49 protein-coding genes and 4 pseudogenes (2 of these 53 running past the window's edge) are annotated in these 56,759 nt (G+C 65.6%); 30 read left to right on the top strand and 23 right to left on the bottom strand.

Translation table 11 applies throughout. The annotated features are described in order from the left end of the window. Positions 1–350, bottom strand: partial view of a DsbA family oxidoreductase gene (locus HY019_RS09475; protein ID WP_290691121.1) — the 5' portion only. The gene continues 319 nt to the left of window position 1, outside the view; the window shows 350 of its 669 coding nt (coding positions 1–350); its start codon is at positions 348–350; its stop codon lies beyond the left edge, outside the window. A gap of 178 nt (positions 351–528) precedes the next feature. Between HY019_RS09475 and HY019_RS09470 the strand changes: the two genes are divergently transcribed. The 3 genes from HY019_RS09470 (at position 529) to HY019_RS09460 (ending at position 5,444) form a co-directional block, all read left to right on the top strand. Next, positions 529–1,191: a DUF4142 domain-containing protein gene (locus HY019_RS09470; protein ID WP_290691116.1), complete on the top strand. Its 663-nt coding sequence runs from the start codon at positions 529–531 to the stop codon at positions 1,189–1,191. A gap of 146 nt (positions 1,192–1,337) precedes the next feature. Further along, on the top strand, positions 1,338–3,896 hold the full coding sequence (locus HY019_RS09465) for an ATP-binding protein (protein WP_290691112.1): 2,559 nt from the start codon (positions 1,338–1,340) through the stop codon (positions 3,894–3,896). A gap of 153 nt (positions 3,897–4,049) precedes the next feature. Beyond that, complete coding sequence (locus HY019_RS09460) at positions 4,050–5,444, top strand: sigma-54 dependent transcriptional regulator (RefSeq protein WP_290691109.1); 1,395 nt, start codon at positions 4,050–4,052, stop codon at positions 5,442–5,444. 1 nt (position 5,445) lies between these two features. Here HY019_RS09460 and rpoN read toward each other — a convergent pair whose 3' ends face one another. Continuing rightward, positions 5,446–6,912 (bottom strand): RNA polymerase factor sigma-54, encoded by a 1,467-nt coding sequence (rpoN, locus tag HY019_RS09455; protein WP_290691106.1) that lies wholly within the window; start codon positions 6,910–6,912, stop codon positions 5,446–5,448. A 128-nt stretch (positions 6,913–7,040) separates the two neighbouring features. Between rpoN and HY019_RS09450 the strand changes: the two genes are divergently transcribed. After that, complete coding sequence (locus HY019_RS09450; protein ID WP_290691104.1) at positions 7,041–7,277, top strand: BON domain-containing protein; 237 nt, start codon at positions 7,041–7,043, stop codon at positions 7,275–7,277. Positions 7,278–7,344: 67 nt separating this feature from the next. Here HY019_RS09450 and HY019_RS09445 read toward each other — a convergent pair whose 3' ends face one another. Further along, the gene (locus HY019_RS09445) at positions 7,345–7,731 is read right to left on the bottom strand and encodes a hypothetical protein (RefSeq protein WP_290691102.1); all 387 of its coding nucleotides are present in this window, start codon (positions 7,729–7,731) and stop codon (positions 7,345–7,347) included. 76 nt (positions 7,732–7,807) lie between these two features. On the opposite strand from HY019_RS09445, the gene HY019_RS09440 reads away from it, so the two are divergent. Both HY019_RS09440 and HY019_RS09435 read left to right on the top strand, forming a co-directional pair. Next, the gene (locus tag HY019_RS09440; protein WP_290691476.1) at positions 7,808–8,083 is read left to right on the top strand and encodes a hypothetical protein; all 276 of its coding nucleotides are present in this window, start codon (positions 7,808–7,810) and stop codon (positions 8,081–8,083) included. Continuing rightward, positions 8,035–8,220, top strand: a pseudogene (locus HY019_RS09435) (mechanosensitive ion channel family protein); the annotation flags it as partial. The gene HY019_RS09440 and the pseudogene HY019_RS09435, both read left to right, overlap by 49 nt. Before the next feature lie 22 nt (positions 8,221–8,242). Here the strand turns inward: HY019_RS09435 and otsB are convergent. Then, positions 8,243–8,974, bottom strand: a pseudogene (gene otsB, locus HY019_RS09430) (trehalose-phosphatase); the annotation flags it as partial. A gap of 33 nt (positions 8,975–9,007) precedes the next feature. After that, entirely contained in the window at positions 9,008–11,374 is a 2,367-nt protein-coding gene (locus tag HY019_RS09425) for a trehalose-6-phosphate synthase (protein ID WP_290691100.1), read from the bottom strand. A gap of 150 nt (positions 11,375–11,524) precedes the next feature. On the opposite strand from HY019_RS09425, the gene HY019_RS09420 reads away from it, so the two are divergent. Beyond that, entirely contained in the window at positions 11,525–11,803 is a 279-nt protein-coding gene (locus tag HY019_RS09420) for a hypothetical protein (RefSeq protein ID WP_152606411.1), read from the top strand. 73 nt (positions 11,804–11,876) lie between these two features. Continuing rightward, entirely contained in the window at positions 11,877–12,125 is a 249-nt protein-coding gene (locus tag HY019_RS09415) for a DUF3297 family protein (protein WP_290691092.1), read from the top strand. 23 nt (positions 12,126–12,148) lie between these two features. Here the strand turns inward: HY019_RS09415 and HY019_RS09410 are convergent. Beyond that, positions 12,149–12,997: pseudogene (locus HY019_RS09410) on the bottom strand (EAL domain-containing protein); the annotation flags it as partial. A 908-nt stretch (positions 12,998–13,905) separates the two neighbouring features. On the opposite strand from HY019_RS09410, the gene HY019_RS09405 reads away from it, so the two are divergent. The 4 genes from HY019_RS09405 (at position 13,906) to HY019_RS09390 (ending at position 18,315) form a co-directional block, all read left to right on the top strand. Continuing rightward, a complete protein-coding gene (locus HY019_RS09405; RefSeq protein WP_290691085.1) occupies positions 13,906–15,411 on the top strand; it encodes an NAD(P)/FAD-dependent oxidoreductase in 1,506 nt (501 codons plus the stop codon). Between the two features lie 29 nt (positions 15,412–15,440). Next, on the top strand, positions 15,441–16,919 hold the full coding sequence (locus HY019_RS09400; RefSeq protein ID WP_290691083.1) for an RNB domain-containing ribonuclease: 1,479 nt from the start codon (positions 15,441–15,443) through the stop codon (positions 16,917–16,919). 29 nt (positions 16,920–16,948) lie between these two features. Next, entirely contained in the window at positions 16,949–17,437 is a 489-nt protein-coding gene (locus HY019_RS09395) for an LEA type 2 family protein (protein WP_290691080.1), read from the top strand. A gap of 134 nt (positions 17,438–17,571) precedes the next feature. Then, the gene (locus HY019_RS09390; protein ID WP_290691077.1) at positions 17,572–18,315 is read left to right on the top strand and encodes a glycine zipper 2TM domain-containing protein; all 744 of its coding nucleotides are present in this window, start codon (positions 17,572–17,574) and stop codon (positions 18,313–18,315) included. Here the strand turns inward: HY019_RS09390 and HY019_RS09385 are convergent. Next, complete coding sequence (locus HY019_RS09385) at positions 18,295–20,073, bottom strand: GGDEF domain-containing protein (protein ID WP_290691074.1); 1,779 nt, start codon at positions 20,071–20,073, stop codon at positions 18,295–18,297. The genes HY019_RS09390 and HY019_RS09385 overlap by 21 nt on opposite strands. A gap of 306 nt (positions 20,074–20,379) precedes the next feature. Here HY019_RS09385 and HY019_RS09380 point away from each other — a divergent pair, with 306 nt between their 5' ends. Beyond that, entirely contained in the window at positions 20,380–21,879 is a 1,500-nt protein-coding gene (locus HY019_RS09380; protein WP_290691071.1) for an NAD(P)/FAD-dependent oxidoreductase, read from the top strand. A gap of 70 nt (positions 21,880–21,949) precedes the next feature. Here the strand turns inward: HY019_RS09380 and HY019_RS09375 are convergent, their stop codons facing one another. After that, positions 21,950–23,797 carry a serine hydrolase gene (locus HY019_RS09375; protein ID WP_290691064.1) on the bottom strand — a complete coding sequence of 616 codons (1,848 nt, stop codon included), beginning with the start codon at positions 23,795–23,797 and terminating at the stop codon, positions 21,950–21,952. A gap of 194 nt (positions 23,798–23,991) precedes the next feature. On the opposite strand from HY019_RS09375, the gene HY019_RS09370 reads away from it, so the two are divergent. Next, positions 23,992–24,444: a hypothetical protein gene (locus tag HY019_RS09370; protein WP_290691056.1), complete on the top strand. Its 453-nt coding sequence runs from the start codon at positions 23,992–23,994 to the stop codon at positions 24,442–24,444. On the opposite strand, the gene hisC is transcribed toward HY019_RS09370, so the two are convergent. From hisC to HY019_RS09350, 4 genes are all read right to left on the bottom strand, one after another. Further along, entirely contained in the window at positions 24,441–25,514 is a 1,074-nt protein-coding gene (gene hisC, locus HY019_RS09365) for a histidinol-phosphate transaminase (RefSeq protein WP_290691050.1), read from the bottom strand. The genes HY019_RS09370 and hisC overlap by 4 nt on opposite strands. A gap of 217 nt (positions 25,515–25,731) precedes the next feature. Continuing rightward, the gene (locus HY019_RS09360) at positions 25,732–26,052 is read right to left on the bottom strand and encodes an RNA-binding protein (RefSeq protein WP_290691047.1); all 321 of its coding nucleotides are present in this window, start codon (positions 26,050–26,052) and stop codon (positions 25,732–25,734) included. Between the two features lie 53 nt (positions 26,053–26,105). Next, positions 26,106–26,372: a translation initiation factor IF-1 gene (gene infA / locus HY019_RS09355; protein ID WP_035036689.1), complete on the bottom strand. Its 267-nt coding sequence runs from the start codon at positions 26,370–26,372 to the stop codon at positions 26,106–26,108. An 8-nt stretch (positions 26,373–26,380) separates the two neighbouring features. Next, positions 26,381–26,626 carry a hypothetical protein gene (locus HY019_RS09350; protein WP_363302612.1) on the bottom strand — a complete coding sequence of 82 codons (246 nt, stop codon included), beginning with the start codon at positions 26,624–26,626 and terminating at the stop codon, positions 26,381–26,383. A gap of 443 nt (positions 26,627–27,069) precedes the next feature. Here HY019_RS09350 and HY019_RS09345 point away from each other — a divergent pair, with 443 nt between their 5' ends. Next, positions 27,070–27,324 carry a hypothetical protein gene (locus HY019_RS09345; protein WP_290691041.1) on the top strand — a complete coding sequence of 85 codons (255 nt, stop codon included), beginning with the start codon at positions 27,070–27,072 and terminating at the stop codon, positions 27,322–27,324. Positions 27,325–27,326: 2 nt separating this feature from the next. On the opposite strand, the gene HY019_RS09340 is transcribed toward HY019_RS09345, so the two are convergent. Further along, on the bottom strand, positions 27,327–27,902 hold the full coding sequence (locus HY019_RS09340; RefSeq protein ID WP_290691037.1) for a DUF1566 domain-containing protein: 576 nt from the start codon (positions 27,900–27,902) through the stop codon (positions 27,327–27,329). Beyond that, entirely contained in the window at positions 27,899–29,752 is a 1,854-nt protein-coding gene (locus HY019_RS09335; RefSeq protein ID WP_290691035.1) for an ATP-binding protein, read from the bottom strand. The genes HY019_RS09340 and HY019_RS09335 overlap by 4 nt, the downstream gene beginning before the upstream one ends. A 176-nt stretch (positions 29,753–29,928) precedes the next feature. Between HY019_RS09335 and HY019_RS09330 the strand changes: the two genes are divergently transcribed. After that, a complete protein-coding gene (locus tag HY019_RS09330) occupies positions 29,929–31,092 on the top strand; it encodes a cyanophycinase (protein ID WP_290691032.1) in 1,164 nt (387 codons plus the stop codon). A 24-nt stretch (positions 31,093–31,116) separates the two neighbouring features. Here the strand turns inward: HY019_RS09330 and HY019_RS09325 are convergent, their stop codons facing one another. After that, positions 31,117–31,305, bottom strand: coding sequence for a hypothetical protein (locus HY019_RS09325; protein WP_290691028.1), 189 nt, complete (start codon positions 31,303–31,305; stop codon positions 31,117–31,119). 302 nt (positions 31,306–31,607) lie between these two features. Between HY019_RS09325 and HY019_RS09320 the strand changes: the two genes are divergently transcribed. Then, entirely contained in the window at positions 31,608–34,196 is a 2,589-nt protein-coding gene (locus HY019_RS09320; protein ID WP_290691024.1) for a diguanylate cyclase, read from the top strand. Here the strand turns inward: HY019_RS09320 and HY019_RS09315 are convergent. Then, positions 34,179–34,544, bottom strand: coding sequence for a hypothetical protein (locus HY019_RS09315; protein ID WP_290691020.1), 366 nt, complete (start codon positions 34,542–34,544; stop codon positions 34,179–34,181). The genes HY019_RS09320 and HY019_RS09315 overlap by 18 nt on opposite strands. 55 nt (positions 34,545–34,599) lie before the next feature. Continuing rightward, positions 34,600–34,752, bottom strand: coding sequence for a hypothetical protein (locus HY019_RS09310; protein ID WP_290691018.1), 153 nt, complete (start codon positions 34,750–34,752; stop codon positions 34,600–34,602). Positions 34,753–34,859: 107 nt separating this feature from the next. Between HY019_RS09310 and HY019_RS09305 the strand changes: the two genes are divergently transcribed. The 3 genes and pseudogenes from HY019_RS09305 (at position 34,860) to HY019_RS09295 (ending at position 40,144) form a co-directional block, all read left to right on the top strand. Then, complete coding sequence (locus tag HY019_RS09305; protein ID WP_290691015.1) at positions 34,860–36,401, top strand: hypothetical protein; 1,542 nt, start codon at positions 34,860–34,862, stop codon at positions 36,399–36,401. Next, positions 36,398–37,033 (top strand): annotated as a pseudogene (locus HY019_RS09300) (hypothetical protein); the annotation flags it as partial. The gene HY019_RS09305 and the pseudogene HY019_RS09300, both read left to right, overlap by 4 nt. Before the next feature lie 294 nt (positions 37,034–37,327). Next, complete coding sequence (locus HY019_RS09295; RefSeq protein ID WP_290691014.1) at positions 37,328–40,144, top strand: ATP-binding protein; 2,817 nt, start codon at positions 37,328–37,330, stop codon at positions 40,142–40,144. Positions 40,145–40,177: 33 nt separating this feature from the next. Here HY019_RS09295 and HY019_RS09290 read toward each other — a convergent pair whose 3' ends face one another. Further along, the gene (locus tag HY019_RS09290) at positions 40,178–41,101 is read right to left on the bottom strand and encodes a LysR family transcriptional regulator (RefSeq protein WP_290691009.1); all 924 of its coding nucleotides are present in this window, start codon (positions 41,099–41,101) and stop codon (positions 40,178–40,180) included. 128 nt (positions 41,102–41,229) lie between these two features. Here HY019_RS09290 and gstA point away from each other — a divergent pair, with 128 nt between their 5' ends. The 3 genes from gstA to HY019_RS09275 all read left to right on the top strand — a co-directional run bounded on the left by gstA (position 41,230) and on the right by HY019_RS09275 (position 44,407). Beyond that, a complete protein-coding gene (gene gstA, locus HY019_RS09285) occupies positions 41,230–41,838 on the top strand; it encodes a glutathione transferase GstA (RefSeq protein ID WP_290691004.1) in 609 nt (202 codons plus the stop codon). Between the two features lie 32 nt (positions 41,839–41,870). Then, positions 41,871–42,953, top strand: a complete 1,083-nt coding sequence (locus HY019_RS09280) for a nitronate monooxygenase (protein WP_290691001.1) — start codon at positions 41,871–41,873, stop codon at positions 42,951–42,953. A gap of 176 nt (positions 42,954–43,129) precedes the next feature. Further along, positions 43,130–44,407 carry a pectin acetylesterase-family hydrolase gene (locus HY019_RS09275; protein ID WP_290690977.1) on the top strand — a complete coding sequence of 426 codons (1,278 nt, stop codon included), beginning with the start codon at positions 43,130–43,132 and terminating at the stop codon, positions 44,405–44,407. An 87-nt stretch (positions 44,408–44,494) separates the two neighbouring features. On the opposite strand, the gene HY019_RS09270 is transcribed toward HY019_RS09275, so the two are convergent. Continuing rightward, a complete protein-coding gene (locus HY019_RS09270) occupies positions 44,495–44,986 on the bottom strand; it encodes an FxDxF family PEP-CTERM protein (protein ID WP_290690974.1) in 492 nt (163 codons plus the stop codon). Positions 44,987–45,336: 350 nt separating this feature from the next. After that, on the bottom strand, positions 45,337–47,196 hold the full coding sequence (locus HY019_RS09265; protein ID WP_290690970.1) for a phosphoenolpyruvate carboxykinase (GTP): 1,860 nt from the start codon (positions 47,194–47,196) through the stop codon (positions 45,337–45,339). Between the two features lie 363 nt (positions 47,197–47,559). Between HY019_RS09265 and HY019_RS09260 the strand changes: the two genes are divergently transcribed. From HY019_RS09260 to HY019_RS09235, 6 genes are all read left to right on the top strand, one after another. After that, a complete protein-coding gene (locus HY019_RS09260) occupies positions 47,560–48,363 on the top strand; it encodes a hypothetical protein (RefSeq protein ID WP_290690966.1) in 804 nt (267 codons plus the stop codon). Between the two features lie 3 nt (positions 48,364–48,366). Continuing rightward, positions 48,367–49,098, top strand: a complete 732-nt coding sequence (locus HY019_RS09255; protein WP_290690963.1) for an ABC transporter permease subunit — start codon at positions 48,367–48,369, stop codon at positions 49,096–49,098. Then, complete coding sequence (locus tag HY019_RS09250; protein ID WP_290690959.1) at positions 49,095–50,249, top strand: ATP-binding cassette domain-containing protein; 1,155 nt, start codon at positions 49,095–49,097, stop codon at positions 50,247–50,249. Before HY019_RS09255 ends, HY019_RS09250 begins: the two co-directional genes overlap by 4 nt. A 79-nt stretch (positions 50,250–50,328) precedes the next feature. Next, positions 50,329–50,934: an MOSC domain-containing protein gene (locus tag HY019_RS09245; protein WP_290690956.1), complete on the top strand. Its 606-nt coding sequence runs from the start codon at positions 50,329–50,331 to the stop codon at positions 50,932–50,934. Between the two features lie 45 nt (positions 50,935–50,979). Further along, positions 50,980–51,612: a glutathione S-transferase family protein gene (locus tag HY019_RS09240; protein ID WP_290690954.1), complete on the top strand. Its 633-nt coding sequence runs from the start codon at positions 50,980–50,982 to the stop codon at positions 51,610–51,612. A 1-nt stretch (position 51,613) separates the two neighbouring features. Further along, a complete protein-coding gene (locus tag HY019_RS09235; protein WP_290690951.1) occupies positions 51,614–52,003 on the top strand; it encodes an SRPBCC family protein in 390 nt (129 codons plus the stop codon). A gap of 5 nt (positions 52,004–52,008) precedes the next feature. On the opposite strand, the gene HY019_RS09230 is transcribed toward HY019_RS09235, so the two are convergent. The 3 genes from HY019_RS09230 to HY019_RS09220 all read right to left on the bottom strand — a co-directional run bounded on the left by HY019_RS09230 (position 52,009) and on the right by HY019_RS09220 (position 54,317). Further along, a complete protein-coding gene (locus tag HY019_RS09230; RefSeq protein ID WP_290690948.1) occupies positions 52,009–52,332 on the bottom strand; it encodes a hypothetical protein in 324 nt (107 codons plus the stop codon). After that, the gene (locus HY019_RS09225; RefSeq protein ID WP_290690944.1) at positions 52,329–53,234 is read right to left on the bottom strand and encodes a 5'-nucleotidase; all 906 of its coding nucleotides are present in this window, start codon (positions 53,232–53,234) and stop codon (positions 52,329–52,331) included. The genes HY019_RS09230 and HY019_RS09225 overlap by 4 nt, the downstream gene beginning before the upstream one ends. Positions 53,235–53,309: 75 nt before the next feature. Next, the gene (locus HY019_RS09220) at positions 53,310–54,317 is read right to left on the bottom strand and encodes an AAA family ATPase (RefSeq protein ID WP_290690940.1); all 1,008 of its coding nucleotides are present in this window, start codon (positions 54,315–54,317) and stop codon (positions 53,310–53,312) included. Between the two features lie 224 nt (positions 54,318–54,541). On the opposite strand from HY019_RS09220, the gene HY019_RS09215 reads away from it, so the two are divergent. Continuing rightward, positions 54,542–56,759: the 5' portion of a hybrid sensor histidine kinase/response regulator gene (locus tag HY019_RS09215; RefSeq protein ID WP_290690934.1), read on the top strand. The gene runs 182 nt beyond the window's last position; only the first 2,218 of its 2,400 coding nucleotides appear in the window; it begins with the start codon at positions 54,542–54,544; its stop codon lies off the right edge, out of view.

Below are 56,759 nucleotides of genomic sequence, written 5' to 3'. Positions count from 1 at the left end.
GGGTGCGCCAGACCCGCCCAGTGCAGCAGGCGATGGGCGTTGAAGGTGTTGTAGATGCGGCCGCGGCCCTCGGGGCTGAAGGTGAAGCCGACATCGGCACCGCGCTGGCGAATGGTGTCGCGGATCTGGGCCTGCTGCGCGGGCGTCGAGCCGTACTTCTGCGTGAGGTGCTCGGTGATGTCCTGTCCGCCCGAGGGCATGTCCGGGTTCAGCTCGAAGGGCTGGAAATGGACCGCCGCCTCGACCTCGCCCTGAAGCCGCGTCAAGGCCAGCTCCAACGCGGCCAGGCCGATGGCGCACCAGGGGCATGAAACATCGGAAACAAAGTCAATCTTCAACGCGGTGGTCATACGGCAAGCTCTCCAGGCAGAGCTTGATCGTAACCAAGACCGCATAACCAGCCCCCCAAGGGGGTTGTCCCCCCGTCAACCGGGCTCGCACGGGGATGGGCATGCCAATTGCCCCGTAGTGGACACCACTGTTCCAGCACCTGGAACACCCCTCACCCCTACGACCAGGAGCGTCTCGATGAAGCTGCAAACCACCCCTCACCTCGCCCACCAAGGGCCGGCCTGGCGTGCCTTGCGCACCTTGCCCGGCTTGTCATGCGCCGTGCTGCTGAGCCTGGGCCACACCCCCATGGCATCGGCACAAGGCCAGTCAAGCCAGACACCCCAGACCCCACCAGCCGCGGCCTCCAGCGCCTCGCCACCGTCGGTATCACTGGTGCACAAGCTGCCCCAGGCCGACGCCGATTTTCTGCATGACGCCATCCAGCGCTGCCTGACGAATGCACAAAGCAGCCAGCTTGCGCTGGAGACAAGCCGCGATACCCAGGTCAAGAACCTGGCCCAGCAAATACTGACCCAACACGCCAAGACACGCGACCAGTTGGTGACCCTGGCCATGGCCAAGGGCGTCGAAGTCCCCACGGCACCATCCTTGACACAAAAGGCCAAGCTGATGATGCTGTCCATGCGAGATGGGGGCAGCTTCGACAAGGACTACATCAGCACGTGGGGCATCTCTGCCAATGAAGAAGCGGTCGATCTGTTTCAAAAGGCAGCGGCCGAAGCAGGCGACAATGATGTCAGAGCCTTGGCCAAGGAAGCCTTGCCCGCGCTGCAGCATGCGGTAGAGCTGGCCAGGTCCTTGCGGCTGGCCAACACACAGAGCAAGGCCGGGGACTGAACCCTCAAGCCAGGCGCGATCGGGGTTGCGCCAGCCTGCGAAGATGGGCAGACAGGTCATCCTTACCGGGTCTGCGCAGAATATGCGGCAATCAGGCGCCAGCCCGGCTGGCATCCCCAACCTGTGCCTGAACATGGGAATCGACGGTGGCCCTGATCGGATTGCGCTCGCCCAACAGGTGGCCTGCAGGCTCGCTGCGGGCACGCCTCCTGCTGCTCATCGTGATCGTGGCCTTGCCCATGACGCTGCTCATGGCCGTGCTGATCGCGCAGCACCTGCGTGACGAGCAAGTGCGCTTCGAGTCCGCCATGCAACACCGTGCAGCGGGGCTGGCGCAAGCCGTGGACCGTGAAATACGCGCCTCGATCGGTGCGCTCAATATCCTGGCGGTCTCGGACACCTTGCAACGTGACGACCTGGCAGGCTTTTTCAGCGCGGTGGCGGCCCTGCCCAACACGCCCGGCGCATGGCAGGGCGTCTTTCTGATCGGGCCGAACAACGAGGTCCTCCTCAACACCGGTCAACCGCAAGGCAAGCCGCTGGGCGCGTTTGCCGATGCCGACTTGCTCGACCTGGTTCGTCAGGCGCCGCAAGCGCGGCTGAGCAACCTGATGGTGGCCCCAGACGGGCAATGGCGCACCAGCGTGCTGGCGCCTGTGCTCGTGGGTGGGCGTGTCCGCTACATCCTGGGGGCGTGGCTGGCGCCGTCTGTCTGGCAAAAGCTGCTGGATGAGCGCGCGTTGCCCGGCGGGCAACATGCTGGCCGCACCTGCCTGGTTGAAGGGCAGCTGCGCCAGCTGGCTTGTGACCGCGGTAGCGAGGCCATGCTCAACCATCCGCTACCCGATCCCCTGCAGACCCTGCTGCGCCGGCAGGCCACGGGGTGGATTCGCGGCGAGGCTTTCCGTGCGGACGACAACCACGCAGCATGGCAGGCTGTCGGGCCATTCTCCTGGCAGGTGCTGGTCATCGAGCCCGTATGGCCCACCTTGATCGCGCAGCTGGGTGGTGCGGCAGAGCTGTCCATCGCCGGCCTGTTGACGCTGATTGTGGCCGTGACCTTTGCGCTGAAGCTGGTGCGGCGTGAAGGCGTGCCCACGCCGGCCGTGCTGCGCAAACCACCCAAAGCCACAACCCCGGCCTTACCGCTTGAGCAGTCGCGTGTGAACGTGCTCCCTCATGAACTCGACGAGCACGTGTTGATCGAGTGGGCACAAAGCATCGGTCACATCGGCTTTTTCAACCAGGCGCAAGGCAACCCACAAGTGCGATGGACGCAAGGGCTGTCGCACTTGCTGGGGCTGGCCTCAGCCTCACACGAAGGCAGCTGGCGTCCGCTGCTTCGCCGCCTTCACCCGCAGGACAGAAAGCCCCTGCTGCAACAGGTGAAGCGAGCCGTGCGCCAAGGGGTCGAGCAAGTCACGCTGGAGGGGCGGTGCCTGTCGAGCGAGCCGCAGCCACGCTGGCTGTCGTGCCGGGCCTCCATTGCCTACGACGCACACCGTCGGGCACGCAGTGTCACCGGCATGGTGATGGACATCACGGCGCAGAAGACGCTGGATCGCGAGCGGGCAGCCTTGATGGCGCGTGAGCAGGTAGCCCGACAGGAAGCCGAAAGCGCCAACCGGGCCAAGGACGAGTTCCTGGCCATGCTGGGCCACGAGTTGCGCAACCCCCTGGGTGCCATCTCTGCGGCCTGCGAGGTCCTCAACCGGGCAGACCCTCAGCAGGATGTGGCCCAGCGCGCCCGCCAGATCATTGCACGGCAGACCACGCACCTGTCCAGGCTCATGGACGATCTGCTGGACGTGTTCCGCGTGATCTCCGGCAAGGTCCTGCTGGTACGGGCGCCCATGCTGCTGGGACAGGTTGTGCAGCGTGTGGTTCACACGCTGGAACTGGCAGGTCAGCTCGGCGCGCATGAACTGAGCTTGCAGCTCGATGAGGTCTGGGTCCACGCGGATGTCACGCGCATGGAGCAGGTGATCACCAACTTGCTGAGCAACGCCGTGAAATACACGCCGGCCCAGGGCCGCATCGAGGTCCGCGTTCAGGAAGTGGGCAACCAGGCCGTCTTGCAAGTGCGTGACAGTGGTGTGGGCATGACACCCGAGCTCATGGACCATGTCTTTGACATGTTCGTTCAGGGCGAGCGCGCCATGGACCGGCCGCAAGGCGGGCTGGGCATCGGGCTGGCCCTGGTGCGCCGACTGACCGAGTTGCATGGTGGCCAGGTCAGCGTGGACAGCCCGGGCCCGGGCCAGGGCTGCACCTTCACCGTGCGCCTGCCACTGGCCCTGGCCATGGCGCCACAGCAAGAAGCCCGTACCGAGCATGGGGCAAGCCCCTCGCGCCGTGTCGTGGTGGTCGAAGACAACGAGGACACACGTGAAGCCCTGTGTGCCTTGTTGACGCTCCATCACCATGACACCTACTCGGCCACGGAAGGGCGAAGTGGCCTGGAGCTGATCATGCAGGTACAACCTGATGTGGCCTTGATCGACATCGGGCTGCCTGGCCTGACGGGGTACGACGTGGCCCGCCATCTGCGCGCCACGGGTTATGGGGGGCGGCTGATCGCCGTATCGGGCTATGGCCAACCGGCCGATGTGCAGCGCGCCCACCAGGCCGGCTTCAACCAGCATGTGGTCAAGCCGGTGAACCCCAGCATGCTGGAACAGTTGCTGGCGCCCCTGGCCACCTGACATGGACAGGCCATCGCAATCCCCTGCTGCGGGCAGGGCCGACTGCGTCAAGGGAATCAAACTGTAAACACTTCATCTGCCGGCTTGACTGGGCGCCGTGCGACTGCACAATCCATCGATTGGGAGTTGATGGATGTTCAAGGAGCGCCGACCATGCCTCATGCATTGGTTGTGGATGATGAAGCCGACGCCGCCGACATGCTGGCGTCGCTGATTGCCAGTGAGGGCTTCAGTGTGGCCACGGCCGGGTCCTTGCGCGAGGCCCGTCGCCAACTGGCCTTGCAAGAGCCCGATGTCGTGCTGCTGGACCTGATGCTGCCCGATGGCAGCGGCATGCAGCTGTTTGATGACGAGAAGGCCCTGGTCAACGCCGAGGTGGTGTTGATGACGGGCCACGCGAGCCTGGAGACCTCGATCCAGGCCCTGCGCCTGGGTGCGGCCGATTACCTGCTCAAACCGATCCAGCTCAAACAGCTGTCGAACGTGCTGTCCAGGGCCACCAAGCCGGCCGCCTTGAAGGCCGAGGCCAGCGCCTTGATGGACGGGCTGGAGAAAGAAGGGCACTTTGGCCTCCTGTGGGGACGCTCCCCGGTCATGCGCAAGGTGTACGACCAGATCGTGAGGGTCTCGGCCACGGCGGTCACCGTGCTGATCACCGGCGAGAGCGGGTGCGGCAAGGAGGTGGTGGCCAGCACCGTGCATGAACTGAGCCGGCGTCGACATCGTCCCTTCATTGCAGTGAACTGCGGCGCCATTTCCCCCAACCTGATCGAGAGCGAACTGTTCGGGCACGAAAAGGGCAGCTTCACGGGCGCTGAACGCCAGCATCAAGGCATCTTCGAGCGGGCCAATGGCGGCACACTTTTCCTCGACGAGATCACGGAGATGCCCCTTGATCTGCAGGTCAAGCTCTTGCGTGTGCTGGAGACCAACAGCTTCTCGCGGGTGGGCTCCACCCAGACCCAGCAGGCGGACGTGCGCATCATGGCCGCCACCAACCGGCCGCTCGATCAGGCGGTGAAGTCGGGCAAGCTGCGCGAAGACCTGCTCTACCGGCTCAATGTCTTCCCCATCGAGTTGCCGCCCTTGCGCGAGCGCATGGAGGACGTCCCCCTGATCGCTGCGCACTTTCTGGACGACATCTCGCGTCGCGAGGGCGTGGTCAAACAATATGACCCGCAAGCACTGAGCAGGTTGAGCAGTTATGCCTGGCCCGGCAATGTGCGCGAGTTGCGCAACATCGTGCACCGGGCTTACGTGATGGCCTCCGGCTCGGTGATCACCGACGAATGCCTGCCCCGCCCGGACGAACCGCCCTCGGTGGTGTCGGGGGCGCCCGTGCTGCACATCGACATCGGCACGCCATTGGCCGAGGTCGAGCGCCAGGTCATCCTGGGCACGCTGGACCACCTTGGCCGGCACAAGGAGCGCACGGCCGCCACGCTGGGTATCAGCCTCAAGACGCTGTACAACCGGCTCAAGGAGTACGCCACGATGCCGTCTGAGCTGGGCGAGCAGGAAGAGGCCTGCGAGCCGCCCAAGACCTGAGTCAGGCGCGACGTTGCCGGCGCTGCCCGGCCATCTCGATGTTCATCATCTGGCGGTACTTCGTCACCGTACGGCGTGCCACAGCCAGCCCTTGCCTGGCCAGCAAGCGGGTGATCGCCACGTCGGAGTAAGGCCGCGTGGGGTCTTCGCTGTCGATGATGTCCTTGATGAGCCCGCGTATGGCCACGGTCGAGCAGATGCCGCCGTTGCTGGTGTGCACCGCACGCGAGAAGAAGCGCTTGAGCTCGAAGACACCGGAACGGGTGGCCATGTACTTGTTGTTGATGACCCGAGAGACCGTGGATTCATGCAGGCCCAGCTCCTGTGCCACATCACGCAGGCTCAGGGGCCTCATGCCCATTTCGCCGTACTCCAGAAACAGATGCTGGCGCTGCACGATGAGCCGGGCCACGCACAAGATGGTGTGAAAGCGCTGCTCGACATTGCGCACCATCCATCTGGCGTCCCGCAGATGTGCAGCCAGTTCGGCATGGCGGGCATCGCGATGACGCTGAAACAGCTCCGAGCATGCCTGGTTGATGCTGACCTTGGGGACGACAGCCGGGTTCAGGGACACGACCCATTGCCCTTTGTCGAACCTGGCAACCACATCCGGCACGATGAAAGCCATGGGGTCGGCACTGTAGCGCCAGCCCGGGTGCGGGTCCATGTGCCTGATGCGCTCGCAGACCGCGTGCACATCGGCCTGGCTTTGCCCCAATATCCGGGCCAGGGCATCTGTGTCCCGCGTCGCCAGCAGGTCCAGATGGTCGCGGATGATGGCCCGGGCCATCCTCTGCTGCCTCAAGCCTTCGATTTCGGAGATCTGCAAAGCCAGACACTCCTGCACGTGGCGTGCGCCCACACCTGTGGGCTCCATGGATTGCACCCGGGTCAGCGCCTGAACAAGTTCCTGTTCATCTACCACTGGCTCAAGTCCGGCGAGGGCCGCCAGCTCGGCCAGGTCCTGACGCAGGTAGCCATCGTCATCCAGCGATTCGATCAACAGCCCCACCAAGGCCCGCTCGCGATCGGAGAGCTTGAGCGCATTGGCCTGGACATGAAGGTAGGGGCGCAACCTGGTGACGGCCGGGACGCTGTTGACGAGGCCCATGTCGTCATCACCTTGATCGGCTTGCCTGCTGCCTGAAGTCGCCCATGGCGCCCCGCCACTGACCCACGCCTCATCGGCATCCTGAATGAGCACCTCCGCTTGCAAGCCGGCGCGCTCGGCCATGAAGGATGGGGCCTCGTCATTGGCCGCGACGTCGGCCGCGATGGGGGTGCCATCGTGGGCCAGTTCGGCAAGCGGGTCACCCTGCTCCAGAAACGGGTTCTGCGCCACCACCTCGCTGACCTCCTGCGCGAAGTCAAGCGAGGACAGTTGCAAAAGGCGCACGGCCTGTTGCAAGCGGGGGCTCATGGCCAGGCCTTGTTGCGAAGCCAGCTTGAGTGAGGTCTGGGGCATGACGGGGGCTCTCTCTGTGGTGGATGGATGCCTGCTGCGCCGCAACATCCATGCCCAGGCATGACCCAGGCAGCAACCCTCCCCAAGCCGGCCAAGGCTACATGGCTTTGTGTGTCTTGCGGCAATGATTGCCGGTCCAGTACGTCGATGACAGCACCATCACGGCCAGGGTGAAAGCACGGCTTGCAGAAAACAAACAGGTCAGCGTCATGCGGCTGAGTGTGGAAACACTGGGGGGTGAAGTCCTGTTGTCAGGCTTTGCGCTGACCCCCGAAGAACGCGCCCTGGCTGGCGGCCTCGCCCTGACGGTATCGGGTGTCCAGAGTGTGCGCAACAACATCGAAGTCCGCACCAACGCGAAATGAAGTGGCTCCATTTCGCGCCGCAGTCATGGGTCGCCTTGCTCAAGGGCAGACGGCCCATGAGCCTCACTCATCGTGGCGAGCTGGGTTCGCTGTCCGCATTGCTTGCGCTCCCTTGATTGTCTTTGGCCTTGTTCTTGTTGCCGGCCTTGTGCTTCTTGCCTTTGCTGGCACCCGAGGCCTTGTCTTCATCAGGCTGACTGGCGGCATCCCCGCGCAAGCCTGCCGCAGGTGGCGCGTCGTCCATGTTCCACGGTGGCATGGCCGGTCGGTTTGCGCCTGCCCCGGTAGCGGCCCCGGTAGCGGCCCCGGTGGCTGCCCCCTTGGACGAGCCGGGGGTGTCGGCCTGGGCCTTGGGAGGCTCACCCGTTGTCGTCGGCTCGGACCACACCGGCCCGACCATCGACAGCATGGCGCAGGCCAATGCAGCGGGAATGAGTTGTTGACACACGTTCATTGAATGGCTCCTTACAGAAGTGTTTCAGCACCCCGAACCTGGGTTGCCGCATGACTCTTGGGGCAAGCGACGTGCCTTGTCGGCCGCCAGCCTGGTCTTCCGTGGCGTCGGCGCCTTGCTGATGCGGGCGGCAATGGGTTCCGATCTTTTGAAAAAAGTGCGGCAAACAAGGCGTACACCCCTGAATGCTCACCGCGGGCTCATGACGCAGACCCGCGTCATCACGCGCAGCGCCACCGCCATCCTCAGCCTGATCGGCGTCGCCAAGGTGCTGATGACCGTCCCCGATGTCCCGAGGCCGGCGAACAGGTCATGCAGTTGCGCTGCCTGGTCAGCTCTGCCGATTCCCTGAAGAACTGGGATTTGCGTTGCGAGGTGCGCGAGCGGCTTCTGGCCTACATCCAGCTGGGGTATCCGCAATACCTGCCAAGGTTGAGGGCGGACTGGGACAAGGCGGGGCCTCTCGCCCCTGAGCGGCCCGCCGCCTGATGGCCAGCAACATCAGGCGGGTCACGTCCGATGGGTCGCGCAGCAGGTAACGCGCGTGGCTGGCCTCGCACCAGCCCACACGCACGGTCAACCAATGGCGGGGGGCCCCCGTGAAGGCCAGCTCATCGGTGTCATCGTCTCCCACATAAAGGGCCTGGCCGCAGCCACTGTCTCGCATCAAGGCCAGCAGGGCGTGCCGTTTGGTGCGAGCCCCGGGCGGCAAGAGGTTGATCACCATGTGCCCCGGTATGGCCAGCGCAGGTGGATTCAGACTAGCCACACGCGCGTTCAACAGGCTTGCAGCCTGTTCATGATCCGCGCAATGGCGGTAGTGCAAAGACAAGGTCACCCCCTTGTCTTCGATGAAAACGCCCGCCAGTTGGGGATGCTGTGCGCCAGTGGCCCCCATCCTGGCCAGTTGAGCCAGCCAGGCCTTGCAACAGCCCACCAGGCTTGCACGCGTGTGCACGTCCACGCCGGGCAAGCCTTCGTTGCCATGGTTGCCCACCACATACCTCACCCCTTCAGGCAGGCGCGCCACCAGATCGGCACGGGCACGACCAGAGACCACCGCCACGCAGGCCAGGCTGGACAACTGGGTCAGGGCCTCGCGGGCAGCAGGCAGCAGGCCTGCCTGGCTGGGCCGATCGGTGAGCGGCGACAAGGTCCCGTCGAAGTCAAAGGCAAAGAGCGTGTCACCACCCAGCCAGCGCGACAAGATGGGGCGCTGAGGGCGGGCCAGCAGGTGCTTCATGCAGGACTCCAGTTGACAAGATGCCATCGGGGTTCAGGCCCGGCGCTGGCGCGCACCGGACTCATCAAGGTTGTGCCGCCAGGGCATGTGAAAGCGCTTTGGCGCAGGGCTGGCCACCTGCACGATGCGGTTGTGCACGCGGATGCGCTGGCGCTCGTCTGCCGCATCGAGCAGCATGCGCCCGGCCCATCGGTAGATGTTGAAGTCCACCAGCCGCTGGCGCATCGCCCGCATGCGCTCTTGCTGTTCTGCCCGGCTCATGGTCAGCGCGCGGTGCAGGGCGTCCGTGGTTTGCCCGATGTGATACGGGTTGACCACCAGGGCCTCGTAGAGCTCGCTGGCAGCGCCGGCAAAGCGGCTGAGGATGAGGCCGCCGTCTTCGGTGTCCCGTGCGGCCACGAACTCCTTGGCCACCAGGTTCATGCCGTCGTGCAGGCTGGTGACCATGGCCAGATCGGCGGCGCGATAGTGCTCCGTCACCGACCGGCTGTCGTGGTGCTCGATGAGCAAGATGATCGGCGGCGGTGAGCCTGGTGCCACCTGGGCAAACCGGTCATTGATGCGTGCAGCATGCTCACGCACACTGGCCTCCAGCCGCTTGTAGGCGTCCAGCGTGGAACGCGTTGGCGCGGCGATCTGAATGAAGGTGAAGCGCCCCACCCATTCCGGCCTGGTCTCCAGCAGGTGCTCGACCGCCAGCAGGCGCTCCACGATGCCCTTGGTGTAATCCAGCCGGTCCACCCCGATGCCCAGCTTGTGCTCGCTGGGCAGGCCATGACGAAGGCGCACGGCACTTCGGGCCTGCATCTTCAAGGCCTGGGCGTTGTCGGGCGGTGGGGTCCAGTGGATCGAGATGGGGTAGTCACGCACCTTGGTTCTTTGCCCCTGGAAGATCACCGAGTCATCCTCGCGAGAAATGCGCGACTCCATGAACCGGTCCACCGACTCCAGGAAGTTCTGGCAGTGATAGCGCGTGTGGAACCCCAGGATGGTGCTGCCCAGCAAGCCCTCGATGATGTGCCGCCCCCATGGGCAGATGCCAAAGGACTCGGCGTTGGGCCACGGTATGTGCCAGAAGGTGAGGATGGTGGCCTGCGGCAGGCGCTCGCGCAGCAGCTTGGGCAGCAAAGCGAAGTGGTAGTCCTGCACCAGGATGACGGGATTGGGCGAGCGGGCCTCGGCCACCACGGCGTCGGCAAACTTGGCATTGACGGCCTGGTACTGCATCCAGTCGCTGTCGCGAAACACCGGGCGTTCGTGGGCGATATGGCACAGCGGCCACAGGCCTTCGTTGGCAAAGCCGAAGTAATACCCTTGCTCCTCTTGCGGCGAGAGCCAGACGCGCCGCAGCGTGTAGGCGCCTGGCTCGGGCACGCCATCGTGCGACTGCGGTGGCACCTGGATGCGCGAGCGTGCATCAACCACATCTGCATCGGCCGAGCCGCTGCCGTGCGCCACCCAGATGCCCGAACAGGCCCGCATCACGGGCTCCACGGCCGTCACCAGGCCGCTGGCCGGACGTTCCACGCGGATGCTGCCGTCGGCTTGCCGCTGGTGGATGTAGGGCTCGCGGTTGGAGACCACGATCATCTCGTCACCAAACAGATGCTCGCGCAGCAAGAGCTTGAGGGTCTCGGGACGCCACTCGATCGTGGTGTCCTTGAGGATGCGGCGGTCCTCGTGGACGCTGCGCAGGAGCCGGCGCAGATCGGGCAGCAAGGGCTCGATTTCCGGTGCGGTGCGCTGCTGCCCCTGCGCCACATGGTCCTCACGCAGGATGCGCCGCACCCCACTGACCCAGTATCGCCAGCTCCAGTTGGCCATCAGCAGCAACATGGCCGCCAGGCAAAAGCCCAGCGCGGCAAACACCCAGATCACATAGCGCTGCGTCTGCTCACCACGACGCCAGGCGGCATGGCGGCTGTGAACCACCACCATGCGCGCCATGTCGGCGTTGGGTAGGGCGGACAACGGCAAGGCGACCTGGCTCACATGGGCCTCCAGTTCGCCGTTTTGCCCCTGCTTGCCCAGGTCGCGCGAGACGTCTCCCGCGCACCCCAGGGTGACCGGATAGGTCTGGCTCCAGGCGAACAGTTGCCGGTGGCTGTCGCACACGGCAACGGCCATCAGGCGCTGGTCCTGTGTCAGCGCGTTGAGCCGGCTGGTCAGGCCCGCTGGCTCGCCCGTGCGGATGGCAACCTGCACCGGCTCGACCATGGCCTGGCCCAGCAACAGGGCCCGCTCATCGAGATCCCGGTCCGCCCAGTTCAACAGCAAGGGATGGACAAGGTTGAGCACGATGGCAGACAACAACGCGATGACCGCCAACAGCGGCAAGATGAACACGACGCTCCAGCGGAGCATCCGCATCCAGGCCCCGCGCACAGAAGAAGCAGACATGGTGAGGTCCCTCGAAAGCCACGTGAATCACGTTCTGCAATGAGGGGCAAACAGCGTGCCTGAAAGCGGCGGCGGATCTCGCCGCGGACTTGCCTGTGTGTCAAACTCGGCCAGCGCCGGGCATTCGCCTGGCCCGAAATGGATCACCGCATGAGCATCGTTGTGTATTGGCTGACCCAAGGCCAGCCTTTCGTGGCCACCTTCAATGACCAGCAATTGCTCGAAGCGCTGGCCTTCTCTGAAGCTAAACGCAAGGAGAAGGACGCCGACGGCAAGCCGCTGCACAGCCACATCGTCACCAATTCGGAACTGGGCGACCACGTGGGCAAGCCCGGTGTCAGCGACGAACTGCCCGCCGACTACAGCTGGACCAAATCCCACCGAGGTGGCCCACCGGAGTCTGGCAACCCACCCAGGACCCTGGCTTGAGCCCCGCCAAATCCTGGACAATGGCGCTCTGAGCAAGTTTTTGCTGAACCCGATCCTGAACAAGAAGAGACCCATGAGCGAAGCCGCACCTACGCCCGCCCTGCCTGACCGCCTGGCCATCGATCCCTCCAGCCCTTATTTCAACGCTGACGTGTTCAAGCACGACATCGGCATCCGCTTCAATGACAAGGAGCGTGTCGATGTTGAAGAGTACTGCGTGAGCGAAGGCTGGATCAAGGTCGCCGCCGGCAAGAAGGTCGACCGCAAGGGCAAGCCCCTGATGCTCACCCTCAAGGGCAAGGTCGAAGCCTTCTACAAGTAAGGCTCAGGTGCGCGTGCCGCGCCTCACACCTTGACGGGGTCGGCCGGCTTGCCAGCCTGCGGCGTCAGCGACACCTCCTCCGCGCCAAGCTGGCGCGTCAGGAAGCCCTCGAAATCGGCAATGGCCACGGGCTTGCTGAACAGATAGCCCTGAAAGCGATGGCAACCGATGGTGGTCAGGAAGCTGCGCTGGCCTTCGGTTTCCACCCCTTCGGCGATCACCTCCAGGCCCAGGTTCTGGCCCAGGCTGACCACGGTGCTGGCAATGGCCGCATCGTTGGGGTTGGTCTGCAGGTCGCGCACAAAGGCCTGGTCGATCTTGAGCTGGTCCAGCGGCAGGCGCTTGAGGTAGGACAGCGATGAGAAGCCGGTGCCGAAGTCATCGAGCGAGAAGCTCACGCCCCGCTCCTTGAGCGCCGACATCTTGGCGATGATGTCGTCCACATCGTTGACCAGCATGCTCTCGGTGAGCTCCAGCTTGAGCCGGCTGGGCTCGATGCCGCAACGGTCCACGATGCTGAGTACCTGTGCGACGAAGTCCGGCTGACGGAACTGTCGCGCACTGACGTTCACAGCCAGCTGCAAAGCGGCGGTCGCGGGGTTCAAGGCCCAGCTGGCCAATTGCGTGCACGCCTGCTTGAGCACCCACTCGCCCAGCGGCAGGATCAGGCCGGTCTGCTCGGCCATGGGGATGAACTCGCCTGGCGACACCATGCCGTGGCGCGGGTGCTTCCAGCGCACCAGGGCTTCGGCACCGATCACCCGGCCATCGGCATGCACCTGCGGCTGGTAGTGCAGCAGGAACTGCCCTTCGATCAGGGCGGTGCGGAAGTCGGCCTCCAGTGCATTGCGGGCATTCACGTCGGCCTGCATCACCTGCAGGACCATGTAGAGCGTGGCCACGGCAAAGATGTCGTTGCCCCAGGCATTGAGGGCGCGCACATCGTCGGGCTGCACATAACCGGGCGCCAGGCCGAAACGGGTCAGGTCCAGGAAAACGAAGGCGGCAAAAAAGAGCAGCGGCACGCCATGGCGCAACACGCTGTGCCGGCCGCGCAGCAAGAGGTAGGCACCCGCCCCCAAGGACGGCAAGAGATGGTGTGTGGAGCGAGGCACCTTGTCCGAAGGCACGTCGATCACCAGGCAGATGCCGATCAGCGTGATGAACAGCGTGCCCAGCACCAGCATGCCCGCCGCATGGGCGTTCTGCCGGCGGGTCATCACCACCCCCACGATGCCCGTGCCCATCAGCCACAGCTCCATGGGCACGGCCAGCCATTGCGCACGCAAGGCGAACAGAATGGCCCACCCGCCCCCTGCCACGATCAGGAAGGCGCAGCCGATGAGCACCATCAGCTCGATGCGCCGCTGATGCTTGTCACCTGGGCTGCGCCAGATGCCGCGGCTGTTCTGTTTGGCAGGTTTGCCCGCTTGCTGGCCGGGGAAAGGCATGTAGGCGTGCGCGTTGAAGGATGAAAGTTACACCTTATATCGGATGCGGGCCGACTACCCTTGAGGGTAAGTGCCAAGCAGCGCCATAGCGTGAACAATGCCCGCGCGCCAGCGTGCACCGGTACACACATCCGCCACAGCTCATCGATGGGCGCGGGGCGCCACGCACGACGTCCCAAAAGCTCATCCGTACATACCCCGAACCCCATCCAATTGGCCCAAATCATCAAGCACCTGGCCCATTTCGTCATTTGCATCCTGCCCTCGGCGCGGCAACATCAAGCACCGCCGGAACGTCCCGGCCCCGTTCAACCCGGCAAGGAAGTTCGATGCAGGTCCCGTCACCCGTTCACTCCGGCAACAAGCCATTGGGCGCACTGATCGTTGGCACCGGCTTTGGTGGCATCGGCATGGCCATCGCCTTGCGCCGTGCGGGCCTGGGCGACTTCGTGATCCTGGAAAAGCAGCACGATGTGGGCGGCGTCTGGCGTGACAACAGCTACCCCGGCGCGGCCTGCGACGTGCCCTCGCACCTGTACTCGTTTTCGTTCGAGCCCAACCCGAACTGGTCACGCGTGTTCGCCACCCAGGCCGAGATTCACAACTACCTGCGCCACTGCACCGACAAGTACCAGTTGCGCCCGCACATCCGCTTTGGCGCCGAGGTGGCCCAGGCCAGCTATGACGAGTACCGTGCGCTTTGGACGGTGACCTTGCGCGATGGCCAGCAACTGGAGGCCCGCCTGCTGATCACGGCCACCGGCCAGCTCAGCCGCCCCTTGTGGCCCAAGCTCGAAGGGCTGGACAGCTTCAAGGGCCGCAGCTTTCACTCGGCACAGTGGGACCACGACTACCCCTTGCGCGGCCAGCGTGTTGCCGTGATCGGCACGGGGGCCTCGGCCATCCAGTTCGTGCCGGCCATTGCCGACGAGGTGGCATCGCTCAAGGTCTTTCAGCGCTCGCCGGCCTACATCCTGCCGCGACCCGATCGCGCCTACAGCGAAAACGAGAAGGCCCTGTTGCGTCGCCTGCCCTGGCTGATGAAGCTGCTGCGCGCGCGCATCTATGTGCAGTACGAATCACGGGCGCTGGGCTTCACGCGCTTGAAGGGCCTGATGACCCTGGCGGCCGGCCTGCCCTTTCGCCGCCTGCTCAAACAGCAGGTGCGCGACGCCGCGCTGCGCCGCAAGCTCACACCGGACTATCCGATCGGCTGCAAGCGCATCCTTTTGTCGAGTGAATACCTGGCCACGATGAGCAAGCCCCAGGTTGAGCTGGTGACAGAGGGCATCCGCCGCATCACGCCCGATGGCGTCGAGACCACCGATGGCCAGCACCATGCGGTGGACGCGCTCATCTTCGGCACCGGCTTTGCCGCCACCGAGTTCCTTGCGCCCATGCGCATCACCGGGCGCGGTGGCATCGACCTCAACGAGGCCTGGCAAGGCGGCGCGCAAGCCTATCTGGGCCTGACGGTGCCGGGCTTTCCCAACCTGTTCATGCTGTACGGCCCCAACACCAACCTGGGCCACAACTCCATCGTCTACATGCTGGAGAGCCAGATCGCCCATGTGCTGCGCTGCATCCAGGCCATGCGCAAGACCGGCGTCGACACCATCGAGGTCGATGCGCAGCGCTACGCGCACTACAACGCCCATGTGCAGCAGCGCCTGCTGGGCACGGTGTGGAACGGCTGCAAGAGCTGGTATGTGGACGCCTCGGGCCACAACAGCACCAACTGGCCCGGCTTCACCTGGAGCTACCGCTGGCTGACCCGGCATGCTTCACTGCAAGCTTACGACCTGGTGCAGCGCTTTTCACCACAAGCGCGTTAGAGTGGGGGCGTCTCCCTTGCTTGACGCCCATGACCTCATCACAACGTCGCCACCACCATCGCACCGACCTGGCCCGCATTGCCGAAGAGGCCATGACCGAGCGGGGGCTGGAGCCCAGCTTTTCGGTCAGTGTGCAGCGCCAGCTGGATGCCCTCACCGGGCCCGCGCAAGACACGGACCCGCTCATCCGCGATCTGCGCGCCCTGCCCTGGTGCTCCATCGACAACGACGATTCGCTGGACCTGGACCAGCTCACCGTGTGCGAGCCGATGGCCGATGGCGCGGTCAAGATCCTGGTGGCCGTGGCCGACGTCGACAGCCTGGTCGACAAGGGCTCGCCCATTGACGAGCACGCGCGCATCAACACCACCTCGGTCTACACCTCGGCCCGGATCTTTCCGATGCTGCCCGAGCGGCTGTCCACCGACCTGACCTCGCTGAACCCGGACGCGGACCGCCTGGCCATCGTCACCGAGATGCACATCGCGGCCGATGCAAGCATCACGCAGGCCAGCGTCTACCGGGGCCTGGTGCGCAACAAGGCCAAGCTCGCGTATGACGCGATCTCCGCCTGGATTGATGGCCAGACGCCCTTGCCGGATGCTGCCCGCATCGTGCCCGAGATCGAAGGCCAGCTGCGCCAGCAGGACGAGGTCGCGCAGCGCCTGCGCAAGCAGCGCCACGCACAAGGCTCGCTGGAGCTGGAGACCTTTCAGCCGCGCGCGGTGTTTGAAGGCGAGCGCGTGGTGGACATCCGCCAGCAGGTCCAGAACCGCGGGCGGCAGTTGATCGAGGAGTTCATGATTGCCGCCAACACCTGCACCGCCAAGTTCCTGGCCAGCCATGGTGGCGCGTCGTTGCGCCGCGTCGTGCGCTCGCCCGAGCGCTGGCTGCGCCTGGTCGAGCTGGCCGGCAAATACGGCGAGACCTTGCCCAAGGCACCCGACTCGCGTGCGCTGGAAGCCTTTCTGGCGCGGCGCCATCGGGCTGACCCCTTGCGCTTTCCCGACCTGTCGCTGATCGTGGTCAAGCTGATGGGCGCGGGCGAGTATGTGGTGGAGCGCGCCAGCACCGAGCCCATCGGCCACTTCGGCCTGGCCCTGCGCGACTACACGCACTCCACGGCCCCCAACCGCCGCTACCCCGACTTGATCACCCTGCGCATGCTCAAAAGCTTGCTCAAAGGCGACAAGGCCCCGTACACCACCGACGAGCTGCAGGCCCTGGCCTTGCATTGCACCAACCAGGAAGATGCCGCACGCAAGGTGGAGCGCCGGGTGCGCAAGTCCGAAGCGGCGCTGTTTCTGGAGTCCCGCATTGGCGAGGTCTTCGATGCCATCGTGACGGGCCGCACCGACAGTGGCACCTGGGTGCGCCTGATCACGCCGCCCGCCGAAGGCATGCTGGTGGGCCACGTGCCCGAGCTGGAGGTGGGCCAGACCTTGCATGTCAAACTGACGGACACCAATGTCGAGCGCGGCTTCATTGACTTTGCCGCCATTGGCTGAACACCACCCCTGCCCACGGAATTCAAACCATGGTGAACCTGCACAGACGCCGCTGCACACGCACCCTTGCCCTGGCCGCCGCCAGCGTGGCCTTGACGGGCTGCGCCAGCCTGACGGGCGCCGAGACCGTGCGCGTCAACGTGGTGGGGCTGGAGCCCCTGCCCGGGGAGTTGATGGAGGCGCGCATGGCGCTCAAGCTGCGTGTGCAGAACCCCAACGAAGCGGCCGTGGACTACGACGGCATTTCGGTGGAGCTGGACGTGCGTGGCAACAGCTTTGCCAGCGGTGTCAGCCCCGAAAAGGGCAGCATCCCGCGCTTTGGCGAGGTGCTGATCTCGGTGCCGGTATCGGTGTCGGCATTGGCCGTCTTGCGTCAGGTGGCCGGCATGGCCAGTGGCAACAGCAACAACCGCATCGAATACGCGCTGCGTGGTCGCCTGGCGGGCAGCGGCTTTGGCGGCGTGCGGTTTTCGTCCAGCGGTGAGGTCGAGCTGCCCAAGGGGCTGCTGGGCCGCTGAGCCCGCAACGCCAACCAGGCAACGCCGGGCGTTCACAAAGTCTGGTTACAACTTCTCACCTGGGCAAGACATCCAGGGCGCATGCTCGCGCGTTGTAAGCACATGCGCTGCTGTTCTAGCGCCAGGAGAAGACCATGTCTGAAGAAGCCAAGCCATCCAACGCCGTCACCGTCCAAGTCCCCCGCACAGCCCTGTTTGCCGGGGGCGGCATTGCCCTGGTCGGCCTGGGGTTGGCCGCCGGCATGATGCTGCGCTCGCCCTCGGCGCCCGCCCCCGATGCCCAGCAAGCAACCCAACAGGCCATGGTGCAAGCCTCCGGCCCTGAAGCGGCCACCGAGGCACAAGGCAAAGCCCCCGTCGACAAAGAAGCGGCCACGCACGCCAGCACCAGCAGCCACAAGCGCGAAGCCCGCCATCAGGCCGACAACGCAGGCACTGAACAAACCGCCCAACCCATGTCGCCCGAACTCAGCGGCCGCCCGGCTGTGGCCTGCGCGAACTGTGGCGTGATTGAAGCCGTGCGTGCCGTGCAGCAAAAGGGTCAGGGCAGCGGCGTGGGTGCCGTGGCCGGTGGCGTGCTCGGTGGGGTCGTGGGCAACCAGATGGGCAAGGGCAGCGGCAAGACCGCGATGACCGTGCTGGGCGCCATTGGCGGCGGTTTTGCCGGCAATGAAGTCGAGAAGCAGACGCGCACCGTCACCGTCTATGAAGTGCGCGTGCGCATGGACGACGGCAGCGTGCGCACCTTCACGCAAAACACCGAGCCCGCACCCGGTACACGGGTGGAAGTCAATGGCCACAGCTTTCGCGCCATTGAAGCCGGCGCAGACAGCGGCCGCCCCGCCACCATCCAGACCTCAGGTTCTGGCGGCGTCTGACCCCGCGACCTCGGTGCGGTTGCGCCCGGCGTGCTTGGCCTTGTACATGGCATCGTCGGAGCGGGCCAGCAGCGTGTCCAGATCCAGGCCATGGACCCCTGAGGCCGCCAGCCCCACGCTCACCGTCAGGCGCAGCGTGGGCTGGCCCTCAGCCAGCACGATGTCCTGAGCGGCCAGCGCCTCACGCAGGCGTTCGGCAAAGCGGTAGCCGTCGTCCGGCTCGCAGTGGGTCAACAAGACCACGAACTCTTCACCACCCAGGCGCGCCACCAGGTCCCCCTGGCGCCTGGAGTGCCGCAGCGTGTGGGCCACGGCCTTCAAGGCCTGGTCGCCCGCCGCATGGCCTGCGGTGTCATTGATCTTCTTGAAGAAGTCCACGTCCAGCAGCATCAGCACCAGCTGGAAGCCGTGCCGCCTGGCACGCGCCAGCTCCGCCTGAGCCGCCTCGAAGAAAGCGCGGCGATTGGGCAGGCCGGTGAGGAAGTCGGTGGTGGATTGCTCGCGCAGGCTGACGATCAGCTTGTCCCGCTCCAGCTCCAGTGCCGCACGCGCTTGGCTTTGCTGCTTCAAGGCATTGATGCCACCAAAGACTTCGGCAAACTCATCACCCACCACGGCCTTGGGCAAGGCCCGGCTCAGGTCACCTGCGCTCATGGCATGCAAGACATCGGCCGCTTGCGACAGGGGCCGAACAAAGCGCTCATGGGCCACACGCAGCAAGAGCAGCACCAGCCCCATCAGCAAGGACGTCGTCACCAGCACCCCCGCCAGCCATTGCTGTGAACGGGCCTGAACGCGGGCGCAGCGCTGATCGGCGCCATCCAGCAGCGCGTCGCGCAGGGCCAGGATCGAGTTCATGTCAGGCACATAGGCCGCAGCGAAGTCTGCCGGGGTCATGCCGAACTGCCCCGTGTCTCGCCCGGTCGTCAGCACCATGTCGATCAGGCGTGCGGCCTTGTCGAAATAATCGCGCTCCATCAGCACATGCGCGGCCAGCACGGCATCGGCCTCGTCCATCTGCCCCATGCGCAGATCCAGCAGGTGACGCAACTGCTCGATGCGCCCCTTGACACGCTCGATGGCGGACAGCTCTTCTGGCGTGAAACGCTGTTGCCTGCTCAAGGCGGGCGTGAACAGGGAGCCCAGTTGCCCCGCGTATTCACGCAGCTCGGCAGACAGGCGCGCGGCCCAGACGGCAGACCCCAGCGCCGGGTCGGCCAGTTGGGCGTCATCGGTGAGCACGGTGATGGCCGGGGCCAACAGCGGCACCAGCTCCACCATGCCGCGCACGCTCTGGCGCAAGGCCTCGGGCTGGCGCTGCGACAAGGGCAAGGCCGCCTGCCGGTCCACGGCCAGACGCGCTTGCTTGAGCGCCCCCAGGAAGGCATCGGCCTTGAGCAGCGCCTTCTGGTAGCGCGCATGGCCCGCCTCGTGCTGCAGCACCTGATGCAAGTCAGCAAAGGCCTGGTCAGTGCGTGCACGCGCCGTCAGCAAGGCCTCATGCAACCCCGGGCTGCCCGAAGGCGTCTCGTCACCCAGCGCGCTGTTGGCCGGCCCCCGCTCGCGCGACACCATCTCCATGGCCGCCAGCGCCAGGCGCAAACGGGCCACGGCCTGCTGCCCCTCCTCGGCCCGCTGCAGCTGGCGCCACTCCAGTTGCACCAGGCGCGCCTCGACCAGCAGGAACACCAGCACCAGGCTCACGGCCATCAGCCGGAACCATCCTCGCAAGGTCAAGGTGCGTTTGAGTTTGTCCATGGTCAGTCGTTTCGCGGGCCCGGCACGGGCCGCCCGGCGACTGTATCAACAAGATGCGCCATTGTTGCGGCGCAGCATGACTTGTCACATGGTGAGCCATGGCGACAACAGGGCATTTCACGCGACACCCCCCGATTCGCGCAGCCTTCCCATTTGACAATGACAGTTTTCAGATATACATTGCCGAACCGTTTCGTCGCTTGATGCACGTCAATCGTGATCCAGTGACAAAGTACCTTCCGGGTTGAATAGCCACCGGGCTACAAAACCAGACGTAGCCAACTGGACCAGCAGGAGACAACAGACATGTCCGAACACTTTGACGTCTTGATCGTGGGCGCAGGCCTGTCCGGTATCGGCGCCGCCTGGCACCTGAGCAAACAGTGTCCGGACAAGAGTTTTGCCATCCTGGAAGGCCGCGACACGATCGGCGGCACCTGGGACCTGTTCCGCTACCCCGGCATCCGCTCCGACTCGGACATGTACACCCTGGGCTACAACTTCAAGCCCTGGACCGAGCCCAAGGTCATCGCCGACGGCGACCGCATCCGCAACTACATCCAGGAAGTCGCCCGTGATGGCGGCATGCAGCAGAAGGTCCGCTTCGGCCACAAGGTCGCAGCCGCAGACTGGGACAGCGAGACCGCCAAGTGGACGCTGACCGTGCAGAAGAAGAGCGGCGAGACCGTGCAGCTCACCTGCAACTGGCTGATGATGTGCTCGGGCTACTACAACTACGAAGAAGGCTTTACGCCGGAGTTCAAGGGCCGTGACGACTTCAAGGGTCAGGTCATCCACCCCCAGTTCTGGCCAGAGAACCTCGACTACAGCGGCAAGCGCGTGGTCGTGATCGGCTCGGGTGCTACCGCCATCACCCTGATCCCGTCGATGACCGACAAGGCCCAGCACGTGACCATGCTGCAGCGCACGCCCAGCTATGTGATCTCGGTGCCTCAGTTCGACCCGATGGTGCGCTTCCTGCTGAAGTTCCTGCCGGACATGACGGTCTACAACATCAGCCGCGCCCGCAACAACTTCATCACCCAGATGATCTTCAAGTTGTCGCGCAAGTACCCCAACGCCGTGCGCAAGTTCCTGCTCAAGCAGGTGAAGATGCAGGTGGGCCCGAACTTCGACATGAAGCACTTCACGCCGCCCTACAACCCCTGGGATCAACGCCTGTGCGCCGTGCCCAATGGCGACCTGTTCAAGGTGCTCAAGAAGGGCAAGGCATCGGTCGTGACCGACCAGATCGATCGCTTCGTCGACAAGGGCATCCTGCTCAAGTCCGGCCAGACGCTGGAAGCCGACATCATCATCACCGCCACCGGCCTGAACCTGCGCCTGTTCGGCGGCATGCAGATGTCGGTGGACGGCAAGCCCGTGGAGATGAACAAGCACATCTCCTACAAGGGCCTGATGTTCAGCGACCTGCCCAACTTCTCGAACACGCTGGGCTACACCAATGCCTCGTGGACGCTCAAGGCCGACCTGATTGCCGAGTACGTGTGCCGCTTGATCAAGCACATGGACAAGACCGGCACGCGCATCGCCACGGCGCGCCGCGACCCCAATGTGCAACCGGCCCCGCTGCTGGACATGACATCGGGCTATGTGGCCCGCGCTGAAGCCACCCTGCCCAAGGGCGCCGACCGCGCCCCCTGGAAGCTCTACCAGAACTACGCCATGGACAAGGAACAGCTGCACAACGGCAAGCTGGAAGACGGCGTGATGACCTTCTCCAAGCCCCACAAGGTGGCGCGCCCCAGCACGGCGGCCGAGCCTGTGCGCCGCTACGGCAGCTGATCCAATCAGCCAGTCAACCCGAAACAGGGGCCGACACGGGAACGTGGCGGCCCCTGTTCGCTTCCGGTCATCACGAGATCGTTGTCGTATCGAGGATGTGGGTCAGGCTGTTGCCCAGGTCGTCCAGCGTGGGTGAGACACCCGGCGCCCAGTCCCGCGTGTTGACCGTGTAGGCCCAGTCCACCCCGTCGCTTCGGGACGCGGCCAGGGTCGAGGCACCCGGCGTGCTGCCGGAGCGCGCAGAGCCAGGCGAGCGAGGCCCATTGCCCCAGGCCGCATGCAGGTGGATGAACTGCACCATGGCGTGTGCGGACGCCCCGGTGCCATCGTTGGGGTCCCCCACCTCGTTGATCTCGCCATCACCACCGTACACAGACGGGATCAGGCGCGTGGACGACAAATCCAGCGGGCTCAGGCCCAGCCCTTCGTCTTCGGCAATGGCCTGGTGGCTGCTGCGCTTGTTGGCCAGCGTCGGGAAGACTTCAACTTCAGTGATGCCGGCGGGCTGCAGCAAGCTGGTCTTGACGAAGTCGAAGTAGGTCTTGCCCGTGACCTTCTCCACCACCGCCCCGGCCAGCAGGTAGCCGAAGTTCGAGTACTTGGTGTTGGTGCCCGGTGCAAAGTCCAGCACGCGGCCATACATGTAGCGCGCCACGTCCAGCTTGGTCACGGGACGCCCCAGGTTCATGTCCAGCGCGATCTTGCGCATGTTGTAGGTGGGGTCGAAGCCCGAACCCGTGCCGGTGTCGTCGTAGCCGCCCATGTGGTCCAGCAGTTGCTGCATGGTGATGTTGTCGCTGCGCGGGTCTGCCGGGTGCGTCAGCCCCAGCAAGGGGTAGACCTTGGTGGCCGGTGACAACTGCTTGCTGTCGTACAAGGCCTGCACGGCGGCTTCCAGGAACATCTTGCTGCAACTGGCCAGCAAGAAGCGGTCAGAGGGCTGCGTTATGCGGTAGCCAGGCTCGGCCCAGGTGTAGGCGCGCGAGAACTTGCTCACGCCGTTCTTGCCAATGGCCAGTTGGGCCGCGCGCACGCCATGCGCCTGCATGAAGGTCTGCATGGCGTGGTCGAGTGCCGCCAGATGGGGTACAGGCGTGCCGGTGGCCGACCACTGGCGCGCCATGGGCGTGTCCTGCTTGGCGAAGATGGCGGCGTAACGCGTGTCTGCGCCCACACCCCCGCCTTGCACGCAGATGGGGTACAGGCCCGAGGCCTTCTGCTTGTCGAACTCGGCCTGGTAGTCCGCGGCGCTCATGCCGTGCCGGGCCACCCAGGGGCCTACCACGTCGTCCTTGAAGACCGAGCAGTACATGTGGTCACTCGACACGGCCACATACGAGGGCCGGTAGCCCGACAGCTGGTAGCCAGGCAGTTGAACCTCGGCATTGAAGACGTCCTGGTAGCTCTCGCCGGTGTCCGATGGGTGGGCATGCCACTTCACGAAACCGGGGTTGGCGTGCCACACGGCCATGTAGCGGCGGTCGCCCGGGGTGCCGTAGATGGCCACCGAGCGCAAGGCCATGCGCTGGTTGTGCGCGGTCTTGTTGAGGTGCTGAAAGGTGCCGGCGTTGGCCTCCGGGCCCGATGGCACCCCGTGGCGCGCCATCCAGCTGCCACTGATGCCCTGCTCGAACACGGCGGCAAACACCGCGTTGCCGGCGGTGCCCGTGGCCGACACGAGCGTCGGCACAAAGCCCTTGGCCGTCCAGTTGTTGAAGAAGGACTGGTACCCCTCGCTGTTGACGCCGTGCACGGCCACCCAGGCCGAGCCCGTGCGCTGCACCCAGACGGCCGCGTAACGCGCGTCACCCGGGTCGCCATACACGCTCAGGGAGATCATCCGGAAGCCCTGGGCGCTCAGGTTGTTGAAGTTGGTCTGGTGTTGGGTGCTGGTGACCCCGTGATAAGCCTGAAACATGGTGTCGCTCCTGTGGGGTTGATGAGTGGGTGTCGCCCGACTGTCTGCCCATCACGCCCGGGGCGCCATCCCTAGCTGTTGGCTCAAAATGGGGGGCTCAGGCCTCATCGCGGAGCGAGCGATTTACATGGGTATCAGGGGCGAGCGCGCCGTGGCTCGCTAAGCTGGCATGGCCTTCGCCTTGAGACCATCACATGAACCCGCAAGACATCCTGGCGCGCAACCGCGTGATCCTTTGCCACTTCGACAGCTACAGCACCGCCCTGTTGTTTGCCCGCTGGGGCGGCAGCACCCTGTTGTGGCCCGAGGCTTTGCCCGAATCGGCCAAGCCCATGGCCCCGCCTGAGGCCATGGCGCCAGAGCAAGATGCGCAAGTGGTCAAACAGGCGGTGGTCGATCGCTACGGCTTGAACCCTGCCGAGTTGCTGCACCTGGGCGACTTCAACCATTGGGCACAAACGGACGCCGGCCCCGTGCGCATCCACCTGCTGCGCTTTGACACCTTCGAGGCGCCCAAAGCCGCCATCGCCGAGCACGGCGGCGTGTTCAAGGCCATCAGCGAACTGCGCGGCAGCAACATGGCTGAGTTGCTCCTGCTGCGCGAGGTGTTCAACCTCATCGTGGGCGCAGGGGGCGGTCGGGGCTAGCTGGATCGGGTGATCGTGTTGAGTGCGCCGAGCAAACGCCCGCACTCGGCATCGGTCCCCACCGAGATCCGCAGGAACTGGTCGATGCGCGGCAACTTGAAGTGCCGCACCAGGATCGCCTGCGCGCGCAAGCGTTGGGCCAGCTCGCCTGCATCCTGCCCAGGGTGCGTGGCAAACACAAAGTTGGCTGCACTGGGCAGCACCTGAAAACCCAGCTCGCGCAGACCGGCGCTCAAACGCTCGCGGCTTTGCATGACCCGCGCGCAGGTCTGACGAAAGTAGGCATCGGCCCCGAAAGACGCCACCGCCCCGGCCTGCGCCAGGCGGTCCAGCGGATACGAGTTGAACGAGTCCTTCACACGGGCCAGGCCCTCGATCAGCTCGACCGACCCCAGGGCATAACCCACACGCAAGCCCGCCAGCCCACGGGACTTGGACAAGGTCTGCACCACCAGCAGATGGGGATGCCGCGCGATCAGGCTTGCCGCGCTCTCGCCGCCAAAGTCCACATAGGCTTCGTCCACCAGCACCACGCGGTCCGGATGCAGGCGCAGCAAGGCCTCGATGTCCGCCAGGGGCAGCGCAATCCCGGTTGGCGCATTGGGATTGGCCAGCACCACGCCGCCCACCTGTCCAGCCGGCCGCGCGTAGTCCTGCACATCAAGACAGAAGTCAGCCTTGAGGGGCACCAGCTCATGCGGGATGCCATACAAGCGGCAGTAGACCGGGTAGAAGCTGTAGCTCACATCCGGCATCAGCACCGGCAGGCCGTGCTGGAACAGCGCGTGAAAGGCATGAGCCAGCACCTCGTCAGAGCCATTGCCCACGAAGACCTGGTCGGCCTGCACGCCATGGTGCGCCGCGATCACACGCCGCAAGGCGCTGGCAGCCGGATCGGGATACAGGCGCAAGTCATCGGCATTGGCGTGCGCGATGGCCGCCAGCACCTCGGGCGCCGGCCCGTAGGGGTTCTCGTTGGTGTTGAGCTTGACGAGATCAGGCAGGCGGGCCTGCTCCCCTGCGACATACGGTGTCAACTGCTTGACCAGCGGGCTCCAGAATCGGCTCATGAAAGGGGGTCCTTGCCAAAAAAGTTCCAGCCAAAGAAAAAGGCGCCTTGCGGCGCCTTCGGTGTTGTCTGAGCTACTTGCTGCTTGAGGTCTCAAGGTCTTTGCAAGTCGAGCGTGCAGGCACGACCACGGCGCCATGGCGAACCATGGTGATGGTGGTGATGCGACAAAGCGATCAAGGCCTGCATGCTCATGGGCTCAGTATGGCACGGGTTCTTTAGTAAGAACCGCGGCCACCGCGGTAGCCGCCGCCACCATTGCCGCCGCCGAAGCCGCCCGAAGGACGATCTTCCTTAGGACGGGCCAGGTTCACGACCAGGGCGCGACCGTCAACGGTCTTGCCGTGCAGGCCACGGATGGCGGCTTGCGCTTCTTCGGGCGAGGACATTTCGACAAAGCCGAAACCCTTGGAGCGACCGGTGTCACGGTCCATCATGACCTTGGCGGACATGACGCTGCCGAAGGCAGACATTTCTTGTTGCAGGTTGTCGTCGCGGACAGAGTAGGCCAGGTTGCCGACGTAGAGCTTGTTTTCCATGATGGAGTCTTTCGAGAGAGAAATTTGAATGTGTGAAATCTGCAGACGCGCGTTCAACGGAACTTGCGTCGTGCGGGAGGAGGCCCGCCATTCATACGGGTTTCGAGATGGCGGAAGGTGATACGACCCTTGCTCAGGTCGTAAGGAGACAGCTCCAGGGACACCTTGTCGCCAGCCAGAATTCGGATACGGTTCTTGCGCATCTTGCCGCCCGAGTAGGCGATGAGCGCATGACCGTTTTCAAGTGTCACGCGAAAGCGTGCATCAGGCAGAACTTCGTCCACCTGGCCGCGCATTTCAATCAGATCTTCTTTGGCCACTTATTTCCTTAGATTGCTTGCCGTACGAAGCGACGGCCCTGGGCCAGTGCATACAGCGTGGCTTCTTCGCTGGTGGCAAAGAAGGGCACGAACCGGAAGATCCGGTCGTGGGTGCCGGATCCGCGTCCGCTGCGCACGGAAACCGAGGCGGCGTACTGACCAGATTCAGTGAGTTTGATGAGGGGAGACAAGAGGTACTTGCCTACCGATAGCGCGTTGGCTGGTGTGATGTTCACTATGGACGTGTAAGGCACGAAGTCGCAAAACGACCGTGCATGTCGAGGCGGGAGCAATCGGACAGTGCGTGCGACCAGAGGTCAACGCAGGGTCAACGATGCAATGCGTAAGGGGGTGAGCTCGCCGATGGAGTGATCGACCGCGGTTTGTCGGGTCGTCTAGTCTGATCGAGCGGTGGGGGCGACGTGATGGTCGAATCGTGGATCAGACGATTGAGGCTGCGTAGGTAAGCAAATTGCAGCAATGCACGGACTGTATCAGGCTTGCGGTATTTGTGCTTGCTTTTTTTGCAGCACAAAACACTGGCATTTTTTTGCCGCACGTGCATACTCAATTCCCCCAGCGCGCCCACCCAAGGTTGACAAGACCGACACGCACAGCGTGATCGGTTGGCGCGGCGCCTGTGGAGGCCAGACAAAAATGGCTTGTCAGGGAGCAACGCAACAACCGGATGGACGTGATGAGACAACACACCAATCCCATGCCGAGTCACCCGTTTCCCGCCTCACGCGGTGAGGAGCTAGAACGGGATTTCCTGGCCTACCTGAACATGATCAGCCAGAACAAGGCGCGCCTGCTGCCGCCCGGTTTTCTGGCCGATTACCAGGCTTTTGGCTGGATCGAGATGCGCAACGGTGTCCCCTGCCCGACCGACGCAGGCAAACAGGCCGCGCTGCACATGCGCAAGCCCCATCACCAGCACGAGCGACGCTGAACTCAGTCCTGCGGACGCACCAGCCTCACAGGCAGGCGGGCCGTGCGCTTGGGCATGTCGCCCCGCGCGTCGCCCGAGGCCATGTCCACCGCCCAGCCATTCAAAAAGGCCATGCGGTTGAGGCCGGTATTGTCCTGCCCGCGCATGACGGTGCCGTAGTTGTAGGGGTTGGCCGCCGCGCCTGAGGACGCGTCCACATTGGCCGTGCCCGCCCAGTACCAGTCGCGCGGTGCGGCAGGAAACAGCGCCTGCGACAGGCCGCGCCTGGCGCCCGTTTCATTGACCAGGCGGCGCAGATCCGTCACCCGGGGCAGGCGCCAGTCCAGTCCGTCGGCCTTGCGCCGCGCGCTCGCCAGGGCCAGCGCTTCCTTGTGCGTGGCCAGCACGGGCTCGCCATGGCAGGTCTGGCCGTCCCACTGCATGCCTTCGACGCAACGGGCCCAGATCTGGCGGGCATGCACGTCCACCACCTCGACGCCGTCTCTGGAGGGGACCCAGTCGGTCGAGGCCGGCTTGCCTGCTGCCCAGGCGTTGACCGAGGCCAGCACCACGGCGCACCACAGCGTCCGCCGCTTCATACCCCCAACTCCTCCTGCCAGCCGCTGGGCGCGCCTTGCAGATGCCGCCTCAACAGGCGTGCCAGGTCACTGGGCGTATAGGGTTTGGCCAGGTGATCGTCCATGCCGGCGGAGCGGTAGCGGTCGGCCACCACCTCCTTGCCATTGGCCGTCAGGGCGATGATGCCCACGGGCCCCTGGTTGCACTGGCGCTCGTGCTCACGGATGCGGCGCGTCGCCTCGAAGCCATCCATGACGGGCATCTCGCAGTCCATCAGCACCAGGTCCACGCGGTTGTGCGCCAGCCAATCGACCGCGTCCTGGCCGTTGTCGAGCAAGGACACCTTCACCCCCAAGGCGCGCAACTCGGCTTCGGCAATCATGGCGTTGACAGGGTTGTCTTCCACCAGCAGCACATGGGGCGGCCCTTCCAGCCCCAGTGCGTGTGGCGCCGCGTGCTCGCCATGTACCCGGACAGAGGGCGCGACCTGCGCGGCCGGGGCCGCATGGTGCACTGGCAGTGGCAGCGTGAAGCTGAACACGGAGCCCTTGCCCAGCTCGCTGACGCACAGCAACTCACCGCCCATCGCCCGGCACAGGTCCCGCGAGATGGTCAGCCCCAGGCCCGTTCCGCCAAAGCGGCGCTGGTAGGTGCCCTCGGCCTGGTGAAACGCCTCGAAGACGCGCGCCACATCGGCCGCGGGGATGCCCACGCCGGTGTCACTCACCTGCACCGTGAGCACGCCCGTCAGCACGTCGTGGCGGGCGCTCAGCCGCACATGGCCCCTGGGCGTGAACTTGATCGCGTTGCCCAGCAGGTTGTGCAGCACCTGCCGGATGCGCACCGGGTCCCCGATGGCATCGACGTCATGCGCCATCTCGATGGACGTGAACAGGCTCAGGCCCTTGTCGTGCGCGCTCACCTTGGAGGTCTCGACCATCTCCTGCAGCAGCGTGCGCAGGTTGAAGGGCTGGGCATGGATGGGCAGCTTGCCCGCTTCGATGCTGGAGAAATCCAGAATGTCATTGATCACATTGACCAGGTGCTCGCCCGAGCCCTTGATCAGGTCCAGCTGACGCAGGCTCTGCGTATCCTGCGCCTTGGCACGCAACTGGCGCGTCAGGCCCAGGATGCCGTGCAGCGGCGTGCGCATCTCATGGCTCATGGTGGCCACAAAGCGGCTCTTGGCCTCGCTCAGGGACTTGGCCTGCTGCAGGGCCTCGTCGCGGATCTGCGCCACCTGCTCGCTCTGAAAGCGCAAGGTCAGCAACTCCTTGATGCGCAAGTTCGAGCGGCGCCCTTCGTTCAGCAAGATCACCCAGGTGCCCACAAAGGCGGCGGCGCAATAGGTGCCCAGGTCATCACCACGCGCCAGGACGAAGCCGATATTGGGCAGCATGATGGTGGTGACAAAGCCCGTCACCGACGGCAGGTCCACATGCAGGATGAAGGTACCCAGGGTGGCCACGCCGATGACCACGCTGATGGTCACCACCGCGATCTCCAGATGGTCCAGCGGCGTCAACCCCCAGACCAAGGCGCTCCAGGTCAGGCCATCGGCCGCGGTGAGGCCCCGGTAGACGAGCAGGGAGCTGCCTGTGCGGCGCGGGGCCCGCATCAGAAACCAGGCCGAATACCCAAAACGGGCGCAGCTCATCAGCATGCGCGCCACCATCCATGTCTCCAGCCCCGGATGCTGGACGCGGCTTTGCAGCACGAGCGCGGTCCCCAGGGTGCAGATCAGGCTGAACAGCATGGCGTTGGGCAGCAGCTCGTGCATGGCCCGCTCACGCGCGCTGTTCACCCGGGCCGCCATCTCGGGCGAGGCCGGGTTTTGATCCGAGTTAAATGAGGACGTCAAAAGGGACATGGGGATGCCGGCTGGCTCAAACAGGCCCACCCGACTCATCCCTCTTCGGCAACAATGGCACAGACCCAACAGGGGTTTGCACGCCACCGTGCAATGCTGACGTGAAGTCGTGCACGCCCTTGCAGACCGAAACCACCGCTTGCGCCTGATGAAAACGCGCACAGGAGCCCTGCATCATGAATGACCGACTCATCACCACAGGCACCTGGTCGCGCCGGGCCTTCGGCTTGCTGCTGGCCACCGTCTGCACCCTGTCCATCGCCGGCAAGAAGCCCTATGACTACTACGTCACCGGCAACCCGGACGCGCCGGTCCACGTGGCCACGCCACCCGGCACGCCCTCGCTGGTCCTGATGGGCGGTGGCCCCGATGTGGACGCGGCGTTCCGCTGGATGATCACCCGCGCGGGCATCCAGCCGGGCTCGGGCGGCCGCTTCGTGGTGCTGCAGGCCTCGGCCCGCGACACCTACGGCCCCTACATCCTCTACAGCAACGCGCAATCGTCCACCACCAACCCGCCCGTGGATGGCTGGACCGGCGGCGCCTCGCTGGGCTTGAGTTCGGTTGAAACGCTCAATGTGCCCAGTGTCGATGCGGCCAACGACCCCTTCGTCAATGCCGTGGTGGCCCGCGCCGATGCGGTGTTCATCGCCGGTGGCGACCAGGCCAACTACATCCGCTACTGGAAGGGCACCGAGCTGGACCGCAGCCTCAAAGCCCTGCTGGCCCGCAACGCGCCTTTGGGCGGCACGAGCGCCGGCATGGCCGTGCTTGGTCAGTTTGACTTCAGCGCCTTGCGTGGCACGATCACCTCGGCGCAGGCGCTGGCTGACCCCTACAACAAGTACGTGACGCTGGACCCCTCACCCCTGAGCCTGAGTGGGGGATTCATCACCTCACCCGCGCTGGCCAACACCGTGCTGGACACCCACCTGGACAGCCGTGACCGCATGGGGCGCCTGATCACCTTCATGGCCCGCCTGGTCGCGCCCGTGGGCACCAAGGGCTGCACCGGCGGCATCCTGAGCGCCAGCGCCGCGCGCGGCATCGGTGTGGACGTCGAGGCCGCCTTGCTGGTGCAGGGCAATGGTGCCTACCAGCCGTACACGGCGCGGCGCGTGACCAATGTGTCCACCATCAGCGAAAGCGCGGTGTACTTCATGCGGCCACTGCAGGCCCCGACGGTCTGCGCACCCGGCAAACCGCTGAGCATGAGCACGGTTGAGGTGCGCAAGCTGGCAGACTCGGACACCGTGTTCAACCTCAGCGACTGGACAGGCACGGCCCCCTACTACGTGGACGCCATCTCCGGGGTGCTCAACCCCACCAATCCGTACTGAGCCTGACCGAGAGCCCCGTGAGCCCTAATGCCGCAAGGACGGGTCCACGTCGAAGTCCATCAGCAGACTGGCCATCTCCAGGGCCCGCCACAGGTGAGCGGGCATCTGCATGATCTTGTCCGGGGTCTTGGAATGGCTGACCCACGAGCCGATCTCGTGGTGCTGATCGGGCGTCAGCAGGTTCAGGGAGAGCATCTCGTCGAGTAACTGCATGGGGGCCCCCTTTCGCGGCAGCTGCACCGGGCCGACAACCGCCCGGTACGCCAGATCACTATCTCACAGCGTGTTGCCCTACACCCTGGGGAGTACACGGGCACAAGCGCATTAATTCAGGTCTTGGCCAGAAAAACACACCCTTTTTCGGGGGTGCGTTGACCCCAAAGAGGGGGTCTAGTAGCCTGATGCATTACCCATGCCAGCCGATTCAGGCCAGATCACAGGAAATGCCCGCACATGGCCTCCCCCACGGCCCAAGCCACACTCAGTTCTGGCTTGCCACCTGCCGATAAGCGGTTGTGAACCAGACCGTACGACTTCATCGTGACGACCCCTCGCGTCGTGACGCGGTTGAGCCCGTGCGCGCCGCCGCGCCCGACTCGGCCGAAGCCGTACTCGCCCGCGGCCACCTGGGCCTGCGTTTCCCCAAGGCCCTGGAAGCCGAATTTGACGCCGACACCCTGGAGCCCCGCCGCCGCCTGCTGGTGTCGTGCGCCCTGCTGGGCTGCGTGGGCGTGCTCGTCGGCTCCAGCAGTGTCGACGAGGCCACCCCCGAGATCGCGGCCTTCGTCTGGCAGCTGGTCTGGATCTGGACGGCCCTGGCCATGGCGGGCCTGCTGGGCACCTGGTTCAGCCCTGCACGCCTGAGGCGCAACTGGCATGCCGAGTTCACCACGGCCCTGCTGGCCACCGCCATGAGCCTGCTGGTGACCTGGATGGCCACGGCCAGCAAACCCGACACGGCCATCACGCATTCGGCCATGGCGTCCATCCCCGTCATGTACAGCTGCATCGCGGCGCGGCTGCGCTTTCACTGGTCGCTGGGCTCGGCCCTGGTCTCGTTTGCGACCTACGCCCTGCTCGTCAAGGGCAACACGCCCTACCAGGCCCAGATGGTCACCAGCCTGACGCACCTGATGGCCTTGAGCTACGCCTTCGCACTGCTGGCCAACTATGCCTTTGAACACCGCGAGCGCCGCAACTGGTTGCTGCGCAAGGTCGAGCACCAGCAAAGGCAGGCCCTGCTGCAGACATCTGCCCAGCTGCATCAGTTGTCCATCCAGGACCCGCTCACCGGCCTGTACAACCGCCGCCAGTTCGACACCACCCTGCTACAGGCCATCGACAAGGCGAATGCGGGCCCGCAGCCGCTGAGCCTGCTGGCCGTCGACGTGGACCACTTCAAGCGCTACAACGACACCTATGGCCATGCCGCGGGCGACACCTGCCTGATCGACATCGCCCGCATCCTGGCCATGCAGGCCCAGATCCATGGCGGCTCGGCGGCGCGCCTGGGTGGCGAAGAGTTTGCCCTGATCCTGCCGGACCACACCCCGGACATGGCCCTTCAGGCCGGCCAGGCCGTGTGCGCCGCCATCGCCGCCGTGCGCATGCCCCACAGCGCCTCCGACGCAGCCGACCACGTGACCGTCAGCGCCGGGCTGGCCCACTGGGTGGCCGATGGCCGCGACACCGCCCAGGCGCTGCAGGCACGCGCCGACCGCGCGCTCTACCAGGCCAAGGCCCTGGGGCGCAACCGCGTGCACGTGACGCAGGACGGGGACCCGCTTGCCCCCCTCGCCCTCCACGCCACCCCCACCCGCTACACCCTGCCCGAGGGCGATGCCCGCATCGACAAGGAAGACAAGGAAGAGGCCGAGCAGGACGAAGCGCGCTGCCAGCAGGCGCTGGAGAGCCAGTCCCGCTGGCTGCGCTTTCCTGCCCCACTGGAGGACGCCTACCTGGCGCACCATGCCGAGTCACGCCGCAAGGTGCTGGCCTTGAACACCCTGGTGGGCCTGATCACCTACAACGTGTTTGCCCTGAGCAACCGGGCGATGTTCCCGGACATCCAGGAGTCCGTGCTGGACGTGCAGGCCTGGCTGAGCGGCGTGCTCCTGATGATGGCGGTGCTCAACTACTTCACGCCCCGCCCGCTCTGGCGCGAGGGCATCTTCAGCCTGGGGACGGCCATGCTGGCGGTGGTGTCGACCTGGATCGTGTCGCACAGCCACCTGACCTCGGCGCTGTGCTACTCGGTGAGCCTGATGCTGATCCCCATGTTCTCGGCCGTGGGGGCGCGCCAGCCCTTCTGGTTCACCTGCCTGCCGGCGGTGATCGCCTCGGTGGCGGCCGCCATGCTGCTGCAACCGCAGGGCGCGACGCAGGCCGTGGTGTACCGCGACAGCCTGTTCATGATCGTCAACAACATGGCCTACACCCTGATCCTGTCCTACACGCTGGAGCATGGATCACGCAAGGAATGGCTGCTGGCGCGCATCGACGGGCTGCAGCGCGACGCCCTGCTCGCGGCCAGCCTGCGGCTGAAGGCGCTGTCGGTGGTGGACCCGCTCACGGGCATCAGCAACCGCCGCCAGTTCGAGGACGACCTGGACCGCATCTGGCGCGAGTGCCTGCAGGACCAGCGCCACCTGGGCATGCTGATCATCGATGTGGACCACTTCAAGCTCTACAACGACAGGCAGGGGCACCTGGCCGGCGACGACTGCCTCAAGCAGGTGGCCGAGCTCATCAGCCAGACCGCGCAGACCCACAAGGGCTTGGCGGCCCGGCTGGGGGGCGAAGAATTTGGTGTGTTGCTGCCCGGCGGCACGCTGGAACAGGCACGCAACCTGGCCGAGCGCATCCGGCATGCGGTCAGCCAGGCGGACATGCCGCATGACTACTCGCCCTCAAGGCACGTGACGGTGAGCATCGGGGTGGCCAGCATCACACCCCAGGAGGGCATGGACCGCGTCTCGCTGTTTGCCACCGCCGACAAGGCCCTGTACGAGGCCAAGCGCACGGGCCGCAACCGTGTCATGGGGCCCAATCAGGCGCCCGACACGGCCGCCCGGCGCGGCACGCCCTCAGTGGGCCTTGCCTGAACGGCCGTTCTTGGCCTCGACGCTGGCCAGCAGGTCCTTGCCCGACAGGCCGGCAAACAGGGCTGCCGCGCGCGTCTTGATCTCCAGCAACTCGTTGGGCGTCACCGAATACTGGCCCGTGGTCTTGTTGACCTGGATACCGAATTCGACGTCCTTGCCGTTGTTGGACAGGATCCCGCTGGTGAACTCGTAGTCTTCGCTGTCCACGGGCAGGCCTTCGACGCTGACGTCGTAGTCGTCATAGGTGACACGGTGGATTTCACCGCTGGCCAGGTCCAGCAAGCCCGTCGAGGTGATGACCTCGTCAGACAGTTCATCGGCAATCTTGATGGGCACCTTCAAATCCACGAGCACTCCCCTTCATCACAAAAGGGCGCGATTCTGGCATGAGCGCCACATTTCGTCATGCGGCAGGCGGTTGCTCAGGGGTTTCAGCCACAGGCTGCTCTGAGGCAACAGGGGCGCCATGCGTCTTGCGCTGAGCCTTTTCTTCCTTCTTTTTCTTCTTTTCCAGCTCGCGCTGACGTTTTTCGTACTGGTAATTGGGTTTGGCCACGAGGCATCTTTCGGTTGTGTATTGCTCACGATACCCGAGCTTGTCCCGATCGTCTAACTTATTGCGACAAGAAATCGGGGCCAAGCCTTCCGGCACAATCACCCCCCATGATCGAGGCGCCCCTTCCAGAACAAAACGAGAGCACCAGCTTCGAGGCGTATTTCCGAGATCCGGAATTTGCCCCCGAGCAGCCCCTGGCCTGGGCGCTGAGCCAGCGCCAGGAGTTGCTGGAAGCCCTGCGTGGCCTGTTCAGCGGCCCCCAGGCCCTGGTGCAGTTGCGCCTGTGGTGCTTCATGGAGCTGGCCAGCCAGCCCCAGGCCCGTTTGTCGCGCGACGACGTCAACCGCCTGTTCCACGCCGTGCTGCCCGAGGCGCTGGACAACGTGCTCAAGCGCCTGCGCGACCTCAACCTGCTGGTCTGGGACGCCACCCCGCAGGATTACCACCTCTCCCCCCTGGCGCAACAGGTGCACGGCCTGCTGGCCCCGCTGACCACGCCGCCAGCCGCCGAGTACGACGACATGGCCGCCTTGCTGGCCCAGGTGGCCGGCGCCCAGCAGCTCGGCCTGGTCAGCACCAACCAGCTCAAGCACCTGCACGCCCAGCTGGCGCGCCTGCACGACGAGTTCTCGGATGCGATTGCCAGCGGCTCGGAGTCGCGCCTGCGCCTGGCCCAGCCACGCTTTGACCGCGCCCTTGACCTGGTGGACCGCGCCGGCCAGGCCCTGACCGCCCTGATCCGCGCCGAACACGAAGACCCACGCCTGGAGCGCGAGGCCCGCGCCATCGGCCAGGAGCAGGCCCGCCTGCTGTCCATGGCCAGCCAGTTCACCCGCGCCCTGCAGCAGGCCGACCGCCAGCGCGTCACCCTGGGCTCCACCGGCCTGACCACCTCCGACGTGCGCGCCTGGCTGCAACGCCACCCGGCCCTGTACGAGCTGATGGGCGAGGCCCTGTCCGTGCCGGTGCGCCCGGTGATGGTCAGCCAGCACGACCTGGTCGACGTGGCCGAAGGCGAGTTCGAGCGCGACCGGCCCGACGCCCAACGTGGAGCCGCCCTGCCCCCGCCGGCCGAAGCCGCCATGGGCACGCTCGACACGCTCAGCCTGCCGCCCGAGTTGGGCAACTTGATCAGCCTGCTGGACCGCTGGTCGGAGCTGGCCACCGAAGAGGCCGCCGCCCGCGCCGAAGCCGAAGCCGAAGCCGAAGCCGAAGCCGAAGCCGAACAAACCGACAGCGACGCGGGCTCACCGCGCCCCGTCAACAAGCCCGTCATCAGGCCCTTTAGCAAACCCTTGGGCGACGCCATCCTCGGTGGCCGTTTCGCCCAGGCCGCCTACCGCCTGCAACTCATGCCCCTGGTGGGCGATGCGCAAGCCCAGACCCTCAAGGGCCTGACGGGCGACCTGGCCCGCGCGCCCTGGCAGTGGCAGTTCAAGCCCACGCACATCGGCACCACGGACGAAGCCGTGGCCCTGATCAGCGACGGCGAGATCTACCCTGCGCAGTTCGACGAACACGGCCAGGTGATCCCCTTGCCGCTCGATGAGAGCGACCCCATCGTCCTGACGGCCGCGCCCGCCCAGGATGCGCCCACCCGCCGCAAGGCCTCGGGTGCCTCGAAGAAATCCAACCAAGCACAAGCATGAGCGCACACCTCGATGACGCGGCCTTGCTGGCCGCTGAACTATTGGCGCGCCGCTGGCTGCCCCGCCAGCACCCCAAGGTCAAACGCGCCCTGATCGACGCCGAACTGTGGGCCGCCACGCAAGAGCGCCTGGCCCAGGTGGGCCTGCGCCTGATCGACAACCTGTACGCCGACCACGTCAGCGTGGCCCTGCTGCGCCCGGCCGAATCCACCGTGTTCGGTGAAACGGGCCTGAACAGCCACAACAACATCGACCTGCCGCGCGACGCCGTCTCGCTGCTGGTGATCCTGTGGGCGCTGATCATCCTGCCCAAGCGCGAACGCCAGGCCGCACGCGCCGCCAACCAGCATGGCGACGAGCAGAACGACATGTTCGGCAAGGACCGCCCCGTGCCCACGGCCGCCAGCGTCAGCCCCCTGGTGTCCTACCGCGCCCTGCTGGCCGACTTTGGCGTGCAACTGGGCAAGAAAACCCGCCTGGACACCAACCTGCGCCGCCTGGAAAACCACGGCTTCATCTTGCGCAAGGGCGAAGACATCGTCGAAGGCCCGCTGCTGGACCTGCTGCTGGACTACGACGCACTGGCCTCGCGCATCCTGCAAGGCGCCCTGGGAGATGTGCTGATGCAGGCCAAGGAGCTGATCGGCAACTTGCCGCTGGCGCTCACGAACCCGGTGCAGGAAGAGCTTGAAGAGATCCCGGATGAGGACCTCGTCGAGATCACGAATGAAGCAGATGCGGATGCAGATGGCTCGCCAGGACCCGTGCACGAGCCCACCTTGCCCATGCCCCCCACCGCGAGCGCCGAGCCCGACACCCCCACCTTCAGCGCTGTGGCAACCGCTGCTTCGCCCGCTGCGGACACGGACACCACGGCCGATGCCGACGCTGCCCCTTCTGCCGCCCCCGACCAGGCCTGATCCCCGATGTTTCACCTGCAAAGCCTCGAACTGCTGCACTGGGACTACTGCCAGCGCCTGACCCTGCCGCTGGACGGCGCCATCATCACCGTGGCCGGCCCCAACGGCTCGGGCAAGACCACCTTGCTGGACGCCATGCGCACCCTGCTGGGCCTGGACTGCTCGGGCGGGCGCAACTACAAGACCTACGCCCGCCACGCCAACGCCGACAGCGCCTGGCTGCGCGCCACCGTGGACAACCGCCCCCGCAACCGCCAGTCCTCCAACCGGCCGTTTGCACGCTGCCTGCTGTACGCCGACGTGGTGACCCTGGCCTGCCGCATCGACCGCAATGGCGGCGACTGGACTCGCCGCTACATCATGCTCGACGGCGACCTGTCCATCGAGCAACTGATCGAGCGTGGTGACAAGGACTGGCTGGGCATCGACAACTGGCGCAAGCGCCTGGAAGGCGCGGGCCTGTCCCGTGCGATTGCCAAGGTGCTGGCGCTGGAGCAAGGCCAGACCGACCGCCTGTGCGAGTACTCGCCCAAGGAGCTGCTCAAGCTGGTGTTCGACGTCTTCGGTGACCAGGACGTGCTGGACCGCTACGACGAAGCCCGCAACCACCAGAAGCAGCTCACGCAGGAAGTGGAAGCCGCCGAGCGCGAGCTCTCGCACGGCAAGGCCCAGCGCGCCGAACTCGAATCGCGCGTCAACAACTACCGTCAGTGGGAACTCAAGTGCCAGGAGCGCGAAACCCTGGCCACCGAAGTCGTGCCGGTGCTGAGCAACGTCGAGACGCGCAAGGGCCTGGCCAACAAGCTGCGCGAGCTGCACAAGCAGCGCCTGCAATCGTCTGACGACCGCCGCCAGCATGGCCAGGTCAAGGCCGACCTGCTGCAACGCCTGCAGGACCAGACCGATGCCGCCACCCGCGTGGAAGAGCTGGAAGCGCAAGTGCGCAGCGCCCGCCGCGTGCAGGAAGAAGCGCGTGATGCCGAACGCCCCGTCGAGCTGCTGGTCAAGCGCGCCGACGAGCTGCAAGGCCTGGCCAGCGTGGAAGGCGACGCGCAGCAACTCACGCAGCGCATTGCCGAGCTGGGCGAGCACAAGCAGAAGCTGTCCACGCAATGGCAGCGCCTGAAGGACCAGCGCGACGAGGCCCAGAAGGCCATGGACGGCCTCAAGGGCCAGCGCCTGGCCCCGCCCCCACCCGAGGTCACGCGCTTTCGCCGTGTGCTGGATGAAGCCGGCATTGGTCACCACCTGATCGCCGACATCATCGAGATCACCGATGAAAAGTGGCGCGCCGCCGCCGAAGGCGTGCTGCGCGGCAGCCGCTGGGTGGTGGTGCTGGAGCGCGCCGGGCAGGAAGCCCAGGCCCTCGCCCTGGCCGAGAAGGAGCGCTACCGCCACTATGTGGTGGCCGATGCCGAAGACGCACCGGCCCAGCCCGACAAGCACAGCCTGCTGGCCGTGCTGAACTTCTCGGCCGCCGCGCCCCACTGGCTGCTGCGCCAGTTGGGCAACATCCGCCGCGTGGCCCACACCGAAGAAGGCGTGAAGGTCGGCGGCGAATGGATCACGCCAGACGCCTACCACCGCGACCCACGTGGTGGCCGCAGCGTCTGGGTGGACCCCAGCCAGCACCAGTTCGGCGCCTCGGCCATTGCCACCCGCCGCGACTCGATCGACAAGCGCCTGGCCCAGCTCGACGAAGAGATGACGCGCATCGTGCGTGACCAGGCCTTCTTTGACCGCCAGCTGCAGGACGCCCGCAAGGCCGCACAAGGCTTCACCGCCGCGGCCGAGCTGGCCGAGCGCGAAGCCGAGTTCGCCGAGGCCCGCCGCCAGTTGCCCGTGCTCAAGCAGGCCCGCGCCGAAGCGGGCGAGCGCTGGCAGCAAACCGAGGCCCAGCTCAAGCGCGCCGTGGTCGAGCAGACCAATGCGCAGCACGCCTACAAGCAGGCGCAGGAACGCCTGGCCCACATCGAACAACGCAGTGCCCAGCACGAGCGCGAATGGCAGATCCGCTTTGACGACGTCATCGCGCAAGCGGTGATGTCACGCGAGGTCAAGCTGCAACTGCCGCGCAGCTGGCGCCGCCCCGAGCGCATCAAGGAGATGCTGGGCCACTACGGCAACGCCACCCAGGCCCGCCTGCGTGCCGAAGCGGTGGAGCGCGAGCTCAACGAAGGCAAGTGGGAAACCGACCCCACCGTGATCGAACAGCTCACGCTGATGAACGCCAACGTGCTGCGCCATGAGGACGAGCTCAACCAGCGCAAGGCCAGCAATGCTGCGGCGGCCATCGCCGTGGACAACGCCCGCGAGCGCTACACCGATGTGCTCAAGGTCACGGTGCGCCGCTACCGCAAGAACATCATCGAGCTGGGCCAGCTGGCCGGCGTGGAAGTCAACGCCGAGTTGCCGCATCTGGATGGTGACGACACCGGCCTGCGCCAGGCCGAGCTCAGGGTGCACTTCAACTTCGACGGCAAGGGCAGCATCGGCCTGAACGACGGCGAGGCCTCCGGTGGCCAGCAGGTGATCAAGTCCCTGATCCTGCTGGTGGGCCTGATGAAGGACGACGAAACCCCTGGCGGCTTCGTGTTCATCGACGAACCCTTTGCCCACCTGGACGTGCGCAACATCCAGCTGGTCGGCCACTTCCTGCGCAGCACGCGCGCGCAGTACGTGCTGACCACGCCCATCACGCACAACGTCGAGGTGTTCGAGCCGGCCGATGTCACCCTGGTCACGTCCAAGAAGCCCAAGGGCGCGCGCTGGGCCCCACCGATCGGGGTGCTGCAACGCCGGCCCCCTGCCGAGGTGGTCTGACCGGCGTCAGATCGCCCCGCCCGGGCAGGCCGCTCACACCAGCGTGCCCGGGCTCAGGTGCTCGATCAGGAAGTCCACCAGCAAGCGGGCCCGCTTGGGCAACAGGCGGGCATGCGGGTACACGATGGAAAACGGCCGAGAACGCCCGCCATAAGGCGCCAACACCTCGACCAGCTCCCCGGTGAGCAGTTCGCGCTCCACCAGAAAGCGGCTGGTCTGGTACAGCCCCCCGCCGTGTCGGGCCAGGTAGACGCCCCCATCCAACTCGTCCGAGCAGGTGATGCTGCCGCGCGTGGCGACCTCCACATCCTGCCCATCCTGCCGGAAGGACCAGTCCACACAGCGCCCGGTGCGGGGCAGCACGAACTGCACACACTCGTGCGCCCGCAACTCGTCCAGCGTGCGGGGCTCCCCGGCCCGCGCGAGGTAACCCGGTGAGGCCACCACCACCAGCTCGGCATCTTCCAGCTTGCGCGCGACCAGGCTGGAGTCCGTCTGATGCCGCGCCCTCAGGGCCAGATCAAAGCGGTCTTTTGCAAAGTCCACATTGCGGTTGCTGAGCTGGATCTCCAGGCATATCTCCGGGTGGCGCTGGCGAAAGCGGGGCAACAAAGGCAGCACGCGGTGGCGCCCATACCCAGTGGCCAGACTCACGCGCACCACACCGGCAGGCTGCACCTGCTGGCGGCTCAACTGCCGCTCGACCTCACCGAGTTGCGTCAGCATCAAGCGGCATTGCGCCAAGTACAGGCGCCCCGCATCGGTCAGCCTGATCTGGCGGGTGGTGCGCATGAACATCCGCACGCCCAGGCGCTTTTCCAGGCGGGCAATGCTGCGGCTCACCGCACCCGGCGTCATGCCCACACGCTCGGCCGCCACGGTAAAGCTCGCGGCGTCCGCCGCCAGCACGAACAGCTCCATGTCACCCAGCTGGGCATCTTCAAACTGACGGCTCATGGCCTCTCGCTCCTTGATTTGTGCCTGACAGGCATCAGTCATGTGAACGATAGCCTCTTCACGTGACGAGCGCGCATCAATAAGCTGAAAGCCCTGATCAACACACGGGGCTCAGCCCCCTCCTCATCATGAAGCTCTACTACAGCCCCGGTGCTTGCTCGCTCGTCCCTCACGCCCTGCTGGTCGACATCGGCCGCCCCTTTGAGCTGGACCGCGTCGACACCCAGAAGGGCCTGACGGCCTCCGGCCAGCGCTACGCCGACATCACGCCCAAGGGCGCCGTGCCCCTGCTGGAGCTCGACAACGGCGAGCGCCTGAGCGAGGGCGTGGTGATCTGCCAGTACCTGTGCGACCAGGCCGGCCGCACCGACCTCATGCCCGCAGCCGGCACCATGGCCCGCTACCGCGTGATGGAGTGGCAGAACTACATCACCTCCGAGCTGCACAAGTCCTTCTCGCCGCTGTTCAACGCGCAAGCATCAGCCGAGACCAAGGCGCTGTTCGCCAAGCAACTGCAAAGCAAGTTCGCCTGGGTGTCCTCGCAACTGGCCGATCGTGACTACCTGACCGGCAGCACCTACACCGCCGCGGATACCTACCTCTTCGTGGTCGCCTCCTGGAGCGCCTACGTGCAGCTGGACCTGTCCGCCCACACGCAGCTGCAAGCCTTCATGGCCCGTGTGAAGGCACGCCCGGCCATGCAGGCTGCGATGAAGGCCGAAGGCCTCTTGAGCTGAACCCAGCGTTGCGCCAAGCACACCAGACGACCATGAATACCGATACCACTGTCACCCGCCGCCTGGGCCTGGCCCTGCCCATTGTTCAAGGCCCGTTTGGCGGGGGCCTCTCCTCGGTCGCGCTGGTGGCGGCCGTCAACGCCGCCGGTGGGCTGGGGTCGTTTGGCGTGCACCACCTCCGCGGCGAACAGATCCTGCAAACGGCCAGGGCGCTGCGCACGGCCACCGAGCGGCCATTCGCGCTCAACCTGTGGGTGCCGCTGCCGGGCGAGCCCGAACACCCCGCCGTGTCGGCGACGCAATGGCAACGCGCGCTGCAGCGTCTGGCCCCCTTCTTCGACGAGTTGGGGCTGGCCTTGCCGCAACAGCCAGACCCCGCCTCGGTCTGGCCCGACTATGCGCAGCAACTGGAAGCCGTGCTCGAAGCCCGCCCGGCCGTGTTCAGCTTCGTGTTCGGGATACCGGATGCACGCATCCTGGCGCGCTGCAAGGCGCTTGGCATCGTGACCATGGGGGCCGCCACCAGCCCCCACGAAGCACGTTTGCTGGAGGAGGCGGGCGTTGACATGGTCGTGGCCACGGGCAGCGACGCAGGCGGGCACCGCGTGTCCTTCACCGGCCCACCGACATCCCTGCTGATGGGCACGTTCTCGCTGCTGCCCCAGGTGCGCGACGCCGTGCGCATCCCCGTCATCGCAGCCGGTGGCATCGCCGATGCCCGAGGCGTGGCCGCGGCCATGGCGCTGGGCGCCGACGCCGTACAGATCGGCACGGCCTTCCTGGCCTGTGAAGAGTCCAACGCCGGGGCGCCACACCACCAGGCGCTACACGACGCCAACAAGCCCGCGACAGCCCTCACCGCGGGTTTCAGCGGCCGGCTGGCCCGGGGCCTGCGCAACGAGCTGATGGCGACCCTGGACGCACACCCCGAGGACATCCTGCCCTACCCCTGGCAAAACTGGCTGACGGGCGTGCTCAAGCAGGCGGCCATCGCCCAGAACCGCCCGGATCTGATGTCCTTGTGGTCCGGGCAGGCGGTGGGCCTGGTCCGCCATCGCCACGTGGCCGCGTTCATGCAATCGCTGCACATGCCGCAGGACACCTTTGTCGCCTGAACGACGACTCGGGATTACCCGACACGCATTGCACGCCAAGCGTCATCACCCTGACAGTTCCATCCCCCTTGGGTTAGGGGTGGGCAGGCCCAGCCAGTGGCTAACCCGCCCCAGAAAAAAAACACTGTGTTCCAGACTTCATCACATGGTCCGAACAACCCGTTGATGGAGTCAACATGTCACTCAATTCACTGATCAAGGCCGCGTCCAAGGCCATCGGCATCAGCCTGCTGTGCAGCATCGCTGCGCAGGCTGCCTACCTGAAGTGGGAAATGGTCGAGCTGCCCGCCTCCAGCGGCGCCTCTTGCGGCAACGGCACCCCCTATCGCTTCTTCGTCAACCGCACCCCCTTCACCAGCAAGACCGTCGTGATGTTTGAAGGCGGCGGCGCCTGCTGGGAAAAAGGCACCTGCGAAAACAAGGCCGGCACACTGCTGGGCGCCGTCAACCCCGACGGCATCCCCAGCAACTACATGAGCGACTGGAACCGCCAGGCGCACTGGGGCCTGGTCACGCCCTTCACCGCCCGCATCGACCCGCTCACGTCGGTGCAGACCCAGAGCTGGAACATCGTCTACCTGACCTACTGCACGGGTGACGTGCACGCCGGCAACAAGGTCACCACCTACACCGACGACACCGGCTCCGTGGCCTGGTACCACCGTGGCGCGGTCAACGCCAAGGCCGTCTCCAACTGGATGGCCGCCAACCTGCCCAAGCCCGAGATGCTGCTGTTGACCGGCTTCTCTGCTGGCGGCACGGGCTCGACTGTGACCTTCCCCTATATGCGCACCACGGTGAAGGCCGGCAAGGCGGCGCTGCTGGCCGACTCGGGCCCGCTGTTCTGGGCACCGCGCAACAGCACGCCAGAAGAGTCCCCCTCACTGCCTCTGCACAACAAGATCCGTCAGGTCTGGGGCCTGGATGAGCCCAATGGCCTGGCCACCGAGCTGATCACCAAGTACCCGCAGGCGGGCGACGTCAACAACCTGGGCTCGATGACCGCTGGCCTGAGCAAGATCTTCCCGAACGACCGCATCGGCTACGCCATGTTCCAGGAGGACACGAACTACTCGGCCTTCTCGTATGAGAAGTTCTACACCGACATCTCGAACGCGCCCACACCAGAGGCCCGCCTGGCCGCCCTGAACGCCCGCTGGCGCCAGGACATCAACACCATGGTGGCGCACCTGCCAGCCGGCCCCAACCTGGGCTACTTCCTGCCCAACTACCGCGAGATCAATGGTTCGCACTGCCTGACCATCGTGACCTTCGGCGACACCGGCATCAAGGAAGCCAAGCTGGCCGATGTGGGCACCTTCGTGGACAACCTGCTGGACTTCTCGGGCAAGACCGCCGTGATCCGCTCGCTGGAGCAAAGCCGCGTGAAGGCCCCCGCCACCAGCCTGTCTGACCTGGTTGCGCAACTGATTGGCAAGGCTGGCCTGTTCTGATCCAGGCTGGTTCGGTCAAACAAAACGGGCTCCCAAGGGAGCCCGTTTTTCATGGGGCTGCGCAGCCCCACCACATTCAGCCCGCGCTCAGTTGCGCTGACGGCGACGGGCCACCATGCCCATCACGCCCAAGCCGGCCAAGGCCATGGCCATGGACTCGGGCTCAGGCACGGCCGGGGTGGCGTACACGCTGCCGATATAGGCATGGCCGCCCTTGGGGAAGAGGCCTTCCACGGTCAGGGTGTGTGCGCCCTGGCCCAGGCCGCTGAAGCTGAAGCCATAGCCGGTGGGCGTGGACGTCAGCGCCAGGGCATTGCCGTCGATCAACACGGAGCTGAAAGACACGGTGCCGAAGAACATGCCCACAGAGCCAACCACATCGCTCCGGGTCGCCAGGTCAAAGAAAAAGTCATCGCTGAAGCTGCCCCCAGCGGCCTTGCCGGTGGCCAGCAAGTTGCCATACAGCGCGGGGGTGGGCGACAGCGTACCCAGCGAGTCGTCGGGGTAGACCGCCACGCCGGCACTCGCCGCGCCGGCCAGCAGCACCGACGCTGCTGCAAGAACCACGTTCAATTTCATCTGAACCTCCAAATACCCGCCAAAGGGACCATCCGGCAGGAAAAAAACATGGGCACCCAAGCACGGTACAGCCACTCGGAACCAACAAAATCCGGTTTTAAATCACGGTCCACAGACACCGTACCCGCCAATTTGACGAGGTTATGTGACAAATCGTACGGCTTCGTGGGCCGAACGGTGCATTCGGACACACTTTCGCGGCTGATCGGACAGATCTGAGGCATGTGAACGTTTGACGCACCGTGGGCAAACGGACCATGGCCGGGGCATCCCCATGCCCGCGCCCCAAAAGCAAAACGGCCCCGAAGGGCCGTTTCTCAGTCACCTGGCACGCGGCCAGCGGTAGCGCATCAGGCAGCCAGGCGCTGCTCGATCTTGGCCTTGGTGGCAGGCATTTCAGCCGGCAGGTGGTAAGCCAGTTGCGTGAACAACTCTTCGTGCAGCTTGAGTTCTTGCGTCCAGGCAGCCTTGTCGACGCCGATGACGGACTGGAACTGGTCCTTGGTGAAGTTCAGGCCGTTCCAGTTGTTGTCTTCGTAGTTCGGGCTGATGCCGAAGGCGTTCTCGGTGCCCTTGGCGGTGCCACCGATACGGCCCAGGATCCATTCCAGGACGCGCATGTTTTCGCCGTAGCCAGGCCACACGAACTTGCCGTCGGCGCCCTTGCGGAACCAGTTCACGCAGTAAACCGGCGGCACCTTGTGGCCAGCGGCTTGCAGCTTGGCGCCCACGTTCAGCCAGTGCTGGAAGTAGTCGCTCATGTTGTAGCCCATGAAGGGCAGCATGGCGAACGGGTCACGGCGGACCACGCCTTGCGCGCCGAAGGCGGCGGCAGTGGTTTCAGAGCCCATGGTGGCGGCCATGTAGACGCCTTCGGTCCAGTCACGGGCCTCGGTCACCAGCGGCACGGTCGTGGAGCGACGGCCACCGAAGATGAAGGCGTCAATCGCCACACCAGCGGGGTTGTCCCACTCGGGGTCCAGTGCGGGGTTGTTGGTGGCAGCCACCGTGAAACGGGCGTTGGGGTGAGCGGCCTTGGCGCCGGTTTCCTTGGCGATCTGGGGCGTCCAGTCCTTGCCTTGCCAGTCGATCAGGTGAGCGGGCGGCGTGTCGGTCATGCTTTCCCACCACACATCGCCGTCGTCGGTCAGGGCCACGTTCGTGAAGATCACGTCGCGGTTGAGCGAGTTCATGCAGTTCAGGTTGGTCAGCGTGTTGGTGCCAGGGGCCACGCCGAAGTAACCAGCTTCGGGGTTGATGGCGTACAGCTTGCCGTCGGCAGCGGGCTTGATCCAGGCGATGTCGTCACCGATGGTGGTGACCTTCCAGCCGTTGTAGCCCTCGGGCGGGATCAGCATGGAGAAGTTGGTCTTGCCACAGGCGCTGGGGAAAGCGGCTGCCACGTGGAACTTCTGGCCTTGGGGGTTGGTCACGCCCAGGAGCAGCATGTGCTCGGCCAGCCAGCCTTGCTCGCGGCCCATGGTGGAGGCGATGCGCAGGGCGAAGCACTTCTTGCCCAGCAGCGCGTTGCCGCCGTAGCCCGAGCCATACGACCAGATTTCGCGGGTGGCGGGGTAGTGAACGATGTACTTGACCGTGGGGTTGCAAGGCCAGATCACGTCCTTCTGACCAGCTTCCAGCGGGGCGCCCACGGTGTGCATGCAAGGCACGAACTCGCCATCGGTGCCCAGCACGTCGATCACGCCCTTGCCCATGCGGGTCATGAGCTTCATGTTGACGGCCACGTAGGCGCTGTCAGAGAGTTCCACGCCGATGTGGGCGATGTTGGAGCCCAGGGGGCCCATCGAGAAGGGCACCACGTACATGGTGCGACCCTTCATGCAGCCCTTGAACAGGGCGTCTTCGGCCGTTTGCAGCTTGGCGCGCATTTCAGCGGGCTCACACCAGTTGTTGGTGGGGCCGGCGTCTTCCTTGCGCTCGGAGCAGATGAAGGTGCGGTCTTCCACGCGGGCCACGTCCGACGGGTCGGTGATGGCCAGGAAGCTGTTGGGGCGCAGCTCGGGGTTGAGCTTCTTGAACGAGCCGGCAGCCACGAGCTGGGCGCACAGGCGGTCGTATTCTTCTTGCGAACCGTCACACCAGACGATGTCCTTGGGTTGCGTCAGGGCGGCCATTTCGGCCACCCAGGCGATCAGCTTGGTGTTTTTGACGTAGGCAGGTGCGTTCACCTGTGCAGCAGTCGTCGTCATGAGAAAAGCTCCAGAAAGTAAAAAACAGGGTCTCGGCAGCCCCATAAAAAGCGTGATTCAGCTTATGAATCAACAACTTATGAAGCTATCGACACCCCGCTATCGGTGTGATCCCTGGCCCTTGTGAGGCCGACAATCCGTGACAGTGGAACCGCGTAGTTTAGTCCACTCACCGGGCTTTGAGTTCCCCCCTCGGCCGGGGGGGCCGCCACAGCCCGGCATATCAGGGTGAGACTTGAGTCACGAACCGCCCATGTTTTTGTATCCTGATACATCTTGCGCCACACCTTTTGGGTTGCGCCGGGCCGCTGCGGGCACACTTGTCACAACGGCTCTTTTGCGACTTTTTTCACAATACCCACCATGCCCGAGTTGGCCCGCCGCCCTTTTCTGCAACTGAGCCTCAGCGGTGCGCTGGGTCTGTGTGCGGCCCCCGCCGTGCTGGCACGCGAGCGCGTGATCGCCCGGGCAGACAGCCCGCTGGTCGGGGTGGACCCGCTGTTCATCTCCACCGGCCTGACAGGGCGCTGGCAAACGGCCATGAAGCAGGACCTGGGCTGGTCGGCACGCTGGTCGGCCATGGAAACCACCGAGGTCCTCCAACAACTGGAGCAAGGCCAGGTGGACGCCGGTCTGTTCCTGTCGCACCCGCGTGCCGACGAGCTGGACAAACAAGGCCTGATCTACAACCGCGTCACCCTGGCGCGCACCGACGTGCTGCTGCTGGGCCCCACCGATGACCTGGCCGGCATCCGCAGCGAGGCCGATCCAGGGCGGGCGCTGGCCCAGGTTTTGGCCGCCCACAACGCGGGCGCGGCGCGCTGGCTGCCGCCGCCCGCGGGCTCGGCGGTGGCCGCACTGGCCGATCAACTGACCAAAGGACAGGCCAGCAAAGGCTTGCCGCCCGCTCCTGCCACCAAGGCCCCCCAGACCGCGCCGGCCTACCGCCTGATGACCCGTGCACAGTGGCTCAAGGCGCCCCCCAAGGGCGAACGCCTGAAGGTCTGGCTGGCTGATGCCCCCACGCTGTCGCTCCAGGCCCAGATCGCCAGTTCATTCAGAGCCCGCCATGCGGGCGCCAAACTCTTGACCAGCTGGCTGCAGTGGCCCCTGGCTCAAAACGCCATCAAGTCCACCCGCCCTGCGTGGCAAGTCCTGAAGGAGTGAGCCGTGTCGTCATTTGAACTCGAAGCGCTGTCATTGAGCCTGCAGGTCGCCGTGATCACCTTGCTGATCTCGACGCCGCTGGCCGTGGTGCTGGCCACCGTGATGGCCCGTACCGCATGGCGCGGCAAGGTCGTGCTCGACACCCTGATCCTGCTGCCCATGGGCCTGCCGCCTGCGGTCATCGGCTTCGGGCTGCTCATCGGCCTGGGCGGCGTCGGGGGCAATGGCGGCTGGCTGCACAGCTGGACGGGCTACAGCCTGAGCTTCTACCCCGCCGGCGCCATCATCGCCGCCAGCGTGATGACCGTGCCGCTGATGGTGCGCATCCTGCGCCCGGCCTTCGAGGCCACCGACCCCATGCTGCTACCTGTGGCCCGCACCCTGGGTGCCTCACGCTGGCAGGGCTGGTGGACGATCACCTTGCCGCTGGTGTGGCCTGCCGTGGCCTCGGCCATGGCGCTGGGGCTCACGGCCGCCTGGGGCGAGTCGGGTGCCACGCTGGTGCTGGCGGCCACCTTGCGCCCCCATCACATCGGTGACACCACCGCGCCCGTGGCCCTGGTTCAGGCCCTGCTCAATCAACAGGATGGCGAAGACGCGGCCTGGCATCTGGCCCTGGTCTCACTGCTGATCGCCATGGCGGCCATCGCCATCAGCGAATGGGGCCGCCAACGCTGGCGCCGCCGCTGGCAGGCACGCCTGCGCCCCGTTGGCCTGAGCGTATCGACCACATGAGCGAACAAGCACTGCCACGCACGCTGAGCGTCGAGTTGCGGCTGCAACAACCTGGCCTGGATATCCGCGCCCAGTTCCGCGTCCTGCCGGGCAAGGTCTGCGCCCTGGTGGGCCGCACTGGATCGGGCAAAAGCGCCTTGCTCAAGGCTGCAGCCGGGCTGATGCCCGCCAAGGGTGGGCGCATTGCGCTGGGCACCGATGCCGTGTATGACTCGGCTGCGCGTGTCAACAAGCCGCCGCACGAGCGACGCATCACCTGGCTGGACGGGCACACGCACCTGTTCCCCCACCTCAATGTCAAGGCCAATCTGCAGTACGGCATCAAGGGGCTGGGCATCACCCGCAGGGCGCCCGAGTTCGAGAAGGTGGTGAGCTGGCTGGACCTGTCCTCGCTGCTCAACCGCCGCCCCGAGGCGTTGACCGTCAGCCAGCGTGTCAAGGTGGCGCTGGGCCGCGCCTTGATCTCCGGCCCCAATGCCCTGTTGCTGGACGACCCTTTGGGCGAGGTACCTGCCCACGAGCAGGAAGCCCTGCTGGAGTTGCTGGCCGAGGTCCCCGATCGTTTCAAGGTGCCGGTGGTGCTCGTGAGCCCACGCATGAACGAGGTCATCCGCCTGGCCGACGAGGTGGTCATCCTGCATGAGGGGCGCATGGCCAGTGCCGGCCCTGCCGCCCAGATCCTGTCCGATGTGTCCTTGTCCACCTTCCTGGAAGGCGTGCACGCGGGCAGCGTGCTGGAAGGCGAGGTCAAGCGCCATGACATCGACTGGCTGCTCAGCGAGGTCGATGTATCAGGCCAGCGCGTGACCGTGCCCGCTACCCTGCACCCTGTTGGCAGCAAGGTGCGCCTGAAGGTGCGGGCCCGTGATGTCACCCTGCACCGCGCGGTGCCCACCGACACCAGTTGCAGCAACCACCTGCGCGGGCGCATCACCCAGATCATGCTGGCCGGCGAGCATGGCACCTATGGCGCCGTGGGCATGGAGCTCGACCGCGCACTGGATGCCGCCGACAGCTCGCAGGTCAAGGCCGGTGCGCCGATCTGGGCCCTGCTCACGCGCAAGTCCATCCAGAAGATGGGATGGGCGCCCGGGCAGCCTGTGGTGCTGGGCTTCAAGGCCATGGCAACCACGGTGTCGGCCTGGCACTGACGGGGGCATCAAAGCGGGGGCATCGGGACGGCGGCATACTGACAACCCGGTCACCACCGCCATTGCCCCCGGCCTCGTCATGCCCAGCCTCCAGCCCCGTCAACTGCTGTCGATCAACGTCGCCACACCCAGCCCAATCACCATTGAAGGCCGCCAGATCATGACGGCGATTGGCAAGCGCGCGGTGAGCACCCTGGCTGACCCGCAACGCGTGGCCGTCAGGCCGCTGGGCCTGCAAGGCGACGACCAGGCAGACACCAGCGTGCATGGGGGCTTGAGCAAGGCGGTGTACGCCTACCCTCACGAGCACTACACTTTCTGGCAGACAGTGCGTGCGCAGGCGCAGGCGCAAGATTGGGGCGCCCCCCTGCCGCATGGCATGCTGGGCGAGAACCTGACCCTGACGGGCCTGCTTGAAGGCGATGTGTATGTGGGTGATGTGCTGCAGTTCCCCGATTGCACCCTGGCCATCAGCGAGCCGCGCCGGCCCTGCTACAAGTTCCAGGCCGTCATGGGCTTCAAGCAGGCGGTCAAGATGATGGCGCAGTCCGGCTACTGCGGCTTTTACCTGACGGTACGCCAGCCCGGCACCATCGCGGCAGGCGAGTCTTACGACGTGATCCCCGGCGCACGCGAAGTCAGCATCGCCGAATTGTTCAAGGCCAGGATGCAACGCAGCGATTGACAGCGATGGAGTCTGGCCAACACCCCAACAGAACAGGAGCGCCTCATGCCCAGTGAACGTCACGTGGTCCTGCACCACGCCCCTCAGACCCGATCGGCTGGCACGCTCACGCTGCTGGAAGAGCTGGGTGCCGACTACGAGCTGCACGTGCTCAACCTGAAAGCCGGCGAGCAACGCCAGCCCGCTTACCTGGCCATCAACCCGATGGGCAAGGTGCCGGCCCTGTCGCACCAGGGCACGCTCATCACCGAGCAGGGTGCCATCTACATCTACCTGGGCGACCTGTACGCCGACAAGGGCCTGGCGCCCCAGATGGGTGACCCGCAACGCGGGGCCTATCTGCGCTGGCTGGTGTTCTATGGTTCCTCGTTCGAGCCCGCCGTGGTGGACCGCGCCATGAAGCGCGAACCGGCACCACCCTCCACCTGCCCCTATGGCGACTTCGACACCATGCTCAAGACGCTGACAGACCAACTGGCCAAGGGCCCTTACCTGCTGGGCGACCGTTTCAGCGCGGCCGATGTGCTGTGGGGCACGGCCTTGCGCTGGACCACGCAGTTCGGCCTGGTGCCGGCCACACCGGTGATCCAGGCTTATATCGAGCGGGTCACGTCCCGCCCGGCCTCGGTGCGCGCTGCGGCCATTGACGCGGAGCTGATCGCCAGCCAGACTGCCTGACATGCGCACCCTCAACATCACCGTCGACATCGCTGTGGAACCCGATGCGGTCATGGCCTACGCCTCCGACCCGCGTAACCTGCCCTATTGGGCGCCGGGTTTTGCACGCAGCATCGAGCCGGAAGGCGATGAGTGGATCGTGCAGACCGAGCAAGGCCCGGTGCGACTGTGGTTCACGCCGCCCAATGCCGATGGCATCCTGGACCACGTCGTGCGCCTGCCCAATGGCGAGGAATTCATGAACACGATGCGGGTGCTGGCGCATGCGATGGGCAGCACCGTGTCCTTCGTGTTGCATCAACACGAGGGCATGAGCGAGGCACAGTTCGAGCAGGATGCCGAGCTCGTGCGCGCCGACCTGCTCAACCTCAAAGCCTTGCTGGAAGACTGATCAGGTCAGTCCTCGTCGTCCCAACGCTTGAGGCTGCGCTTGAGCTCGTCAAGCCACTTGCGCACCTCGGCGCTGGATGCCAGCGTCTGCTTGAGCCAATCGGGGCGCTGGCTGGGCTTTTTGGCCAGCGACACGGCCAGGGCGGGCTTGTCACCTGACTGCAGGCTCAGCTCGATCACCGGCAAGCCCTTCCACTCGAAGCGCACCAGCTCGCCCGTGCCTTTTTCGGCCAGGGGCTTGAGCTCACGCAGATCGCGTCGCAGCTTGACCAGCGCCTCATCGGCCTTGAACGGCGGCAGGGCAAAGAAGTCAGACAGGTCTTCGCTCATGATTGGCCTCCCACATTGACGATGCCGGCGGCCACATGCCCGGATGGCACGTGGGGCGCGGCGTTCTCGACATGACCGGTCTGGTCGTCGAAGAAGAAATCGGGCTCGAACTCGCGCAGGAACTCACCCTTGGGTAAGCCACCCAGGAACAAGGCCTCGTGCACCTCGATGCCCCAGTCCATCAGCGTGCGGATGGCGCGCTCATGGGCCGGTGCGCCACGCGCCGTGACCAGCGCAGTGCGGATGCGCATGGCCGACTCGCCTTGCTGCAACTCGTGCAAGGCCATCAGCAAAGGCTTGAAAGGGCCGCCCTGCAAAGGTTGCTCGGCCATGGCCACCTCGTGCGCCTGAAAGGCATCCAGCCCGCCTTTCTGGAACACCTGCTCGGCCTCGTCCGAGAACAACACGGCGTCGCCGTCAAAGGCAATGCGCACTTCGTTCGGGTGCGCCTCACCGGCACGCGCGGCATGTGGCAACACGCGCGCAGCCGGCACGCCCGCCGCCAGGGCCGAGCGCACATCGTTTTCATTGGCCGACAGGAAGAGGTGCGCCTGCAAGGGCCGCAGATAGCGCCAGGGGCTTTGCCCGCGCGTGAACACACCGCGCTCGATGGGCAGGCCATAGTGCTTGGCCGAGCGGAACACCCGCATGCCCGAGACCGGGTCGTTGCGAGACAGGATCACCACCTCCACACGGGCCTCGTCCGGCGTGTTGAAGGCCAGCAGCTTGCGCACCAGCGAGAAGGCCACGCCCGGCTTGGCCGGCTCGTCGACCTTGTCGAGCTGCAGCTTCATGTAGGCACGGTCATCCTCGCCCTCGAACAGGCGGTTCTCATCTTCAAAGTCGAACAAGGCGCGCGAGGAGATCGCGACCACCAATCGTCCAGACAGGCTGGCGGGCATGACAAAGGCCTCTCGGCAAGGTGCACAAGAGGCCTAGTGTAGTGTTCGGCGCTGTGGATTCAGCGCCGAGCAGGCTTACTGCACGAAGCCCATGGCCTGACGCTTGCCGCCTTGCTCGGGCAGGTCGCGCACTTCCAGGGCGTAACGCCCGTCGAGCTTGGCATTGCCGAATGCCATCATCAGCGCGCGGCGCATTTCACGCGGTGCGCAGTGGCTCAACTCAGCGAGCACGGCCTCGCTCAGATCAGGCTCGAAGCGCTGACCCCAATCGTGATCGGCGCGGATGCTGCGGTACAGCTTGGACGCGATCTTGCGCGCGGCCTCCTCATCGGGCATGTCGATGTCAAAGACATTCATGCGGTTGAGGATGGGGTCGGGGATGCCGCGCAGGTCGTTGGCGGTGGCCACCCAGATCACCTGGCTCGCGTCGATCGACACCTCGGCGAACTCGTCGGTGAACTGCCCGGCCGTGTCGTGCTCCAGCAGGCTGTAGAGCGAGCCCAAGGGGTCATAGGCGTGCTCGCCGCCACTCTTGTCGATCTCGTCGACCACCATCACGGGGTTGGCGTACTGGCCGTCCACCAGGGTCTCGAACACCTTGCCAGGGCGGGCGCCCTTCCATTGGCTGGAGGCACCCGAGAGCACCCACCCTGCCGTCATCGAACTCATGGACACGAAGCCCATGCCCGTGCCCAGCAGTTGCGCCACCTCGCGGGCGAAGTGGGTCTTGCCGACACCGGGCGGGCCCAGGAGCAGCATGGGCGTGATCTCCAGCGCATCGCGGCTGTCGCTGCACAGAGCCAGCTGGCGCTTGAGATCGTCCAGCACTTCGTGGAAGTTGGGCAGCTCGTCGTAGAGGTGTTCCATGGCCGGCAGGCCGGATGGCTTGACCTGAAAGCGCTCGGGGCCCATCTCCAGCATGCGCTCATAAGTGGCACGCAGGGATTCATGCTCGCGCGGCGGCAGCTTGCCCAGGCGCTTCTCCACCTCGTGGAGCTTGTAGACGTGTCGCATGTGGGCGATGGGAATGCGCCCCTTGTAGGCCTCTTGTTGGACGGGAACAAGATCAGTGCAACTGCTCATATCAGCCCTCCAGGCATCAACACGCTCTCCCCATCATTGCAGCAAAGACTGAGGTGTCAGAGCCCTTGAACAAGGGGGATGCAAGCATTCATATCATCGAATCCAGACGGCGCCAAGAGGCCCGCCCCGCAGAAGCACGGGGCATCCGTGAGCAAAGGCGCACATGCGCGCTGAACAGCGACAATAAGCCCATCGTCCAGATGGCCCCTAGGCCCCGCCCTGACATGCGCACCGCGTCCGTCGCACTCGATCCGACCGCCCACCGGCCGGCTCGCAGCCCCGCTCAACGTTTACTGTTTGCCCTGCTCGGCTGGATCGCTGTGGCGTCGGCCATCACCTTTGTGGTGTGGCTGGTCAGCCCCTGGTTGATCCCGCCGGCCAGCAACGCGGCGGTCGAGTTCACCGCGCACCGCTTCCGCATGCTGCCCACGGCCAGCCAGGGCGGCACCAACTGGCAGGATGTCAGCCTGCCCGACACCTGGGCCGCACGGGGCCTGCCCTCCAAGGGGGTGGCCCGTTACGAATCCACCTTTCTGCTCAAGCAGGCCCCGGCCTCGCTGCAACAACAGACCTGGGCCGTGCGGGTGGACCGCCTGAGCTTCCAGCACCGCGTGTGGGTCAATGGCCAGTTGATCCATGCCCAGTTGCTGGACGCCGATCCGCTGGGCCGCCCCCTGGCCTACCTGCTGCAGTTCCCCGCCAGCCTGCTGCAGCCGGGCCTCAACCAGCTGCAGGTGGAGGTGCAGCACGCCAGCATGGGCGGCATGTCAGCCCCGATGATCGGCGCCACCGACGAGCTGCTGCCCGGCCACACCATGCAGGCCTTCCTGACGCAGACCCTGCCGCTGACCATCAACATCGTGGCCACGGCCTTTGCCTGCTTCCTGATCACCATCTGGCGCCAGCGCCCCTCCGAGCTCGACATGGGCATGCTGGGCCTCTTGTGCGTGGTGGTGTCGGTGCGCAACTGCAGCTACTACATCGTGGACGGGCCCACGCTGTCGCAAGCCATGACGGGCTGGCTCTACCTGACCGCCCAGGTCACGGCCACGGTGCTGCTGGGCGCCTTTGCCATGGCGATCGCCGGCAAGCGCTGGCCCTGGTTCACCAAAGTGCTGTGGGCCGTGCAGATCGGCTTCCCGCTGCTGGCCGGGCTGGCCGCACAGCAGGGCATGCTGGAAGCCGCGCGGGCGGCCACCTACCCGCTGCTGCTGCTCCTGATGCTGCCCACACTGGCCTTGTTGCTGCGCCTGCACAAACGCTTCAGCAAGCTGGCGGCCATCGGCATGGTGCTGGGCATTGCCGTGTCCCTGGTGGCGGGCGTGCACGACTACCTGCGCCTGATCGGCATGGTCTCGGTCATGCACACTTATTGGCTGCCCATGGCCACCCCCATCACCCTGGCCAGCTACGGCCTGGTGCTGATGAACCGCTTTGTGGAAGCAGGCAAGAGCGCCGAGCAGCTCAACATCGAGCTCGAAGCCAAGGTGCAGGAGCGCACGCAGGCCCTCGTGGCGGCCAACGCGGCCAAGGGCCACTTCCTGGCCGCGGCCAGCCATGACCTGCGCCAGCCCGTGGCCGCCATCGGCCTGCTGTCCGGCCTCTTGCGTGACCGCTTGCGTGATTCCACGCTGCACACCATGACGCTGCGCCTGATCGACGCCGTGAAGGCCATGGAGAACCTGCTCAACGGCCTGCTGGACCTGTCCCGCCTGGAGGCGGGGGCCATCAAGCCGCACTGGCAGGTGGTGGACCTGCACGCCATGCTGGCGCGCATCGGCACCCACGAGCAGGAAATGGCCAACGGCAAAGGCCTGCAGTTGCGCGTGCACCCCACCCGCGCCATGGCCTACAGCGACCCGATCCTGCTGGAGCAAGTCGTGCGCAACCTGATCGGCAACGCCCTGCGCTACACGCAACAGGGCGGCGTGCTGGTGGGCGTGCGCCAGCGCGGCGCGCACCTGCTGATCCAGGTCTGGGACAGCGGCCAGGGCATCGCCCCTGAAGATCAGCAACGCATCTTCGAAGACTTCGTGCAACTGGCCAACCCCGAGCGCAACCAGGCCAAGGGCCTGGGGCTGGGCCTGGCCATCGTGCAGCGCGCCACCCGCCTGCTGGACAGCCGCATCCTGCTGCAATCACGCGTGGGCAAGGGCTCGTGCTTCTCGATCGAGGTGCCGGCCGCGCGCGCCAGCGTGCTGGGCAGCCCGCCTGATCGCACGGCGGCATCGGGCCCAGCCACATCGGCCAACGACAAGCCCTTGAGCGAGCGCCACATCATCCTGCTGGACGACGACGAAGTCCTGCGCCCGGCCCTGACCGAGCAGTTGCGTGCATGGGGAGCCCACGTCAGCCAGGTCGGCTCACTGGAAGACCTGGACGAGTTGCTGCAACGCGTGATGCTGGTCGACCTGTTGCTGACCGATCACCGTCTGCCCGATG

This window comes from Aquabacterium sp., from assembly GCF_016195855.1.
Classification (GTDB): Bacteria; Pseudomonadota; Gammaproteobacteria; order Burkholderiales; family Burkholderiaceae_C; genus Aquabacterium.
Note: the sequence above shows the minus strand (reverse complement) of the source record. Positions and strands in the feature narration are given on the sequence as shown.

What these genes read in the sequence shown, in the direction of transcription:
- HY019_RS09470 (WP_290691116.1), top strand. Translation starts at nt 529, where the DNA reads ATGAAGCTGCAAACCACCCCTCACCTCGCCCACCAAGGGCCGGCCTGG.
- HY019_RS09460 (WP_290691109.1), top strand. Translation starts at nt 4,050, where the DNA reads ATGCCTCATGCATTGGTTGTGGATGATGAAGCCGACGCCGCCGACATG.
- rpoN (WP_290691106.1), bottom strand. Translation starts at nt 6,912, where the DNA reads ATGCCCCAGACCTCACTCAAGCTGGCTTCGCAACAAGGCCTGGCCATG.
- HY019_RS09445 (WP_290691102.1), bottom strand. Translation starts at nt 7,731, where the DNA reads ATGAACGTGTGTCAACAACTCATTCCCGCTGCATTGGCCTGCGCCATG.
- HY019_RS09425 (WP_290691100.1), bottom strand. Translation starts at nt 11,374, where the DNA reads ATGTCTGCTTCTTCTGTGCGCGGGGCCTGGATGCGGATGCTCCGCTGG.
- HY019_RS09420 (WP_152606411.1), top strand. Translation starts at nt 11,525, where the DNA reads ATGAGCATCGTTGTGTATTGGCTGACCCAAGGCCAGCCTTTCGTGGCC.
- HY019_RS09415 (WP_290691092.1), top strand. Translation starts at nt 11,877, where the DNA reads ATGAGCGAAGCCGCACCTACGCCCGCCCTGCCTGACCGCCTGGCCATC.
- HY019_RS09405 (WP_290691085.1), top strand. Translation starts at nt 13,906, where the DNA reads ATGCAGGTCCCGTCACCCGTTCACTCCGGCAACAAGCCATTGGGCGCA.
- HY019_RS09400 (WP_290691083.1), top strand. Translation starts at nt 15,441, where the DNA reads ATGACCTCATCACAACGTCGCCACCACCATCGCACCGACCTGGCCCGC.
- HY019_RS09395 (WP_290691080.1), top strand. Translation starts at nt 16,949, where the DNA reads ATGGTGAACCTGCACAGACGCCGCTGCACACGCACCCTTGCCCTGGCC.
- HY019_RS09390 (WP_290691077.1), top strand. Translation starts at nt 17,572, where the DNA reads ATGTCTGAAGAAGCCAAGCCATCCAACGCCGTCACCGTCCAAGTCCCC.
- HY019_RS09385 (WP_290691074.1), bottom strand. Translation starts at nt 20,073, where the DNA reads ATGGACAAACTCAAACGCACCTTGACCTTGCGAGGATGGTTCCGGCTG.
- HY019_RS09380 (WP_290691071.1), top strand. Translation starts at nt 20,380, where the DNA reads ATGTCCGAACACTTTGACGTCTTGATCGTGGGCGCAGGCCTGTCCGGT.
- HY019_RS09375 (WP_290691064.1), bottom strand. Translation starts at nt 23,797, where the DNA reads ATGTTTCAGGCTTATCACGGGGTCACCAGCACCCAACACCAGACCAAC.
- HY019_RS09370 (WP_290691056.1), top strand. Translation starts at nt 23,992, where the DNA reads ATGAACCCGCAAGACATCCTGGCGCGCAACCGCGTGATCCTTTGCCAC.
- hisC (WP_290691050.1), bottom strand. Translation starts at nt 25,514, where the DNA reads ATGAGCCGATTCTGGAGCCCGCTGGTCAAGCAGTTGACACCGTATGTC.
- HY019_RS09360 (WP_290691047.1), bottom strand. Translation starts at nt 26,052, where the DNA reads ATGGAAAACAAGCTCTACGTCGGCAACCTGGCCTACTCTGTCCGCGAC.
- HY019_RS09345 (WP_290691041.1), top strand. Translation starts at nt 27,070, where the DNA reads ATGAGACAACACACCAATCCCATGCCGAGTCACCCGTTTCCCGCCTCA.
- HY019_RS09340 (WP_290691037.1), bottom strand. Translation starts at nt 27,902, where the DNA reads ATGAAGCGGCGGACGCTGTGGTGCGCCGTGGTGCTGGCCTCGGTCAAC.
- HY019_RS09335 (WP_290691035.1), bottom strand. Translation starts at nt 29,752, where the DNA reads ATGTCCCTTTTGACGTCCTCATTTAACTCGGATCAAAACCCGGCCTCG.
- HY019_RS09330 (WP_290691032.1), top strand. Translation starts at nt 29,929, where the DNA reads ATGAATGACCGACTCATCACCACAGGCACCTGGTCGCGCCGGGCCTTC.
- HY019_RS09325 (WP_290691028.1), bottom strand. Translation starts at nt 31,305, where the DNA reads ATGCAGTTACTCGACGAGATGCTCTCCCTGAACCTGCTGACGCCCGAT.
- HY019_RS09305 (WP_290691015.1), top strand. Translation starts at nt 34,860, where the DNA reads ATGATCGAGGCGCCCCTTCCAGAACAAAACGAGAGCACCAGCTTCGAG.
- HY019_RS09295 (WP_290691014.1), top strand. Translation starts at nt 37,328, where the DNA reads ATGTTTCACCTGCAAAGCCTCGAACTGCTGCACTGGGACTACTGCCAG.
- HY019_RS09290 (WP_290691009.1), bottom strand. Translation starts at nt 41,101, where the DNA reads ATGAGCCGTCAGTTTGAAGATGCCCAGCTGGGTGACATGGAGCTGTTC.
- gstA (WP_290691004.1), top strand. Translation starts at nt 41,230, where the DNA reads ATGAAGCTCTACTACAGCCCCGGTGCTTGCTCGCTCGTCCCTCACGCC.
- HY019_RS09280 (WP_290691001.1), top strand. Translation starts at nt 41,871, where the DNA reads ATGAATACCGATACCACTGTCACCCGCCGCCTGGGCCTGGCCCTGCCC.
- HY019_RS09275 (WP_290690977.1), top strand. Translation starts at nt 43,130, where the DNA reads ATGTCACTCAATTCACTGATCAAGGCCGCGTCCAAGGCCATCGGCATC.
- HY019_RS09270 (WP_290690974.1), bottom strand. Translation starts at nt 44,986, where the DNA reads ATGAAATTGAACGTGGTTCTTGCAGCAGCGTCGGTGCTGCTGGCCGGC.
- HY019_RS09265 (WP_290690970.1), bottom strand. Translation starts at nt 47,196, where the DNA reads ATGACGACGACTGCTGCACAGGTGAACGCACCTGCCTACGTCAAAAAC.
- HY019_RS09260 (WP_290690966.1), top strand. Translation starts at nt 47,560, where the DNA reads ATGCCCGAGTTGGCCCGCCGCCCTTTTCTGCAACTGAGCCTCAGCGGT.
- HY019_RS09250 (WP_290690959.1), top strand. Translation starts at nt 49,095, where the DNA reads ATGAGCGAACAAGCACTGCCACGCACGCTGAGCGTCGAGTTGCGGCTG.
- HY019_RS09245 (WP_290690956.1), top strand. Translation starts at nt 50,329, where the DNA reads ATGCCCAGCCTCCAGCCCCGTCAACTGCTGTCGATCAACGTCGCCACA.
- HY019_RS09240 (WP_290690954.1), top strand. Translation starts at nt 50,980, where the DNA reads ATGCCCAGTGAACGTCACGTGGTCCTGCACCACGCCCCTCAGACCCGA.
- HY019_RS09235 (WP_290690951.1), top strand. Translation starts at nt 51,614, where the DNA reads ATGCGCACCCTCAACATCACCGTCGACATCGCTGTGGAACCCGATGCG.
- HY019_RS09230 (WP_290690948.1), bottom strand. Translation starts at nt 52,332, where the DNA reads ATGAGCGAAGACCTGTCTGACTTCTTTGCCCTGCCGCCGTTCAAGGCC.
- HY019_RS09225 (WP_290690944.1), bottom strand. Translation starts at nt 53,234, where the DNA reads ATGCCCGCCAGCCTGTCTGGACGATTGGTGGTCGCGATCTCCTCGCGC.
- HY019_RS09220 (WP_290690940.1), bottom strand. Translation starts at nt 54,317, where the DNA reads ATGAGCAGTTGCACTGATCTTGTTCCCGTCCAACAAGAGGCCTACAAG.